The following is a 57,671-nucleotide window of genomic DNA, read 5'->3' on the forward strand; positions in this document are numbered from 1 at the left end:
AAGCCGATGAAGAACGCTGCCGTCGCGAACGGCGTTTCCGGCACCTCGTGCGCTTCGACCAGCAATTCTTCGGTGACGAGGTACAACAGCGCGACGGTGCCCAATCCCAGGAGCACCGCATAGACATTCGCGGGCAACCCCGCGAACGCCGCATTGCCGGCCACGGCCGCGACGCTCAGCAGCGCTGCGAGCGCGACCGGCACGACGATCGACAGCATGCGGCCGATGCCGGCCGCGGCCAGCGCCGCGCTGACCGACAGCGCGAGGAACAGCACCTCGAGCGTCAGCGCGACGGTCAGGATGATGCCGCTTTCGTCGCTCGCGGAAAAGGCGATGCCGAGCACCAGGCCGTCGACGACGAGGTCGATCGCGGTGACGATGATCAGACTCACCGGCAAACGCGCTTGCTCGAAGCGCGTCTCGATCGCGCCGGACAGCGCGCGGATCGCCAGCATCAGCGCGATGCCGAGCACGAAGCCGACGACGACCGGAAACAACGCATGCGCGCGGTCCTGCGGCAGCAGTTCGAGCGCGGCGGCCGCGAATACGATGCCGCCGGTGAAATGCTGGATCACGCTCGACGTTTTCGGGCCGGGCGCACGCCACGCGGCCGCGAGCGCGCCGAAACAGGCCGCCAGCACGGGCGGTAACGTGAGCAGCGCGAGCTTTGCGGTCGGTGTCATGAGTCCTCTCGGCGGTTGGCGCGTCGCAGTCGGACGCTGCGTGGCACGATCGTACGCGCCGGGCGTCGCCCGGGCATCAACCGGAGATTGAACACCTTGAAGCCGCTCCAGGGTCAAGCGGTTCGATGCGGGCGCACCGGCAAGCCGGTGCGCCCGTTCCGCTCAAAGCTGCGCGAGCGCCTGGTCGAGGTCGGCGAGCAGGTCGTCGATATGCTCGATGCCGATCGACAGCCGCACCGTTTCCTCCTTCACGCCGGCCTTCGCGAGTTCGGCCGGCGACAGTTGCCGGTGCGTCGTCGATGCCGGGTGCGTCGCGAGCGACTTCGTGTCGCCGATGTTGACGAGCCGCGTGAACAGCTTCAGCGCGTCCTGGAACTTCGCACCGCCGTCACGTCCGCCCTTCACGCCGAACGTCAGGATGCCCGGCGCGCGGCCCGACAGGTAGCGCGCGACGAGCGGATGGTCGGGGTGATCGGGCAGGCCCGCATAGTTCACCCATTCGACGTTTTCGTGGCGCGCGAGGTGCTGCGCGATCTTCAGTGCGTTGTCGCTGATCCGCTCGACCCGCAGCGCGAGCGTCTCGATGCCCTGCAGGATCTGGAATGCATTGAACGGCGAGATCGCCGCGCCCATGTTGCGCAGCGGCACCACGCGGGCGCGGCCGATATACGCGGCCGGTCCGAACGCTTCGGTATAGACGACGCCGTGATAGCTGACGTCCGGCTCGTTCAGTCGCTTGAAGCGGTCCGCGTGTTCGGCCCACGGAAACTTGCCCGAATCGACGATCGCGCCGCCGAGGCTCGTGCCGTGGCCGCCGAGATACTTCGTCAGCGAGTGCACGACGATGTCGGCGCCGTGCTCGAACGGGCGCAGCAGGTACGGCGACGGCACCGTGTTGTCGACGATCAGCGGGATGCCGTGGCGATGCGCGACCTCGGCGAGCGCGGCGATGTCGGTGACGTTGCCGAGCGGGTTGCCGACCGATTCCGCGAAGATCGCCTTCGTGCGCGCATCGATCAGCGGCTCGAACGACGCGGGGTCGCGCGGATCGGCGAAGCGCGTGGTGATCCCGTACTGCGGCAGCGTGTGCGCGAACAGATTGTAGGTGCCGCCGTACAGCGAACTCGCGGATACGATGTTGTCGCCGGCTTCGGCGATCGTCTGGATCGCGTAAGTGACGGCGGATTGCCCCGACGCGAGCGCGAGCGCGCCGATGCCGCCCTCGAGCGCGGCGATCCGCTGCTCGAGCACGTCCGTCGTCGGATTCATGATCCGCGTGTAGATGTTGCCCTGGACCTTCAGGTCGAACAGGTCGGCGCCGTGCTGCGTGTCGTCGAATGCGTACGCAACGGTCTGGTAGATCGGGACGGCGACCGCGCGCGTGGTCGGGTCGGGACGATAACCGCCGTGCACGGCGATGGTTTCGAGACGCCAGTTCGAATGGGCCTGATCGGTCATGGTTGCTCCGTTTGTTGTTGTGAAGGTCGAGGGGGCCTGCCGTCCGGCGATTATAGGAGCACGTGTGCGGCTGCCCTTAGAACGAATCGTTGGTTGCTTATGGGGACGCGCCGCATAGAATGCGTTTTTCCGCAGACGATCGTCGGCACCGTGACGCGACGCCGGTACGCCCTCGCGGGCGCACCGCGCACTAGCTCTTGTCGGGATTCGAGTCGCTGCACTGGTCGGGATCGTCGCGCAACAGGATGCGGCGGATGCGGCCATTGTCGTAGAACGGCACGTCCGGGCAGAACTTCGTGCCGGCGCGCGTTGACGTACGTTTCCAAGCGACCTTTTCGGTACGCACGAGCGTCGGGGCGCTGCCCGGCGCACCCGGTTTCCAGATGTCGATATACACGCGCGACATCTGCGGCGAATCACCCACTTCGCAGTCCTTCAGCGCACCCAGCGTCGAGCGCAGCCCGGTATCGGCCTGCTCGATGCGTTGCGGATACTCGATATGGCCGTTGTCGTAGCCGGGCACGACGTAGCAATAGCGGCGCGTGTTCCCGTCGAGCACCGGCAGCAAGTAGCTGCTGGCGGAATCGACCTCCTTCACGTCGTTGCCCTGCCAGCGGTAGGTCGTCACGCCATGCTCGCAGCAGCTCGCGCGCCAGCCCGTCCAGATGATCCGGTGAACCGGATCGAAATCCGGCGACGTGATGTCTTGCAGTCCCTGCGGCGCATCGACGAAGCGCCGCGTCTTCGGGTTGAAGATCCACGTCTGATACGGAATGTTCGGGCCGGCCCCCATCGACTGTGCGAGCATCAGGTCGGGCCAGCCATCGAAGTTCACGTCGGCGAAATCCGGTGTGAACAGGTTGCAGGTGCCTCGCGAATCGGTCTTGAGCGTCTGCACGAGACGGTCGTGATCGTACAAGCGGATCGCGGTGACCTGCGGCGCGTCGTTGCACGAACCGCCATCGTCCGGCAGATGGTCGGCGACGAGGCGGATGTCGTAGGGGAATGGTCTGCCTACGCGCTTCTGCGCGAGCGAGACAGGGAATGTGCGCTTGCCGTCCGGGGCGGTCCATGTGCCGGTGACCGCATTGTCGAACGAAGCGGCGCGCCACGTGCCCGTCACGCGATCGGCATTCGTCTTCGCGCCGCTGTCGCGTTCCGACAGCGTCGTGCCGTGCGGATCGAGCGAACCCTTCAACGCAAGCCGATAGCGCTTGTCGGACGCGCATGGCGCGTAGCAGTACCAGCCGGATATCGTATCGGCGACGCGCGACAAAGACACTTCGACATGGCGATTGCCGATCGTGCCGGTCCAGTCGCGCGACCAGAACGGGATCTCGACCGACTCGTCGGCGTCTGCCGCGCGCGCCGGTGTCGACACGAATGCGGTGATGGCGATCAGCGCGAACGCAAGCGCGCTGCGCCAGCCGCGCGTGCCCCGCGGCGCGGCCGTGTGGCCCGACGCGGCGATGAATGGGTGATGCATGGTTCGGCCCCTCGTTTTGTTATGGGTTATCTCTGCAGGCGTGTTTCGGTGCGATACGTGCGTCAGCGGCTTCCGGCCGCATCGGCCCGTCGATACAGGCGCGGCCATTGATCGTCGAACAGGCCGTTGCATGCGCCGTGCGTCGCGATATCGCCGAGCATGAAGCGCCGGCCGTCGAAGATCCACGATGCGGTCGAGCCGCAATCGCCGGCACTGCGCAGCCTCACCTTGCTCGACAGCGTCGCGCTGGCGGGATCGTAGCCGGCGTCGGTCAATTCGTTTGCGAACGACGCTGAATCGAGGCCCGCGTTCGCGTTCTCGCCGAAGTTCATCGCGGCCGGCGCATACGGCGGAGTTCGCCGCACGCGATACCACAGATCGGTGTGGTTATACATGCTGCTGGTCTGGCACGGGATCGCGACGAGCGCCTCGTCGGACGACATCGCGACGGCTCGCGATGCTTTCCTGCGGTCGCTCGCCGACATTTCGTCTTCGACATCGGCCGCACATTGCTTCACGTCGGCACCGAATTTCGCGAGCACCGCATCGACGAGCGGACGCTGTTCGGCGGCCGACAGGGCCGAGGCGGCCGGCGGCGCGGGCGTGACGGCGTGTGGCAACGCGGGCGCGGCCGGCACCGACGATGCAGGCTTGGTGCCCGGGCGCAGCAGCGCCGTGACCGTACCGACGCGGCCCTGCGTGTCGTCGATCAGCAGCAGCGCGGCATTCAATCCCGACAACGGCGTGCGTGCGGTGGACGTCGTGGCCGGATCGCCGAAGCTCAGCAGTTGCGCATTACGCGCCGCGGCCAGCCACGCGGCCACCGTTGCCGGATCGCTGGTCCGGATCCGGAGCGGGCGGGCGTCGTCGTCGCTCTTGTCGCCGAACGCATGCCATTGCGCCGGCATCGCATCGAACGGCCGGCCATCCACGCGTGCGGTGCGCAAGTCGATCGGCGCCGACGCGTAGAGGTCGAGCGAGGCTTGCGCGTCCGGGCCGGCATCGCGCGTCACGCGGAGGATCAGGCCGGTGCGTGCGTCGTCGATATCGTCGGCGTGGCTTTCCGCGATACAGCGATTGCCGTTGTCGCAGACGACCGACCAGTTCTTGAAGTCGCGTTCGACCGGTGGCCGCGCGAGCGGGCGAGCCTCGGCAACGAACGGGGAAACGGCGAGGAGGGCGGCGATGGCGAGCGAAAGGCGGTGCGACATGACGGTTCGTATCGACTGTGGATGGGCGGGCGGAAGACGTCGGACTGCAAGCGCATCGTCAGCAAGCGGGGCAGGTCGAAGGCTGCGGCGCGTGCAGCGGCGCGCATTGGCGAACGGCATCGAGTATACCGCCGCCATGCGCTGCGATCGTGACGACGACACGTAGTATGCGGGCACGGACGTTGCTGCCTGGCCTGCATTGATCGGACGAGTGCCGATGCAAGAACGGCGCGATCCCCGGGGGCATCGCGCCGTTCACGTTTCATCGGCCGTCGACCACGTCGCGCAGGAACGCGTCGAGCATCGCCACGTCGCCCCACGGCCGCTTGTATTCGCGGTCGTGTTCGGCATCGGCGAGCATGGTCTCGACCAGCGCGTGGATCGCCGGTCGGCGCGGCCCGTACTCGCTTTCGTTCGCGCCTATCTTCAGCGCGAGCAACGCGTCGAGCTCCGCGCGCACCGCCGGCTCGTGCACGGCCCCGGCGACGAGATCCGCGAAACGCATCGGCGGCATGCCGAGCCCCATGTCGATCCAGCGCACCGCGAGCAGCGGCCGCAGCACGTACAGGTACTTCTTGTAACGCACCGTGTCGCCTTGCAGATAGCCACGAAAATTCTTCTTCGCCATCGCGAGGTAGTGATGACGCCCTCGTACCGGCGAGAAGAACGCCGATGCCAGCGACCTGAGCCGCGGCGCCCAGCGCGCATCTTCGCGATACACGACGGGCGAGTCGAGCCATTCGAGCAGCGTCGGATTCGAGCGTCGCAGCAGTTGCAGCGCCTTGCGCAATTCCCAGCCGCTGACGTCGAGCTCGTCGTCGAGCGGCCGTTCGATCACGTCGCGTTGCGGTTCGACGCTCAGGTACCAGTCGCGCCGGTGTGCGTACACGAAGCGTACGTCGTAATCGCTGTCCGGCGACGCGAATCCCCAGCCGCGGCTGCCCGATTCGTACGCGAACAGCACGCTTACATCGTGGCGGCGCTCGACTTCCGCGAGCTCCGCCATCACGCGCGCCCGCACCGCCGGGTCGACCGGATGCGCGCTGCGTACGGTCGTCATCGTCTTGTCGGTTTTCATCGTTGTCGTTTTCCTTTCGTTGTGCGCGGCCGCCGGCCATCGGCCGCATACCGCACTATCCCTTCACGCACACCACCTGGCGCAGCGTATGCATCACTTCGACGAGGCTGCGCTGGGCCGCCATCACCGCGTCGATGTCCTTGTAGGCCATCGGGATTTCATCGACGACGCCCGCGTCCTTCCGGCATTCGACGCCCTGCGTCGCCTTCGCCTGATCGTCGGCCGTGAAGCGGCGCTTCGCTTCGGTGCGGCTCATCGTCCGGCCCGCACCGTGGCTGCACGAGCAGAAGCTTTCCGGATTGCCCAGCCCGCGCACGATGAAGCTCTTCGCGCCCATCGAGCCCGGGATGATCCCGAGCTGCCCCTTCTGCGCGGACACCGCGCCCTTGCGCGTGACGAGCACGTCTTCACCGAAGTGGCGTTCGCGCTGCACGTAGTTGTGGTGGCAGTTCACCGCGTGCTCGTCGACCGAAAACGGTGTGCCGATCACGCCGCGCGCCGCGCCGATCACCGCGTCCATCATTGCCTGCCGGTTGCGTCGCGCGTAGTCCTGCGCCCAGCCGACCGCCTCGACGTAATCGTCGAAGTGCCGGCTGCCTTCGGTGAAATACGCGAGGTTGCGATCCGGCAGGTTCGCGATGTGCTGGCGCATGTCGGCCTGCGCGAGTTCGATGAACAGGCTGCCGATCGCATTGCCGACGCCACGCGAGCCGCTGTGCAGCATGAACCACACGCGGTCCGCCTCGTCGATGCACACTTCGATGAAGTGGTTGCCGGTGCCGAGCGTGCCGAGATGCGCGTAGTGGTTCGTCTTTTCCAGCTTCGGATACTTGTCGACGATCCGCTGGAAACCCGGTTGCAGCGACTTCCACGCGTCGGTCACGGCGGCCGGCGTGCGATCGCCCCATGCGCCCGGATCGCGGCGGCCCGGCGCGCGGCCGTGCGGGACCGCGCGCTCGATCGCGCTGCGCAGCCCACCCAGCGAATCCGGCAGATCGGACGCGGTCAGCGTCGTGCGCGCGGCCATCATCCCGCAGCCGATGTCGACGCCGACCGCGGCCGGAATGATCGCGCCCTTCGTCGGAATCACGCTGCCGATCGTCGAGCCCTTGCCGAGGTGAACGTCCGGCATCACCGCGACGTGGCCGAAGATGAACGGCATCTGCGCGGTGTTGCGCAGTTGCGTGCGCGCTTCCTCTTCGACGGCGACGCCTTGCGTCCACATCTTCACCGGCTTGCCGTTCGCCAGTTCCATCACCTGATATTCGATGTCATTCATCAGAATTTGCTCCGGGAAACCCCGCCATTGATGGCGGGAAGGAAAGGGGTGCTGTTGACAGGCGGCTTCTCCCACGGGTTAGGATCACCGGCATGATTCTTGTCTACCGCTACCGGGTGAAGTCGCTCAACGGACTGCTTAACAAGCAGAGCCGCGCGGTGAACTACGTCTGGAACTTTTGCAACGATACGCGCGAGAAGCTGCCTAACGATCGGTTCGGTCGATGCGCGGCCGAGAAACTCGCGAAAGCGCAACGGGCGCGAAAGCACAAGCGGCATATCGCGAAGCTGCACGCCAAGGTCGCGAATGCCCGCGCCGATTTCCAGCATAAGCTCGCGCTCGATCTGGTGCGGCGTTTTGATTACATCGCGGTCGGCAACGTGTCGGCCGCAAAACTCGCCAGAACCAGGATGGCGAAGAGCGTCTACGACGCATCCTGGTCGTCCTTCCGAAACAAGCTCCGCTACAAAGCGATCGCGCACGGGGCCACGTTCGAGGAAGTGGACGAAAGCGGTTCGACCCAGTCCTGTTCGTCGTGCGGATCGAAAGACAGCACGACGCGGCCGAAAGGTATCGCGGGACTGAGAATAAGAGAATGGGCCTGCAGTGGATGTGGTGTCGTGCATGATCGTGATATCAACGCTGCGCTGAACATTCTCCGATGCGGACGTGCATCGCCAGGTGTGGGAATCCTCCGCCTTTAGGTGGACGAGGACGTCAATTGCTTCACCTGATTCATTTCGGGGTCCGGCGCGATACACGTGCGCCGCGCCGGCTCCTGCATTACGCGCCCTTGATGCTGACGAGTCCGTTCAGCACCTGGTCGAGACCGCCGAACACCGAGATGCGGTCGATCCGTTCCGCGACGCGCTCGAGCGTTTCCAGCTCCTTGAGTCGCAGCGCGGTCGGGTTCTCTTCCATCACCTTCGCGGTGTTCAGCAGCGAACGCGTGGCCGCCGTTTCCTCGCGGCGGCGAATCACGTTCGCCTGCGCGGACTTCTCCGCTTCGACCACCTGCGCGAGGATCGTCTTCATGTCGCCCGGCAGCACGATATCCTTCACGCCGACGCTGCGCACGTCCACGCCTGAATCGTCGAGACGGGCGCGTACTTGCGCAATCACGACGTCGTCGAGCGACTGCTTGTCCTCCAGTAGCGCGTCGAGCGAGCGCGTGCCGACCGCCGAACGCAGCGCGAACTGCAGTTCGCGATACAGGTGTTCGACCGGCTTCTGCAACTGGCCGAACGCGTGCAGCACGTCCGCATAGCACCACGTCGCCGACAGGTTCAGCCGCAGCGCGACCTTGTCGCGCGTCAGGATTTCCTGCCCGCCGACTTCGATCGCCTGCAAGCGCAGATCGACGAGTTCGACCGCGACGTCGCGGTTGAAGCGCCAGAGCGCCGACGTACCCGCGTCCAGCACCCGCTCGATCTTGCCGTCGATCTTCAGTACACCGACGTGGTACGCCGGCACCTGCGCCAGCAGCACGCCCGTGAGCCCCGCCACGCCGCGCGCACGCAGCGACGGTTGCGCGATGCGCTTCACGAGCGCGGCGGGCAGCATGCTGTCCTGCGCGAGATCGATGCGCTCCAGCCGATGCGCGGTCAGGCCACGCCAGTACAGCCGGCGCGTGCCGGGCGCCAGGATCTCGACGAGCACGTCGTCTTCGTAGCGCAGGCCGGCTTCGTCGTCGGCGAGATCCATCGCGACGAAATGCTGCGCGAGCACATCCTGTGCGTCGTGACGCAGGTAATCGGCCAGCGCTTCGTCGGCGAGCGGCGCATCGAGACGCGCGGTCTGCACCGACAGGCGCTTGAACGGATCGAAGGCCTTGAACACACCCGGTTCGAGCACCTTCACGAAATCGCCTTCGCTCATCAGCAGCGCGCGTTCGTTCTTTTTTACGACATGTCGCATCCACATATTCTTGTCCTTTTCTTCAATGGCCGCCGGGTGACGCGCATCGGGCGGATCGCGGTGCGACGCAATCGGGCGGGCGGCACGCTGGCCGGCGTCGAAGCGCATGGCGACGCGTCCTGCATCGCGTCGTCGTGCGCATTCGCGCGGGCCGTGCGGCCGTCCGGCCGATCGCGCGGAACCGCAACCGGTCCGACGCGCGGCGGGCCTCTCGGCCGGCACCGGCGGGTACTACTTTTCATACGAGACCGTCCTTGCGGACAGCGTTCGAGCGGGATTCGAACCCGCCACCGGCCGGCTTTCGCCGGCTGCTCCACCTGACTGAGCTTCCGAACAATGGGGCGCCCCGGGATTCGAACCCGGGCGAAGCATCCTGGCGCGCGCCCCTTTGCCTTCGTCTGTCCATGGCGGCATGCGCTGCCGCGACGAACGAGGTTCGGCGGCGGCGCACCAGCAGGGCTTGTTGAACCCTGGCTCGTGGGCCAGCGGGACATCCGGCGTCTTCTATTTAGCGAGGAGCGTGCCAGTGCGGGCGTGGGCTTTCGTGAAATTTCCCAGGCGATTGAAAATAAAGGGAATTTTTTATTTGGCGCGGCCTGGTGGCAACGCTCGTTGCACCGCGCCGCCATGAATATCCGATACAATCGGATCGCTTCTTATCCCATGAGATAAACATGCGCAAAACCGTCGCGATCGGTTTTCTCGGCACCGTGCTCGACCAGGGCGGCCGCGCGCCGCGCCGTTACCGCAAATGGCGGCCGACGATTTCGCTGTGCGAGCAGCCCGGCCTGCCGATCGACCGGCTCGAACTGCTGCATTCGCTGGACTACACGCGTCTCGCCAACCAGGTGCGGGACGATCTCGCGCGCGTGTCGCCGCACACCGACGTGCGGCTCACGCCGGTCACGATCCACGATCCGTGGGATTTCGAGGAGGTCTATGCGACGCTGCACGATTACGCACGCGCGTATCCGTTCGACCTCGAGCACGAGGATTACCTGATCCACATCACGACCGGCACGCACGTCGCGCAGATCTGCTGGTTCCTGCTGGCGGAAGCGCGCTACCTGCCCGCGCGTCTCGTGCAGACGGGGCCGCCGCAGCGGACGGACGAAGGGCCGAGCGGGCCGGGCACGATCTCGGTGATCGATCTCGACCTGTCGCGCTACAACCGGATCGCGCAGCGCTTCACGCGCGAGCGCGACGAAACGGTGTCGTTCCTGAAGGCCGGCATCGCGACGCGCAACGCGCGTTTCAACGCGCTGATCGAGCAACTGGAGCGCGTGGCCGTGCGGTCGCGCGCGCCGATGCTGCTGGTCGGGCCGACGGGTGCCGGCAAGTCGTTTCTCGCGAAGCGCGTGTACGAACTGAAGCGTGGACGGCACCGGCTCGCGGGGCCGTTCATCGAGGTCAACTGCGCGACGCTGCGCGGCGACGCGGCGATGTCGACGCTGTTCGGTCACGTGAAAGGCGCGTTCACGGGCGCGCAGTCGGCGCGCGCGGGGCTGCTGCGCGCAGCGGACGGCGGGCTGCTGTTTCTCGACGAAATCGGCGAACTCGGGCTCGACGAACAGGCGATGCTGCTGAAGGCGATCGAGGAAAAGCGCTTCCTGCCGGTGGGCGCGGACGTCGAGGCGAGCAGCGATTTCGAGCTGATCGCGGGCACGCATCGCGACCTGCGGCAGATGGTGGCTGCCGGTACGTTCCGCGAGGATCTGTATGCGCGGATCAATCTGTGGACCTACGAACTGCCGGGACTCGCCGAGCGCCGCGAGGACATCGAGCCGAACCTCGAATTCGAGCTCGACCGTTTCGGCCGCGAGCAAGGCGAGCAGGTGCGGTTCAACGTGGAGGCGAAGCGGCGCTATCTCGCGTTCGCGGCGTCGCCGCGCGCGACGTGGGCCGGCAACTTCCGCGAGCTGTCGGCCTCGGTCACGCGGATGGCGACGCTGGCCGATGCGGGGCGGATTACCGAGGCGCTCGCCGAGCAGGAAGTCGAGCGGCTGACGCGCACGTGGTCGTCGCCGGGTGGTGCGGGGGCGTCCGATGCATGCGTCGACGCGGTATTCGGTGCGCGGGCGGCGGAGCTCGACCTGTTCGACCGCGCGCAGCTCGAACGCGTGCTCGACGTGTGCCGCACGTCGGCGAGCCTGTCGGAAGCCGGGCGCACGCTATTCGCGGTGTCGCGGCAGAGCAAGAAGCAGCCGAACGATGCGGACCGATTGCGCAAGTATCTCGCGCGGTTCGGGCTCGATTGGGACGGGGTGCGGCGCGCGCTCGACGGCGTGTGATGACGAGAGGGGCGCGTGATGTCTGCGCTGCGCCCGTTACGCGCGGCAGATCGCGATGATCTCCGCGCTGGTCGCCTCGTCGAACGGGGCACGGTCCCAATCGCCGCACCAGTCGGCCGACGCGAAGCCGGCCGCCGTCACGCGGGCCTGCAATTCGGATCGAGCGATGAAACGCAGCCGGCTCGTATTCGTCAGCACTGTATCGTCGCGACGGAAGCGGTAGTGCGTGTCGAACGTCACGATCGCGCCGTCGATCGCCCGCACCGCGTGATGGAGATCGACGATGCCGAATGCGTGCGACTCGACGCTGCGTGCCGACTGCGCGGGTGTCCATGTTCGCCACGGTTCGATACGCGGGTTGCGGGTGTCGAACAGGAAGCGGCCGCCGTCGGCGAGCACGCGTCGCACGCCGCGCAGCGTCGCATCGATGTCGTCGTCGGTCAGCAGGCACTGGAACGCGTGCCCGGTCATCGCGACCGCATCGAACGGCGCGCCGGGCGGCAGGCCGTCGAGTGCGCACGCGAGCCAGCGTACCGCGTCGGCACCCGGCTGGCGCCGCGCGTAATCGATCATCGCCGGTGCGGGATCGATCGCGACGACGTCATGCCCGGCTGCCGCGAGCCGTCGCGCGAACGTGCCGGTGCCGCAGCCGAGATCGAGGATGCGTTGCCCGGCGGCGCCGATCGCGGCCGCGTAGAACGCGAAGTCCCGATCGCCCGCGTTGAACACGTCGTACACCGCGACGAGGCGCGGGTCGGTGTAGAGCAGGTCGGCGTCGGCGCGCGTCATGCGGCCGCGCACATCAGCGCTGCTGCACGGCCACGCGCAGCCCGAGCGCGATGAAGATCGAGCCGATGATCTTGCCCTGCCAGCGCGTGAGCCACGTGAGCCGCGTCACGATGCGGCCGAGCGGGCGGATCGAGCACGCGATCAGTGTCGTGTAGAGCGAGCTGAGCACGACGAAGATCAGCCCGAGCACCGCGAACTGCACGAACGTCGAACCGCGCTCCGGATGCACGAACTGCGGCATGAACGCGAGAAAGAACAGCGCGGTTTTCGGATTCAGCACTTCGGCGGGAATCGCCTGCAAGTACGCCCTGAGCGGCGTGACGGGCGACACCTGCGGCAGCGACGGGTCGGCCGCCTTCTCGAGCAGCGCGCGCACGCCGAGATAGATCAGGTACGCGGCGCCGGCCAGCTTCACGACGTTGAACGCGAGTGCCGATGTCATCAGCAGCGCGGACAGCCCCACGGCCGCGAACAGCGTATGCACGAAGTCGCCGCTCGCGACGCCGAGGCCGGTCAGGATGCCGGTCTTGCGGCCGCCCTGCACGGTGCGGCTCAGCACGAGCAGCACGGCGGGGCCGGGAATCAGGAACAGGCCCAGAACGACGGCCGTGAAGGTGGTCAGCGTGGTCAGGTCGAACATGGCGGCTCCGGCAGGTTGGCGCAGCGGCAGGGGATCGGCGCATTGTATTCGGTTCGGCGCGCGGCCGCAGACGGCCGTTTTCAAACGGCGCGGCCGCGCCGGCGCCTTTCTGGTATAAGCACGACAGGGCGCGCCGGCGTCCGGCCTTCTTTACAGCCCGTCGTTCCATGCGCGACCTTCCACCGATCACCGATCCCGCCGCGGACGCCGACGTCTATCACGTGCCGCGTCCGCTCGTCGTGTTCGGCGGCTCGGTCGTCGAGCCCGAATGGCGGCTCGAGCGGCACAGCCATCGTCAGGCGCAACTGCTCTACACGTTGAGCGGCGTCGTCTATTGCGAGATCGACGGCGGCGTGTGGACTGCGCCGCCGCAATGCACGGTCTGGATTCCGGGCGATGTCCCGCATGCGGCGCGCGGCTCGGCCGGCGCGACTTTCTACGCGGTACTGGTCGAACCCGACGCGGCGCTCGAGCTGCCCACGCGCTGCTGCACGCTGGCCATGTCGCCGCTGTTGCGCGAACTGCTGCTGAAGGCGGCCAGCTTCCCGAACCTGTACGACGTCGACGGGCCGCAGGGGCGGCTGGTGGCGACGCTGCTCGACGAACTCGTCGCGGCGCCGGTCGAGGATCTGTACCTGCCGATGCCGGCCGACCGCCGGCTGCGCAAGCTGATCGACCATCTGCTCGACGATCCGGCCGACAAGTCGCCGCTGGCCGAACTCGCGCGGCGCGCGGGCATCAGCGAGCGCAGCCTCACGCGGCTCGCGACGAAGGAACTCGGCATGAGCCTGGGCGACTGGCGCCGTCGGCTGCACGTCGCGCTGTCGCTGCGGATGCTGACGACCGGCCGCCGCGTGCATCAGATCGCAATCGATCTCGGCTACGAGAGCGCGAGCAGTTTCGTCACGATGTTCCGCAAGGCGACCGGCAAGTCGCCGACGCAATACCTGACCGACCGGCAACGCTGAACGCCTACGCTGCGCGCTCGCACACGTTTGGCCGGATTGAAAAAGCAGTTGGCCGGGATGAGAAATGACGCATCGGGTCTCGATCCATAAGATGAGAATCGTTCTCATCTGGAGGTCGACATGCAAATCGTCACGACTGAATTCCCGTTTGTCTGGCTGCGTTACAGCGGCTCGACCCACACCGATCCCGCCCGCCTGATTGCCGAACTCGACGCGCTGCTCGCGCGGCGCGAACGCTTCGTCTTGCTGACCGACGATGCCCCGTCCGGCGACGATCGCGCGGACAACGATCACGAGATGCGCAAACAGCTCGCGAAGTGGAGCAAGGCCAACCGTGCGCTGTCGCGCGAACGGATCCCCGGGATGATCGCGATCGAGCCCAACGCGGCGCGGCGCGTGGCGCTCAACGCCTTTTCGGGCGCCTTCGAGAAGGTCTGGGGCTATCCGCTGAACGCGGCGGCGAGCCGCGACGACGCACTGGCGCTCGCGCAACGGCTGCTCGCCGAACCGGCGCCCGGCGTCGCGGCGGCGAACGCCTGACCCGACGGCCGCGCGGGTCGCGCGGCTTGCGTCGACATCGACGTCGATATTGACACGCACGCACGGTGCGCGAACGCGCGCCGCGGCATATCGCAACCACGCAGAGGTGTTGGGTGGACAATCCGATCCGCGCGATGCGCATCTTCACGCGCATCGTCGAAATGAACAGCTTCACGCGCGCGGCGCAGGCGCTCGGCATTTCGCGCGCCACCGCGACGCGCACCGTGCAGGAACTCGAAGCGGCGCTCGGCATGCCGCTGCTGGTGCGCACGACGCGCGCGTTGCGGGCGACGCCCGAAGGTGATGCGTATTACCGGCGCTGCGTCAGCATCACCGCGGACGTCGACGAGCTCGAAGCGAGCATCCGCGGCGCCGCGCTGCATCCGAGCGGGCCGTTGCGCGTCGAATTGCCGGCGTCGGTGGCGGGCGCGATCGTATTGGCCGCGCTCGGCGAATTTCATGCACGACATCCCGATCTCGAACTGATGCTCGCCATGGCCGGGCGCGCGGGCGATCGCATCGGCGACGCGATCGACTGCAGCGTCCGGCTCGGTGCGCTGCCCGATTCGTCGCTCGTTGCACGCCGGCTCGGCTCGCTCGAGCGCGTGACGTGCGCGAGCCCCGCGTATCTCGAGCGCTTCGGCGTGCCGCGCACGCCCGACGATCTGGACGCGCATCGCGCGGTAGCCGGGTCGCACGTGTTCGGCCAGCGTCCGGCCGAGCTCGAATTCGTGATGGACGACGCGGTGCGCAAGGTGCAACTCGACGGCATCGTCAGCGTGGACGACGAGCAGGCGTATCTCGCCTGCGGCGTGCACGGCCTCGGGCTGATCCAGCCGACGCGCGTCGCCGCGCAGCCGCTGATCGACGCGGGGCGGTTGCGGGAAGTGCTGCCGCGCTGGCAACCCGATGCGCTCGCGGTGTCGGCCGTCTATGTGAAGCGCCCGCATGTGTCGCCCGGCGTGCGGGCGTTCGTCGACTGGATCGCGGAACGCTTCGTGCAGGCCGGGTATGAGCAGGCGGGACTGGCGGCGGCGGGGGCGGTGGGGTGGCGGCCGGCGCTGCCGGGTGCAGTCGCTGCCGGCGATCGCTACAGCGGGCTCGTAGCGGTGGCTTGACGGCGGTATGCGGACGGAAGGTCCTCAAGCGGTTGCGAGGTGGCAGGCGCTGGCCTTTGATCCGTATCGGAGGATGTAAATATTTTGGCGATTTGGCACGAAATTCGCCGGAATATTTACATCGTATGCTGCGGGGCCAGCAGGGCAGCGGCATACGGAGAGGCGCAGGCGTGCGCATGCCCGCAGCACCGACAGTCGACCCGCATGGGGTGCGGAATACCCGCCTTACACCGCCCTAAACCGCCCCAAATCCTCCGCCACGAAATCGACGAACGCGCGAATCCGCGTGGACATCTGGTGACGCTGCGCATACACCGCGTAGATGTCGGCGCTCGGCGTTTCGTGCTCGGGCAGCACGACGACCAGCCTGCCGTCGGCGAGATAGTCGCGCAGATCCCATTCCGCGCGCATCAGGATTCCGTGCCCGTCGAGTGCCCACTTCACCGCGATCTCGCCGTCGTTCGTCGTCAGGTTGCCGTTGATCCGCACGGCTTCCGTGTGGCGGGCCGCACCGCGTCCGCTCGTCAGGCGCCACACGCCATAGCCCTCGTCGCCTTGCCGGATGCCGATGCAGTTGTGCCGCGTCAGATCGTGTGGCGCGCCGGGCGTCCCGTGCCGCGCGAGATACGCGGGCGCCGCGCACAGCAGCCGGCGGTTCGGCGCGAGCCGCCGCGCGACGACGCGCGTATCGGGCGGTTCACCGAAGCGGATGCACACGTCGAACGCGTCGTCCGTGAGCGGCGGCGGCATCACCGACAACTGCAGCTGCACCGATACCTCCGGATAGCGCGCGACGAAGCGCGAGATCGCCGGGCCGATGTGGCTGCGCCCGAAACCGAGCGTCGCGTTCACGCGCAGCAGGCCTTTCGGCCGCTGCTTCGCGCTGCCGAGCAGTTCGCCGAGCTCGTCCATCTGATCGAGGATCCGGCGCGCATAGGCGAGGTACACGTCGCCTTCCGGCGTCAGCATCATCCGCCGCGTCGTGCGGTTGACGAGCGTCACGCCTGCGCGCCGCTCCATCTGCGTGAGCCGCTTGCTGACGGCCGCCGCGGTCAGCCCGAGTTCGCGCGCGGCCGCGCTCAGGCTGCCGGATGCGGCCAGCGTCGAGAAGAAGCCGAGATCGGCCGGCTGGACGGTATCCGCCATGAGGGGATTCGTGAATTGAAGTTAAAGATGCTTTGAGTATAGCCCCGGTTTCTGTACTTCCAGTTCGATAAAGTGCGTTCACGCTCACGATCAATGGAGGATGTCCGCGTGAAGACCTACCGTATCGCAACGATTCCCGGCGACGGCATCGGCAAGGAGGTGGTGCCTGCCGGCAAGCAGTTGCTGGAAGCGCTGGCCCGCGGCAGCGACCGCTTTGCGTTCGCGTTCGAGGATTTCGACTGGGGCGCCGACTACTACCGCCGGCACGGCGCGATGATGCCGGCCGACGGCCTCGACGCGCTGCGCGGCAAGGACGCGATCCTGTTCGGCTCCGCGGGCGACCCGGACGTGCCCGACCACGTGACGTTGTGGGGCCTGCGCCTGAAGATCTGCCAGGGCTTCGACCAGTACGCGAACGTGCGCCCGACGCGCATCCTGCCGGGCATCGACGCGCCGCTGAAACGCTGCGGGCCGGACGACCTGAACTGGGTGATCGTCCGCGAGAACTCCGAAGGCGAATACGCGGGCGTTGGCGGCCGCGTGCACCAGGGCCATCCGATCGAGGCCGCGACCGACGTGTCGATCCTCACGCGCGCCGGCGTCGAACGCATCATGCGTTTCGCGTTCCGGCTCGCGCAGTCGCGGCCGCGCAAGCTGCTGACCGTGATCACGAAGAGCAACGCGCAGCGGCATGCGATGGTGATGTGGGACGAGATCGCGAAGCAGATCGCACAGGAATTCCCCGACGTGACGTGGGACAAGGAACTCGTCGACGCGGCGACCGCGCGCATGGTCAACCGCCCGGCGTCGCTCGACACGATCGTCGCGACCAACCTGCACGCGGACATCCTCAGCGATCTCGCCGCCGCGCTCGCGGGCAGCCTCGGCATCGCGCCCACCGGCAACATCGATCCCGAGCGCCGCTATCCGTCGATGTTCGAGCCGATCCACGGCTCCGCGTTCGACATCATGGGCAAGGGACTCGCGAATCCGGTCGGCACGTTCTGGTCGGTCGTGATGCTGCTCGAACATCTCGGCGAGGCGGATGCCGCCGCGCGCGTGATGCACGCGATCGAGGCCGTGACGGCCGACCCGTCGCTGCACACGCGCGACCTCGGCGGCAGCGCGACGACCGCGCAGGTGACGGCGGCCGTCTGCGAGCGCGTCGCGAACGCGGCGGTCGCGGCCTGACGGCAGCGACGCGGTGACGGCCGCGCGTGCGCGCAGCCGAGCGCCGCCCGCTCGCTCCACTCACGCATTTTCAGCCCGCGACTCGCGCATGCGACGCGAGCCGGGCGCCGGCCGGCGCTCGAGGTCCATCGACCGACGGCGCACGGCCCGACCTCGAAGGAGGAGACACATGCAAGCGGATCTGGAAACCCGCGTCGCGCGGAAACTGATGTGGCGCATCATTCCGTTCGTGATGCTGCTTTACTTCGTCAGCTTTCTCGATCGCGTCAACGTCGGCTTCGCGGCGATGACGATGAACAAGGCGATCGGCCTGTCGCCGACCGCATTCGGGTTCGGCGGCGGCCTGTTCTTCATCGGCTACTTTCTGTTCGAAGTGCCAAGCAACCTGATTCTCCATCGCGTCGGCGCGCGCATCTGGATCGCACGCGTGATGATCACGTGGGGAATCGTGTCGGCGGTGTCCGCGTTCGCGGCCGGACCGACGAGCTTCTACGTGCTGCGCTTTCTGCTCGGCATCGCGGAAGCCGGCTTCTTCCCCGGCATCATCCTGTACCTGAGCCTGTGGTTTCCCGCGAAGCAGCGTGCGGTGGCCGCCGCGTGGTTCATGGCGGCCGCGCCGATCTCGACCGCGATCGGTTCGCCGCTGTCGGGCGCGATCATGCAGATGCCGCCGATGTTCGGGCTGGCCGACTGGCAGATGCTGTACATCGTCGAAGCGCTGCCGGCGGTCGTGCTCGGCTTCGTCGTGCTGAAGCGCCTGACCGCTGCGCCGTCGCAGGCCGCGTGGCTGCGCGCCGACGAACGCGACTGGCTGATCGCGAAGCTGAAGGCGGAAGCGGATGCGCGCCACACGCATGCCGGGCATACGGCCGGCGCGTGGCAGGCGCTGCGCGACCCGCGCGTGCTGGCGCTCGCGCTGATCTACTTCGGCACGTCGGCGGGGCTCTATACGCTCGGCCTGTGGGCGCCGCTGATGGTCAAGCAGTTCGGCTTCACCGCGTTGCAGACGGGCCTGCTGACCGGCATTCCGAGCATCGCCGCCGTGGTCGCGATGATCGGGTGGGCGCGGCATTCGGATCGCACCGCCGAGCGCACGTGGCACGTCGTGATTCCGTGCGTGCTGGCCTGCGTCGGCTTCGTGTTCGCGGGGCAGGCGAGCACGGCGTTGCTGACCGTGCTGGCGCTGGTCGTCGTCAACATCGGGATCAGTGCCGCGAAGGCGCCGCTGTGGGCGATGCCGAGCGCGTTCCTGTCAGGCGCCGGGGCGGCGGCGGGGATCGCGATGATCAATTCGATCGGCAATCTCGGCGGGTTCGTCGGGCCGTTCGCGATCGGCTGGCTCAAGCACGTGACGGGCGGGTATGCGGCGGGGTTGTATGTGGTCGCGGGGACGCTCGCGGTGTCGGCGGTGGTGACGTTGATGTTGAGCCGGAAGGGGGCGCGGGAGCAGGTCGTGTCGGGTGTACATCAGCATCGTTGAGAGCGGTGCGCGTCCGCGGGCATGCATCCGGACGTGCATACGGTGCGCTGACGATGGCGCACGGCCGAAGCAGCCGCGTCAACGCACGGGAAGTGCCACGCGGCGAGCGATCTCCGTCGCGCACGCGTCGGCCGACGCGTTCGACGTATCGATTACGCAATCGCTGAACGCGCGCGACGCATATCCTTCGCGATACATCTGCGCGATCCGTTGCCGCTCCCAGTCCGTCAGTGCACGCGTGCCGCGATTCGATGCCGCGACTGCTTCGGGCGGTGCCAGCGTGACGACGAACAATCGCGCATCGCGCGCGTCGCACGCCGCGCGCAGCCGCTCGAATTCCGCTTCGCCAATCGGATAGGCGATCAGGAGGTGGCGTTCGCGCGCTTGCGCGATCTGCGTGACCAGTCGCTCCAGCGCAATGGCCCATTGCACGTCGAACGGCGCATCTTCAGGCGCGTCGTGATCGTCGCCGTCGATGAAGCGCGCATCGGGCAGCACGCGTGCGAGTGCGCGGCCGATCGTCGTCTTGCCGCTGTTGATCGGGCCGTTCAGATGGATGATGGTGAGCGGCGGGTTTGTCGATGTAGAGGACATGAGGAGCGGGATTGATGGGACGCCTTCATTGTGCCTCGACGTGAAATCGATTTGTAATGTCGACTCCGAAGCGATTAGAGAAATTATTCGATAAAGCACCCTAAAGAAAGGCGTGCCCCCGCCGTTACTCTTCCTCGGTATCTCAAAAAAGTATGACGAAAGCAGTACGACCACACGACCAAAAAACCGAGGGCGCGCGGCCGGCGAAGCCGTGCGCGGGATCAGAATGGGATGCACCGATTCAATGGGGCGCGCAGGCACCGGGGGCTGGCGCGCGCTGTGCCTTTGCCTTGCCGTAACGGGACTGCTGCCGCATTGCGCCGCCGCCGCGGGGATCGTCGCGGACGGCGGCACGCCCACCAGCGTGTCGATCGGGCCGAATGGCCGGCAGCTCGTCAATCTTGCGCCTGCAGTCGCCGGCGTATCGAGCAACACGTATTCGTCGTTCAACGTGACGACGGCCGGCGCGACGCTGAACAACGCCGGCATCAACGCGCGCACGATCGTCAACCAGGTGACGAGCACGAACCGCAGCCTGATCGAAGGCGAGATCGCCGTGGCGGGGCCGCGCGCGAACGTCGTGCTTGCGAACCCGAACGGCATCACCGTCAACGGCGGATCGTTCGTCAATACGGGGCACGTCGCGCTGTCGACCGGCAACGTGAGCTTCAACGACCTGCAGATCGCCCCCGGCGTGATCCAGCGCAACATCGTGCTCGATACGTCGACCGGCACGATCGTCGTCGGTCCGGGCGGCCTGGCCGGCGCGTTGATCGGGCTGGATCTGATCGCGAAGAACATCGTCGTCGACGGCGCGATCGACAACGCGTTTTCGTCGGCGACGGCCGGCGTGCGCCTGCTGGCCGGACGCAGCCGTGTCGAGCTGAACACGGGGCTGTCGCCGAACGACAACGCCAACGACTGGCTCTCGCGTACCGCGACGACCCAGCCGGACACCGCATCGTCCTACGCGATCGACATCACCGCCGCAGGCAGCGTGACGAGCGGGCGCGTGCAGTTGATCGTCACGGACCGCGGCCCCGGCGTGCGCAGCGCCGGCGCGATGAATGCGTCGCTGGGGGATTTCACGTTGACGTCGAACGGCAACGTCGAGATGTCCAACGCGAAGATCGACGTCGCGCGAGACCTCGACGTCACCGTTCAGGGCGGCATGACGCTGACCGACACCGACCTGAAGTCGCGCGGCGGCCACGCGAACGTGTCGGCAGCCGATGCGATCGCGTTGACGGGCAGCAGCCTGATGGCGTCGGGCAGCGTCAAGCTGAACGGCGCGGGCATCGCGCTGAATCCCGACGACGCGATGAAGGGCGCCACCGTGGCATCGTCGCAAAGCGGCGTGGTGCTCAAGAGCGCGGCGGACATCGTGAACGTCGGCTCACTGGTGCAAGGGCAGACCGCGATCGACGCGGATCCGGATTCGGCGGGCGCGGTAACGCTGAACGCGGCGGGCCGCATCCTGAACCAGTCGCTGCCGCAAACGGGGATCGGCATCCTGTTCGGCGTGAAGGGCGATGTGTCGCTGACCGCGGGCGCCGATGTCGTCAACCGGAATGCACGGATCCTGTCGAACCGGAGCGTGTCGATCGACGCGGGCGGAGATCTGCAGAACATCGTCGACCACAGCACCGGCGTGCAGAACGGTGCGGTGGTCGGCTTCTCCGAGCAGGGCGGCCGCTTCCTGTTCTTCAAGCATCGTAGCGACGGCTTCACCGTCGACTATGGCGCGCTGGCCGACGCATCGAAACTCGCGTACATCACGGCCGATGCGGGCAACGTGACCGTGCGCGCCGCGAACGTGACGAATATCGGCGGATCGATCCTGTCGAATGGCGGCGCGATCGACATCGCCGCGCGCGAAAACATCCTCACGCAGGCCGTTTTCACCGGGCAGGCAGCGTATCGGCGCTCGTGTTTCGTGTTCTGCCGCGCGAGCGCGTCGTCGAACGTGCAGGCGTTCGGCGGCGTGATCGAGGCCAACGCCGACATCCAGCTGAAAGCCGGTACGCAGATCACGAACACGGGCGGAACCGTGCTCGCGCTCGGCGCATTGACGCTCGACGCGCCGAAGACGCTCGCGCAGGGCGTGCCGGGCTACACGGTGATCAACCGCGACCACGACCTGAAAGCGTGGTTCGGCAATCGTTGGGCGGCGATCTATGCGGCCGATACCGGTGGCGTGTTTACCGGCGGAACCGGCAAGGTGCGCCTGACCGGCGAGGCCGACATCGAAGGCGGCGCGTACAGCGCGCCCGAAGGTGTGCTCGCTGCGGGCGGCGTCGTGACGATCCGGCCGCCTCATCGCGATCTCGTGACGATCGGCAACCGCAATCACATGGGTCTCGTGTCGTGGTTCGGCCTGTGATGTCGCACAAGGATCACCGCATCGCCGCCGCGCTCGCATTGACGATCGGCGCAATGTCGCCGTGCGCGCATGCACAGCTCGCGGGCGCGCCGCCGGCCGGCGCGCTTCCGGGCCTCGGCGCGCTGCCGGCCGGGCTCGCGGTGCCGCGTGCGGAACAGGATCCCGCGCAGCGTCTGCTGCAGGAGCAGCGCGACCGGCAGCGCCGCGACGAGATCGCGCAGCCGCCGGCGCAGATCGCGGTGCCCGAGCAGCCGACGATGCCGGACCTGCCGCAGGGCGCCGACGTCGACACGCTGCCGGACGTCGCGCCGACGTTCCTGATCGAGCGGATCGAATTCACCGGCGACGCGATCCTCGGGCAGCGCGAACTGGACCGTATCGCGGCGCCGTTCATCGGCAAGCAACTCGGGCGCAACCGGATCAACCTGCTGCTGCGCCGGCTGACGGAAGCGTTCATCTCGCGCGGCTACATCACGACGCGTGCGTACCTCGGGCCGCAGAATCTCGCGTCCGGCACGCTGAAGATCAATCTCGTTCCCGGCCGCGTGGCCGCGTTGACGCTGAACGGCAAGCCGCTGAGGCCGCGCGATCCCGGCGAGAAGTGGTACGAAGTGCGCGGCGGCGGGTTGCTGACCGAAGCCGGCACCGCATGGGCGTTCGCGAGCACGCCGGGCGACGTGCTGCGTCTGCCCGATCTGGAGCAGGGCGTCGATCAGATCAACCGGTTGCGGCGCAATCAGGCCGAAATCCGCATTCTCCCCGGCGAAGCGCCGGGCGATTCGATCGTCGCGATCTCGAACCGCTACGGCGACCGTCTTCATTACGATTTCGGCATCGACAACTACGGTAGCTCGCAGACCGGCAAGACGCGCTATCGCGCCGGTGTCGAAGCCGACAACGTGATCGGACTGCAGGAATCGCTGTCGTTCAGCTACGTCGGGACGACCGACACGAACGCGGTCGTGTTGTCGGCGGCGGTGCCGTACGGCTATCAGACTTTCAGCTACACGGCGTCGATGTCCGAGTATCAGCAGGCGATTGGGGACGTCGCGCTGCTCGCGGGGCGCACGTTCAGCCAGATGCTCGGCTGGAACGACGTGCTGATGCGTTCGCCGCGCGGGCGCATGAGCGTCGACGTGACGCTCAACAAGCTGCGCACCGAGCGCGATCTCAACGGCATTCCGTTGTCGCCGCAGAACCTGACGGTGTTGCGTGTCGCGCTGAACGGACTGTCCCGCTTCGTCATGCGCGATCAGGGCGCAGCCGCGACCTGGGATGTCGGCGTGTCGCAGGGTTTGCCCTGGCTGGCAGCCAACCACGATGCGTCGGACATCGGTATCGACGACGCACACAGCCAGTTCACGAAGCTCGATGCCACCGGCACGCTGCAGTTCACGCTCGGCGATTTCGCCGGTTCCATCTGGGCGTATCGCGGCACGCTTCGCGCGCAGTACAGCCGCGTCGCGCTATTCGGCAACGAGCAGATCTTTCTGGGCGGCATGGGTTCGGTCCGCGGGTTTACCGAAGGCGGGATCGCGGGCGACAGCGGCGCATTCGTGCGCAACGAGCTGGCCTGGCAGAACGTGCCGGCGTGGCACGACGCGCGCATCGAACCGTACGTGTTTCTGGACGGCGGCAAGACGCACCTGAACGCGCAGGGCGGCTGGCCGTCGCTCGTCGGCACGGGTGTCGGCACGCGTGCGCAATGGCGTTTGAAAGGCGGGACGCTGTCGACCGAAGTGCTGGTCGGGCAGGCGCTCGTGCAACCGGCCGCACTCGGCAAGAAGGCCAGCGTGTTGCTGGCAACACTCAACTGGACGGACTGATGGAGAACTTCAGGGATCGCCTGTCGAACGGTCGCGAGATCGCGATGCAACCCAACCTGTCGGCGCGGATTCGCAAGATCGGCGTCGCGCTCGTCGCGGCGATGCTGTGCGGCGCTGTCGTCCCGCACGCGTACGCGGTTCCCAAGGCGGCGAAGAAACCGGCCGATGCAACCGCCGCGATGCCGGCTGATGCGATCGCGAGCGTGAACGGCGTGCCGATCCTGCAAGCGCAGGTCGACGAAGCCGTGCGCGCGTCGAAGGCGCCCGATACGCCGGCGCTGCGCGCGGCGCTGAAGAACCAGCTGATCGCGCGCGAGCTGTTTCGACAGGCGGCGCTCAAGCAGCACTACGACACGAAGCCGCAGGTCGTTGCCGCCGCCGAGCAGGCGAAGGCGCTCGCGATGACGCAGGCGTACCTGCGTGATCAGGTCAAGCCGGCGCCCGTCACGGATGCGGACGTCAAGGCGCGCTACGACGCGGTTGTCGCAACGCTCGGCGAGAACGAATACAAGCCGAGCGTGATCGCGGTCAACGACGCGGACACCGCCAAGCAGATCCTTTCGCGGCTCAAGAAAGGCGAGGACTTCGGCGGGCTCGCGCGGCAGTTCAGCAAGGGGCCGGCCGCGGCGCAAGGCGGCGCGCTGAACTGGATCTCGTTCAAGACGCCGATCGAAGCAGGCCACACGCAGAACTGGCCGCAACCGCTCGCCGAAGCGCTCGTGAAGCTTCCGCAGGGCGGACTGACGCGCGAGCCCGTGCAGGTCGGCGATACGTACTGGATCGTGCGTGCCGACGACAAGCGCCCGACGCAGGTGCCGCCGTTCGACCAGGCGAAAGACACGCTGCGGCAACAACTCGAGCAGGTCGCGATAGAGAAGGCGACCGCGCAGGTCGTGGCGGATCTGATCCGCAACGCGCGGATCCAGCAGTAAGCGGCAAGCAGCAAGCCGCCAGTAGCAGCGTCGGGCAGCCGCCCGGCGAACACGCAGGCGATGCCGGGCGGGGAAACCCGGCATCGCTCGGCGCCACGGTCCGCCGGCCGATGGCGTACGGCGCGGGGCCATGAAACGAAGCGAACAACAGAAGATGAACACGTCCAAGCGTAAGACCTTGCAGCAGCTTGCCGCCGCCGGTGCGGCGCGAATCCGTGCACGTGCGCGGTCGGCGGCAAGTGCGCCGCGGTTCTTCGCGGTCGAGCAGGTCGCGGGATCGTATCGCTGGTGGCAGCGTGCGACGAGCGCGCTTCTCGCGCTGGCGATGTTCATCGGACCGATCACGGTCGCCGTCGAGCAGGGCCGCGATGCAGCCGGCGTGCTCGGCGCGGGCAATCGTCGAATCGACGACGACGCATGGCAGCGGCTGCTCGATCTCGCGTCGCTGCGCGTCCGATTCTCGATGCAGCTCGCGGCTGCCGCGCCCATCGTCGATCCCACGGCGCCGATCTCGTTTCAGCCTGCCATCACGCAGTCGACCGGCGCAGGCGGCGGCGTGCCGGTCGTCAATATCACCGCGCCGAACGCGGCCGGTATTTCGCTGAACCAGTATCAGCAATTCAACATCGATCCGGTCGGGCTGATTCTGAACAACAGCCTGATGTCGGGCACGTCGCTGACGGGCGGCAACGTGCAGGCCAACCCGAACCTGAACGGCCGTACGGCGAGCGTGATCGTCAACCAGGTCACGTCGACCGGCAATGCCTACGCGAGCTTGCTGAACGGTCCGCTCGAAGTATTCGGCGCACCCGCGGCCGTCGTGATCGCGAATCCGAACGGGATCACGACACGCGGCACCGGCTTCACCAACACGATCGGCGTGACGTTGTCGACCGGCGCGCCGCAGTTCCTCAGTGGCGTGGGTGGTAGCGCGACCGACTTCGCGAACGCGAAGGCGCTCGGCTACAACGTGACCGGCGGTCACCTGCAGATCGAAGGCAATGCCGGCGTCAACGGGCCCGGCGCGGGGATCGAGGGGACCGTCGGCACGATCGACCTGATCGGCGAGACGATCGGCATCAACGCGCCGCTCTATGCCGGCACACGCATCAACGTGATCGCCGGGCGTCAGTTCGTGACGCCGGCCGCCGTCGATACCTACGGCACCACGTACGGCACCGCGTCGAACGGCTCGGACAACTCCGCCGCGGCGATCAATGCCGCGAACGGCGGCGCGAATCGTTCGCTCGCGATCGACGCGACCGCGTTCGGCGCGATGACGGCCGGCCAGATCCAGGTGGTCAGCACCGCCGCGGGGATGGGGGTGCGATCCGACGCGCAGCTTGCCGCGAACGCAGGCGACTTGCTGCTGTCGGCGAACGGCGACGTATCGGTCGCGGGCTCGGCCGCGCAGCAGCAGGCGACGGTTCATAGCGCTGGCAACGTGTCGATGACCGGTACGCACATCGGGGTCGGCGGTTACGCGATCGACGCGAATGGCGACGTGACGTCGACCGGCTCGATCCAGTCCGGCGGCAAGCTCGCCGTGGCGGCAGGCGGTAACGTGAACGTCGCGAATGCACAGGCGCACGGCGACATGACGGTCGCGGGCGGCACGAACGTCACGCTCGGCGACGTACAGGGCGGCGGTGCGTTGTCCGTTACCGCGCGCGGCACCGACGGCACGGGCGACGTGAACCTGAACGGCACGTCGGTCGTGACCGGCGCGACGACCGTGCAGGCGGCCCGCGACGTCAACGTGAACGGGCAGACCAACAGCGACACGCTGCGCGCGACCGCGCAACGCGATGCGACGGTCAACGCGGCGCTGCAGACCTCCGGCGCGCTGGCGTTGACGGCGACGCAGGGCAACGTTGTCGCGCATGCGACGGTGAAGAGCGGTGGCGATCTTGAGCTGACGTCCGGACAGGACACCGTCGTCGCGTCGCAGGCGACCGCGCAGAACGCGGTCAGCGTGCAGGCGGGGCGCGACCTGAGCGTGAGCGGGTCGCTCGCGAGCGGAACGACGTTCGCCGCCGATATCGCGCGCGACGCGTCGGTCGGCGGCTCGCTGATGGTCGGGACCGACGCGCGTGTGGACGCGGGGCGCAACGTCGATACGTCCGGTGTCGTGATCGTCCAGCGCAACGGGTTACTGAGCGCAGGCAACGACATCACCGGAAGCGGTTCGATCGCATTCGGCCAGAACGGCGCGTTGAATGCCGCGCATGACGTCGCGCTGACCGGCAAGCTGCTCGCCAATGGTCTGCAGGTCGACGCGGGCAACAGCGCGAATCTCGCGACGGTCCAGGCGGGCGGCGCATTCGGTGTGACGGCAAACGGTAACGCCGGCGGCGGCGACGTCGTATTCAACGGCAACGCGGCGGCACTCGGCGCCGCCGACGTGCGCGCGTCACGCGACGTCGTCGTGAACGGCACGCTGGCCGGTGGCGCGCAGGTCGCGCTTGCCGCGCAGCGCAACGTGATCGTCGGCGGCAGCGGCACCGTGCAGGCCGTCGGCGATCTGGCGATCACGGCGGCCAGCGGCAGCGTCGCGTCGGCCGGCACGTTGAACGGCGCGGGTGCGCTGACGGTGCAAGGTGCGCAGGATGTCGCGCTGACCGGCGCGACGACCGTAACGGGCGACGTGACCGCCACGGCTGGCCGGGATCTCGTGATCGGCGGTGCGTTGGCCGGGCAGGGCGTCGCGACGCTCACGGCCGCGCGCGACATCGTCGCCGGCGGCACCAGCGGCTTCGCGCAGGACACGACGTTGAGCGCGGGGCGCGATATCGGCGTGACGGGTGCGTTCCAGGGGCGCGCCGTGTCGATGACGGCAGCCGGTTCGATCGCGCTGAACGACGTGCAGGCCAACGCGGGGCTTCGGCTCGCGACGCGCACGGGCGACGTTTCGATCGGCGGCAACGTGAACTCGCTGACGAACGGGACGATCGACGCGGCGCGCGACGTGATCGTCAACGGCACGCTGCGCACGGCAAGCAGCCTGATCGTCGGCGGCGGCCGCAATACGTCGATCGGCGGGACGGTCCAGTCGAACGGCGACGTCGCGCTGACGAATGCGGCCGGCTCGCTGACGAGCACCGGCAATATTCAGTCGGGCGGCAACCTGTCGGTGAACGCCGCGCAGTCCGTGGATCTGGGCACGCACTCGACGTCGTCGCTCGGTGACCTGACCGTGAACGCGGGACGCGATCTGACGATGAACGGCTCCGTCGTCGCGCAGGGCAACGGCACGCTGAACGCCGGCGGCGCGATCGGCGGTGCGGCCGCCGTTGCGTTCGGGCTCGCGGCGAACGTCGGTTCCGGCGGCGATACGAATCTGACTGGTTCGCTGCGCGGCGGCAACGTGCGGACGGCGGCCGGCGGATCGGCCACGCTGCACGACGTGCAGGCTGCAACGACGCTCGCGCTCGGCGCGGCGAACGACCTGAGCGTGACCGGTGCGGTGACGGGCGGCGCGGACGTGGTACTGGCCGCCGCGCGCGATATCGGCATCAGCGGTTCGTTGCAGTCGGCCGGCAACACGTCGCTGCGGGCGACCGGCAGTATCGGATCGACCGGTGCGATCGCGAGCAATGGTGCGTTCGACGCGCAGGCAGGCAGCGACATCAATCTTGGCGGCAACACGACCGTGTCGCACGACACGACGCTCGCGGCCGGACGCGACGTCAACGTGAGCGGGTCGCTGGCCGGGCAGGGACAAGGCATCGTCAATGCGGCGCGCGACATCGTCGGCGCAGGCACGTTGACGTTCGGTCAGCAGGCGACGCTCCAAGCCGGGCGCGACGTCGCGCAGCGAGGGCTGATCCAGGGGCAGTCGGTCAGCGTGACGGCGGCCGGCAATGCGGCCGTGAACAACGTCGAGTCGACCGGCACGATCGGGCTGCGCGCGAACGGCACGAACACCGCAACGGGCGCAGGCGATCTGCGCATCGACGGTTCGGTCGCCGCCGCGGGCGCGATCACGGCGTTCGCGCAGAACGACGTTGCGATCGGCGGCAAGGTTGCGAGCGGTTCGACGGTCGGCGTGACCGCGCAGCGGGACATCGCCGTGAGCGGCGCGATCGAGTCGGTCGGCGACACGGCGCTGGCTGCGCGGCAAGGCAGCCTCAACGCGACCGGCGGCATCAACAGCGGCGGCAAGCTCGCTATCGCGACCGGCCTCGACCTGTCGCTCGGCGCGAGCACCAGCGCGATCGGCGACGCGACGCTGACGGCCGGCCGCGATGCCACGCTGAACGGCACGATGGTCGGACAGGCGAACGGCACGGTGACGGCCGCGCGCGACATCAACGGCGGCGGCAAGCAGGCGTTTGCCGCGACCGCGAACTATGCGGCGCAGCATGACGTCGCGCTGACCGGCGGCATGCAGGCGGCCGCGATCGCGGTGACGGGCGGGAACAACGCGACGTTGCACGATGCGTCGTCGTCGACCACGTTGACGCTGACGGCGAACGGCAACGCCGGCGAAGGCGATGCGGGCATCACGGGTGCGGCGTCCGCACAGGGGGCGGCGAACGTGACGGGGGCGCGGGATGTGTCGATCGGCGGCACACTCGGCAGCGGCGATGCGCTCGCATTGACCGCGCAACGTAACGTGACGGTCAACGGCGGCGTGGAGTCGAACGGCGATCTGAAGGCAACCGCCACGAACGGTAGCGTCATGCTCACGGGGGCGACCACGACCGCGGGTGCGTTCAGCAGCCTGTCCGGGCTCGATACGCAACTCGGCGGCCAGATTGCGGTGGCGAAGTCGACGAACGTGCAGGCCGGCCGCGATATCGCGTTGACGGGGACACTGGCGGGTCAACGCGACGGCACGCTGAGCGCGGGCCGCGACATCAACGGTGCGGGCTCGGCGGCATTCGCCCAGTCGGCGACACTCGATGCCGCGCACGACGTCGCGCTGACGGGTGGGCTGCAAGCTGCGGCCGTCAACGTGACGGGCGGCAACAATGCGGGGCTCGGCACGGTTCAGGCCGTCAACGGCAATCTCGACGTCACGGCGAAGGGCGGTGCCGGCGGCGGCGATGTGACGCTCGGCGGAGCGGCCACCGCGTTCGGCGCGATGCAGCTGCAAGCCGCACGGGACGTTTCCGTTGCGGGCGCAATCAATACCGGCGGCACGACGACGATCAATGCGGCGCGCAGTGTCGCGCTGTCGGCGGTCAATTCGGCGGGCGATCTCGCCGTAACCGCTTCGGGCGGCAACGCAAGTGCGACGAGCCTGACGACGCAGGGCAACCTGAACGTCGGCGCCGCACAGGACATCGCCGTGACGGGGCAGAGTGTCGCGGGCGGCAATGCTTCGCTGAACGCGGGCCGCGACATGACGCTCGCAGGCGTTGGCGCGCAGCAAAACGGCACGTTGACGGCTGGTGGCTCGGTGACGGCCGACGCGATCGCGTTCGCGCACCAGGCGAGCGTCACCTCGGGCGGCAATATCGCGGTGACAGGCAACGTCGCGACCAACGGCGATCTCGCGATGACCGCCGGCAACGATTTGTCGGCCGGCTCGGTGCAGGCGGGCGGCGCGATCGGATTGCGGGCGCAGGGCCACAACGGCGCCGGCGACGTGATGGTGAACGGCGCGGTGACGTCGGGCAACGCGACGACGATCGCGGCCGCGCGCGATGCGGGTATCGGTGCGGCGTCCAGCGGCGGTGCGCTGAACGTGACGGCCGGACGCAGCCTCGGTGTCGCGGGCGCGATCAATGCGACCGGCGACGCGACGCTGACTGCGACGGCGGGCAATCTCGGCGTCGGCGGCGCGGTCGTGTCGACCGGGAGTTTGCGGGCCAATGCTGGCGGCGGACTCGCGCTGCTTTCCGGCGGGCTCGTGAACGGCGATACGACGTTGACGTCGGGTGGTGCGATGACGCTCGGCGGCGCGCTGTTCGGTCTCGGGGCCGCCAGTATCAACGCGGGCGGTGCGCTCGGCGGCGGCGCGGCACTGACGTACGGCAAGGACATCGCCGTCAATGCCGGAAACAGCATCACGCTCGGCGCGATTCAGGGTGCCGGCAAGCTGACGGCGGTGTCCGGCGGCGACATGTCGCTCGGTGCGACCACCGCGGTCGGCGACGTGTCGGCGAAGTCGACAGCCGGCAGCGTGTCGTTCGGTGGCTTGTTGCAGTCGGGCGGCAATGTCGCGGTTCAGGCCGCGAACAACGTGTCGCTCGCGGGCGGCGTGGGTTCGATGGGGACCGTCGACGTCAACGGTATCGGCGGCAACGTGTCGGTCGCGGGCGTGTCGGCGAACGGGGACGCGACGCTGCATGCCGGGCAAACCGTCGCATTGACCGGCAACAGCATCGTTGCGGGGCAACTGGGCGTGTCGGGCGGCAACGTCACGCTGAGCGGTTCGGCCGTCGGGTCGAAGAACGTGACCGTTTCCGCGCAGGGAACGGTCGATGCCGGCAATGCCTCGCTCGTGGCGTCGCAGAACCTGCAGGTGAACGGCTCGAACGTGACGCTCGGCAATGCAACGGTCGGCGGCGCGCTTACCGCGCAGGCGTCGAACCAGCTCACGCTGGCGGGCGGCAAGGCGGTGAACGTCGTCGGCAACGCGACGCTGGCTTCGCAGAACGGGCTGTATAACGCCGCGAACGTGCTGGCCGGATCGCTCGACGTATCGGCGCCGAACCTGACGAACGCGGCCGGTGCGTCGCTCGCGTCGATCGGCACGACGACGATCAATGCATCGAGCTTCGCGAACGCCGGGCTGGTGAACGGGACGACGACCAACGTTACCGTCTGGGGCGCGCTGACGAACGTCGGTGGCTCGCTGATGGCGGTGAACGCGCTCAACGTCAATACCGGTACGCTGAACAACCAGAACGGGATCGTTTTTGCCGGCAACCCGAACGCCGCGACCGGTGCGACCGGCGACGTGTCGCTGACGATCAATGGCGGCAACGGCGCGTTCTACAACGCGAGCGGACAGTTGCTCGCGCAACGGAACATGGGGATCAGCGCGGTCAACATGGCGTTCGATCCGTCGCAGGGGACGATCAGCCAGGGCGGCAACCTGTCGATCACGGCCGGGTACGTGAATGTCGGCGGCACGTGGAATTACGGCGGGCAGAGCGTTTCGCTGACGGGGCTGAACGGGATCACGAACAACGGCACGATCACCGGGACGTCGCCGTTGACGCTGACGGCAGGCGGCAGCTTCGAGAATCACGGGCAGGTCACCGGGGCGGATGTGACGTTCAACGGCACGCTGAACAATGCGGCCGGGGCGGTGGTGCATGCGGATAACGCGTTGACGCTGAATGGCGATACGACGAACCGCGGGACGGTTGAGGCAGGCAGTGTGCTGACCGTGAACGGGGGGAATTATGACAACCAGGGTGCGACGACGCAGTCGAAGGGGGATGCGAATTTCAATCTCGGCGGTTCGCTGCTCAATACGGGTGGCTCGATATTCGCCGGCCGGAACATTGGCATCTCCGCCGCGCAGGTGATCAACGATCAGACTGCTCCGCAGGGGGCCGTCACGACGACCACGCAGGTCAGCGACCCGGCGCTGCTGATGTCAGGGTCGGTGGGCTGGGTGACGGCCGGCTACGAAAAGACCTCTGGCCATGAGCACACGGTATCCGCAGCTTACGAGACGTCGCCCGCGACGCTGGGTGGCCTGCTGGCGCCGACTGGCTCGACCACGAACAGCGGGTTGTTGTCGGCGTCCAACCCGGTCGCGACATCCGGCACGGTGACGTTCAATCAGTACAGCGTCCTGACCGGGATCAACGACCACGGCGTTTCGCAGTATTCGAACTACTGGTTCGTCGGAACGGGGCCCGAGGCCGGCGCACTCAAATCGGCGACGTTCACATTGCCGACGGTCTATCAAACGACGACTACCCAGCAAGCCGGAACGTCGGGCGTGATTTCCGCCGGCGGCTCGATCTCGCTGACTGCCGGTACCTTGTCCAATAAGGGCGGGCAGATCGCGGCGCAAGGCGACATCGCACTCAACGTCCAGTCGCTGAGCAACGGCGCCGTTGCGCCGACCATGACGGTCAACAACGCGACTTATGTCGATCAGGCCCAGTACGCGAACTTTCTGGCGCAGCTTGCGGCGCTCGGAACGATCGGGGTCCAGGGCACCGGCAATCCGACCGGCGCTTTCAATTGCGACGGCGGCAACTATTGCCAGGTGGGTTCGCCTTACCTGCCGACGACGTTCCAGATCAACAAGGGGGCAGCCGCGCCTGCGGCGACCGGCACGGTGACCTTCACGACGCCGACGGGCATGATCGCGGCGGGCAGCAACCTCACGGTCGGCGGCGGCAATCTGACCAACGAGGGGCTGCTGTATGCCGGCAACAACGTCGCCATCACGTCCGGCTCGCTGACCAATCAGGGTGGCAACCAGCAGAACTACGCGAGCCAGGTCGGCTGCGCATCCGGCGTGCCGAACTCCGCCTGCGGCAACGCGGGCCAACCGCGCGGCAACAACCCGACCACGACGACGTTCGGCTACAGCCAGAACGACGCGACGATCTATGCGGGCCACGATCTCGTGATCGCAGCCGGCCAGATCAACAATACGTACGGCAACCTGCTCGCGGGCCACGACATCGTCATCGGCGGTGTCGGCACGACCGCGAGCTCGACCACGCCCGCACAGAGCCTGAACAACACGTCCGGCAACATCGTCGCGGGCAACGACATCAAGCTCAACGTATCGGGCGCGATCACGAACAATCTGCCGCCGCCCGTGCCGGTACACGAGAACTACGGCAAGCACGAGCAATACTCGGGCTGCATGACAGCCGGCGGCTACAAGGAAAGCTACTGCGAGGGCTATGTCGACCAGCAGTCGGGCAGCTCGTCGGTGATCAGCGCGGGCAACAACCTGCAGATCAACGCGGGCAGCCTGACGAACATCGGCAGCCTGATCGCGGCCGGCAACAACGCGACGATCGCCGTCGCAGGCCCCGTCGTGAACGAGGCGCAGGTGCTGAACGCCTACTGGCACTCGCATTGGGTGCAGGAAACGGGCATGTTCAGCAGCGACAAGCGCCACGACATCTGGGCGTGCGGCACGCCGGAGCAGTGCAAGGCGTTGTACGGGAGCGCATACACGAGCACGGGCGGCACCATCGATCCGCCGACGCCGGTCGGCAACATCGCGGCGACGATCCAGGCGCCGAACCTGTCGATCTCGTCGGGCGGGCAGATCCAGAACGTGGGCAACGTGATCGGCACGTATGTGTCGTTGACGGGCCAGAAGCTCATCAACGGGATCACGACCGCGAACACCTACACGCCGCGTGTCAATGCGCCGTCGCAGGTCATTTCGCTGAGCCCGGTCGACTTGCCGGGGCTGAACCTGTCGGTGCCTCGTGCCGTCGGTACCGGCAAGCTGCCGACACCGGTCGCGGGCGCGGCGTCGTACGTCGACGCGTCGCTCGGCGGTTCCGTGCTCGGCTCGCTTGGGCCGCAGGACTTGCTGAACAATCTGCCGTCGGCGCTGCAGCCGTCGTCGACGCTGTTCTATTACAACCCGCAGGAAGAGGACCTGCTGTTGCAGCAGGCGGCGCTGAAGCAGACCGGCAAGTCGAGCTTCGTCGATGGCCTGACGTACGACAACGAGAAAAACCTGTCGGTGACGGCGCAGGAAAAGATGTACCTGTACCAGAACGCAATCGATTACTCGAAGGCGCACGACCTTCAACTGGGCGCCGCGCTGACGCAGGAGCAGATCAACACGCTCGACAAGCCGATGCTGTGGTACGTCGAGCAGACGGTGCCGGACCCGACGTGTCATGCGACGGGAGCGGCGTCGTGCCCGACGATTACTGCGCTGATGCCGCAGGTGTATCTGCCGCAGGACACGCAGGCGCTGTCGGCGGGCGGCAACATCTCCGGTCAGGATGTCACGCTCAAGTTTAATCAGGACGGTAACGGCAGCATCCTCAATACGGGGAGCATCACCGCGTCGGGGACGCTGAGCGTCGACACGCACACGCTGACGAATCAGGCGAATCAGGTTGATGTCGGCGAGATCTGGCAGAAGGTTGATGGCGGCTATCTGAAGACGACCGGGACGGTGGTGCAGCCCGGTGGGTTCATGAGCGCGGCGAACATGGAGTTGAATGTTCAGGCGCTCAATCAGATCGGTGGGGCACTGCAGAAGCTCAACGCGGATGGGACGGTTGATGCAGCTTCGACGCAGGCGATGCTTGCATCGCTGCAACGGCAACTGGGCGGGGACTTCGCGCAGCAGACGCTTAGCGACCATCTGCATTCGGAGTTCGTGAAGCAGGGCGGATTTGGCCCGGATCAGCTTTTCTCGATGGCGGCGGCGGTGGCGCTTTCCGCGATGGGGATGCCTGTCGTGGGTGCCATGGTGGCGTCAGCGATGAACCAGGCGTTCAGCGATCAAGGGTTCAGCCTCGGGGAGGTTCTCAAGGCCGGAGCGGTTGCTTATGTGACGCAGGGGTTGATCGAAGGATTGGACCTCAACGAGTTGCCGATGCAGACAATCGGAAACAACATCGCATCGAATACGATCACCTCGGAGCAGCTCCTTCAGGGCGCGTTCGAAATCGCAGGCCGGGGGTTGGTATCGGCCACTGTGAATACGGTCGCGTATGGGGGGAGCTTCGGGACCGCGTTGAAAGGAAGCGTCGTTAGCGATCTGGCCGCGATTGCGGCGAGTACTGTCGGCCAATTGGATTTTGACAAATTCTTTGGCGAAGGTGGGCTGGGCAAGATCGGATATGTGACTGCGCATGCTGCACTCGGATGTGCTGCGAGTGCCGCTAGCGGCACCGGCTGTGCGGGTGGGGCGATTGGCGGGGCGACGAGTGCGTTGATCGCGCCGTTGGTGCGGGACGGCCTGTACAACGGTTCGGAAATGGTCACTACGACGGATAACGGCAATGGCACGCTCACGCAGACGACGAGCTATAACAACAAGGCGTTTAATGCGATCACTGACGGGATTTCGGCCGTCAGTGGCGGCCTGGCGGCAGCACTAGCAGGCGCGAATGCCGGCGCGGGCTCGACATGGGCTGCGAATGAAGCCGTGAACAACGCGACATCGTCCAAGACGGTGGTCCAGAAATTCGAGGATTGGGTCGTAGGGACTTACGGTGATATTCCGGGGACGTTTTCCCAGTGGAAGAATCAGCTCATCGGTCAAATGCAACGCGATTACGGTGGGAAGCCGCCGCCGACTGATGCAAACAATCAGCTTTCGGGCGGAGGGAACAACGACAACACCAGTGGGACCGCCGGAGCGGTGGTAACGCCGTCTATTGCCGTACCGCTTTTCGGCACAATCGCGATGATCCCACCGCTGATCCAGCCCGGTGGACCGATGTTGTCAAGCGGCAATAGCGAAACAAATGTCCAGAGTCCGTCTTCCTCGATCGGTGATGGGCCACAGAATTTAGGGAGCAATGTTCGGCTGTATCCAGACGGGAGTTTGAGGACCCCTGACGGCAAATTCGCTAGTGTGGCTGGGAGTCCTGCGCCAGGGACTACAACAGCGTCACAGTTCGCGGATTTTTTGTCCGGTAACGGTGTGAATGTTGTCGGTAAGGAAGTTGTCGTTAACGGTCCTTTGGGTAATAGGGTGTACGATATCGTTACGCAGGATGCGAATGGTACCTTGCATGGGATCGAAATAAAAAGCGGTGGGGCTACTCGGAATACCTATCAAGAGTTTTCGGATCAATTTGTGAATCGGTTTGGCGCTACGGCTACCGGACGGTTCGCAGGAAAGACCATAGGTAGCTCCACAACTGTGTATTTACCGTGATTTTTGGAATAACGCCATGAAGCTAGAAGTTGAAGGAAAGGCCCCTGTCGAGGAAGTGAGGGAGCCTCAGATCGTTCGGGCAATTAGAGCTTTGAAAAGCTATGGCCCTTCGTCATACGCTTCGTTGACCGACAGCAATGGGAATTATATTCAAGTTGCTGGCGGTGGGGTGTCGTGCATGATTGAGCATTACGAAGCAAAAGGCACGAAGCGCTCGCGAGCATTTCATGATAAGCCAAACCCGACACGTCCTGATGGAACTATTCTTGCATTTCGTGCGGGCAATATCCCGATGCGCTCGGACGAGTGGTTCACGGCGGATCAAGTAATTGCGGTATTCGTTTCATTTCTAAATGCGGAACAGTTTCCAGATTTTATTCATTGGCGAGATGCGCCGGGATTTTAATTATTGCAAGGCGATTGAGAAATCGTGTGAGAGTGTATGTTGTGAGGTGAGTCAATATGCGATTAATTTTTTTTAAATTTTTCGATAAATTATATTCCGCTTTCAGATCATGAAATTTGTTGGCGATCGCCGATAGCTATTTGTCGGTTAATCTGCATGCGGCCAGCGGGCCACTCTATTGCAACCAGTGCGAGCACACCTGGAATCAGAGGATTCGCTGCGTGTCACTGGTGTAGGTTGGGGTTGAAGAACTTCATTGATATTCGATTCTAAAATAGAAGACTAATTCGAACCATGTATGCTCTTTGATCCAGTTCGTACAAGAGAGGTAGTCATTGACGGAGCCCTTCCCCGGGTTATGCGCACAGCCTATGTGGACGGGCAGCCAATGGGAAACATTGCTGCGCACAACATGTCCGATGTGGTTCGGGCATGGCTGGTGGGATTGGCTGAGGAGGCTACCCCAGTAATCTCTCGCTCGCTTAGTTGGATTGAAAAGGCAATTGCATCGGATGAGGACTTCGGGGCGAACAGAGATCTTCATCGAGTTACGTTGCTTTGGGCGAAGGCGATCGCTGAGTGGATGGATACCGGCTGGAACAGTGCCGAGTGGGAGAACGCGAGAATCTTCGAAGAGGCCGCCTGGCGCAATGAATCCCGCCCGTGGCCAATGAACGAGATCGTTCGAGATGGCCTCGATGACTATATGGCGTTCGCCTATCAAACAGGCGACGATGCTACGCCGGACGGTATGGAGGGCTTCGAAAACGGTATCCAGATGTACGAACATTGGGTCAACGACAAGCCTCCCAGTCTTGCGAAGACGCTCAAGCCACGCGAGTATGCCTATGCCCTGTGTCTATATGGTTGCCGTCCTGAGGTCGCTCACGCCAAAGCTTACACGCCCGATGCTTTGTTCGAAGCGGGCCGACGTATGCTGAAGGCGAACCTCGAATCGCAATGGTTCGGTGCGGGGCAGTTCATACGCGGTGCAACATGGCTCAAGATCGTCTACGGGAATCGCGACCCATCGCTGACACCGTTGCAGACCGTCCTGAAAGCATACGATGACATGCCGAACGTAAAACGACCGCATTTTGTCACGGGCTAGTGAAGAACTCGGAACGAGGCGATAGCGACGAATAGCTCGTTCGTCGCGCCTCGCCACGACGCTCGAATCGCCATGCCCATCGGGTGTTACGGAGAATCAGCATAAGCGATGCGCATTCCACAACATTTGGCGAACGCAATATCGACAGCTACGACGTCGATTACTACAGAGGGTGAACTCCCCGCTGCCGTCCGAAAGGACCTTCTTCAGTTGATCGAGACCCTGTCGGCGATCGAACACGCCGATGCGGGGTATTTACGCCGCGCACGATTGGCTGTGATCTGTGCAAGAGAGGTGCTAGGCCGGCTGAGTCCGTATGCGAGCGTGTTGACGGCAGCCGAAGCTATTCTGGCGAGCGGCATCGACGCGTTATCGGGTAAATGCGATCTGGCCACACTCGAAATAACCAACGGTGAATACCACACGAAGGTTATCGATCTGTTCGGACATGGCGAACCGGCCTTTGTCTCCGTTTATGCGGGCATGGCCGTTTTCTCGGCGATCAATACGATTTTGTACGATACGAACTTCGATGTGGTCGGCGAAAGCGAAAAGAGCGTACCTCCGGACGATTGGGACGCCGGCTATTACGCAGCGCTCGCGGTGTCAGGCAGCGCGATCTGGGAAGCCAAGGGAGGCGCCGAACGCCGTCGATCATACTGGCTCTGGTACTTGCAAAACGCTGTTCCGCTAGCCTGGGATGTTCTCGTGCCGCTGCGTCACAACTGAAGCGTTTTCCGATCGACAAATTGAATTCAAACGCGGGTTTGACTTCATCACCCGAGCCAACGGCCGAGCGAGAGGCTTACGGAGCGCCGGAACAAAGCCCTAGAAAATTCCCTCGATAAACCCACCCTAAAGAAATCTCCACCACCGCCGTTACCTTCCTCGGTAGCTCAAAAAAAGTATTACCAAAGCCATACAACCAAACCACACGACCAAACAACCGAGGGGGGCGCGCGGCCGGCGAAGCCGTGCGCAGTATAGAAGATGGGATGCACCGATTCGATTGGGCGCGCAGGCACCGGGGGCTGGCGCGCGCTGCGCTTTTGCCTTGCCGCGGCATGCCTGCTGCAGCACGCGGTTCTCACCGCTGCGTGCGCGTTCCCGCACGACCACCCCTCCACGCTCGTCCCCGTCGTGCCGGCTATCCGGCAACCGACGCCCCCCTCATCGCGCTTCCCCAACACATCACCCCAAGCATCCAACATCGCTCGAGGAGGCCCACACAACACACCTGAAAAGTAACGCGATTCGAATCTAGACCACTAAAAAAAACGCATCAAAAAAATCGAGGATTGAATTGAACAAGCATTCCCTTTGCCTGCTGACTGCAGCCGCAATCTCGGTATTCGTCGTCGCCGGTTGCGGCGGCGGCGACGGCTCGTCGAACGCAAGCAGCGGCACACCCGCGAACACCGGCGGCGCCAATAACGCAGCCAGCGCACCGTCCGTCGCGTCCACACCGCTCGCAGCTCCCCCCGCAAGCGCCCCCGTCGCATCGTCGCAGCCGGTGACGGTCGGCGAGGCACTGCCCAGTCTGACGACCCCGCAAACCGGTTCGACGGCCGCAACGGCAACCGGCCCGGTCGGGATCTGGTCGGCGTCCGGCAACCTCGGCTACTCGACGATCGCCCTGGTCGACCCGCACAACAACCTGAGCACGCTCAACCTGCTCGGATCGTTCGTGATGTCCGACGATTTCTCGACCCTGACCGTCAACGGTTCGACGTGGTCGCTCGCGCCGGGTATCAACTTCGCAGGAACGAGCGGCATCGTCACGAAGATCGATTCGGGCTCCGGCGCATACAGCCCGCAGCAGACGTTGTCCGGCACGATCACCCGCAACGGTACGGCGTCGAATTTCACGTGGACCTACAACGCCGCGAACGCACTTGCGGTCACGCAGGACAGCGTGGTGGGCACCTGGGCGACGACCAACGCGTCGTTCGCGATTGCATCGGGCGGTACGCTGACCGGCACGCTGAGCGGTTGCAACCTGAGCGGCACGCTGCTGCTTTCCACGCTCGGCTCGAACCAGAACATGTACGACATGACGGTGACGGCCTCCGCATCGACGGGCTGCAAGCTGCCGGCCGGCGTTCCGCTGTCGGGCAGCGCCGCGATCATGTTCGTGCCGATCACGGGAACCAACGGCTTCAAGCGCTCGATCCTCTACGTGCTGCGCGCGGCTGATTACAGCTTCATCGCATACGGTCAGGTGATCAAACAATAAACGCACGGCCGAACCGCACACGGCGTGTCGACGCGCTGTGTGCGACGGCCCGATCAATACGTTCCGTCAACAACGAAAGCCACTGATCCAATGAAGAACTCATCCAAAGCCACCTTGTTCGGTTGCGGCCTGCTCGTGACGCTGCTGTCCGGCTGCGCCACGGTGCCGAATACCGACATGAAACCCGAAGCGCGTCAGAACCTGCATTCGATCGCGATGCTCGACGTCATCGAGCCGAAGCGTGTCGCGGTCGTCAATTTCGGCGGCGCGGCGGGCGGGTTCGGGCTGATCGGCGCGCTCGCGCAAGGCGCCGTCAACGCAAGCCATACGAGCACCTATACGGATCACGTCGCGGCCGGCAAGATCGTGTTCGCGCCGGACATTGCAGAAGGCGTGGCGGGCCGCCTCACCGGCAACGGCTATCAGGTCGTGAAGCTGGACGGCCAGAAGGTGAAGCTCGCCGATGACGGCAAGTCGGACGACTACTCGGCGATCCAGACCGACGCGGACGCGATCATGAACGTGTGGTTCACGTCGTTCGGTTATATCTCGCCGCCCAACCAGCTCGACTACGTCCCGTGGGTCGTCATCCGCGCGCGCATTCTCGACGCGAAGACGAAGCAGGACCTCTATTACAAGACGTTCGCGTGCGGCTACGACATCAAGGCGAACAGCGTCCACGTCGACAGCGATTTTGCCTACAAGTACGGCAGCTTCAGCGATCTCGAGAAGAATTTCGACAAGTCGGTGGAAGGGATCAAGTCGTGCGAGAAGTTGGTCGCGGACCTGATCGGTCGGGATCTGGCACGTACGCCTGCGCCGGCCACTGCTGCTGCTTCGACGGCATTGACGACGACTGCGGCCACCGCGACGGCCACGGCATCGAAATAACGTTGACGCGCCTGCAGGACCGTCGCGATACGCGTGGCGAATCCGGCAGTGCTTGAAGAAAAAGCGGGAAGGGAAGGACTGCATGCGGCCGGGCGGTTGTCACACCGCCCGGCCGCTCGCGAAAGCGACGGGCTTACTTGTCGCTATCGCCCTTGATCTGCGGCAGCGCCGACGCTTCACCCGGCGTCAGCAGCCCGACTTGCGAATACACGCGCAGCTTGTCGCGCGTATCGGTGATGTCGAGATTGCGCATCGTCAGCTGGCCGATACGATCGCGCGGCGAGAACGTCGACGCCACCTTCTCCATCGACAGGCGTTCCGGCTGATACGTGAGGTTCGGCGACTTCGTGCTGAGAATCGAGTAGTCGTTGCCGCGGCGCAGTTCGATCTTCACTTCGCCGGTGATCGCGCGTGCGACCCAGCGTTGTGCCGTTTCGCGCAGCATGATCGCCTGCGGGTCGAACCAGCGGCCCTGATACAGCAGGCGGCCGAGGCGGCGACCGTTCTCGCGGTACTGCTCGATCGTGTCTTCGTTGTGGATGCCGGTGACGAGACGCTCGTACGCGATGTACAGCAGCGCGAGGCCCGGGGCTTCGTAGATGCCGCGGCTCTTCGCCTCGATGATGCGGTTCTCGATCTGGTCGCTCATGCCCAGGCCGTGGCGGCCGCCGATGCGGTTCGCTTCCAGCAGCAGCTCGACCTGATCCTTGAACTCGACGCCGTTCAGCGCGACCGGCTGGCCGGCTTCGAAGCGCACCGTCACTTCTTCGGCGGCGATCTTCACGTCGTCGCGCCAGAACGCGACGCCCATGATCGGGTTCACGATCTTGATGCCGCTTTCGAGGCTTTCCAGATCCTTCGCTTCGTGCGTCGCGCCGAGCAGGTTCGAGTCGGTCGAATACGCCTTCTCGGCCGACATCTTGTACGCGAAGCCGGCCTGGTTCATGAATTCGGACATTTCGGCGCGGCCGCCGAGCTCGTCGATGAACGTCTGGTCGAGCCACGGCTTGTAGATCTTCAGATCCGGGTTCACGAGCAGGCCGTAGCGGTAGAAGCGCTCGATGTCGTTGCCCTTGTACGTGCTGCCGTCGCCCCAGATGTTGACGCCGTCTTCCTTCATCGCGGCGACGAGCATCGTGCCCGTCACGGCGCGGCCGATCGGCGTGGTGTTGAAGTACGTGACGCCGGCGGTCGTGATGTGGAACGCGCCGCTTTGCAGCGCCGCGATGCCTTCGGCGACGAGCTGCGCGCGGCAGTCGATCAGGCGGGCGCCGGCTGCGCCGTATTCGATCGCGCGTTTCGGGATCGCGTCGTAATCGTCTTCGTCGGGCTGGCCGAGGTTCGCCGTGTATGCGTACGGGACGGCGCCCTTCAGTTTCATCCAGTGCAGCGCGGCGCTGGTGTCCAGGCCGCCGGAGAAGGCGATACCGACCTTCTGGCCGGTCGGGAGGCTTTCGAGAATCGTGCTCATAGGAATTACCGTGGATTGAAGCCGGTGGGATCGTATTTCGCGGAATATGCGAGTATCGGCTGTCCGGGAAGTTGGGGCAAGGGCTGATTTTGCTGCGGAACCGTCGTCGCGCCTGTCGCGGCGGGCCTGACGGGCGGTTAACCGGCTGGAGAACGCAAGGCTGGACGGCGTTGCATCGCTGCCGAAACGCGTGCTGAAGGGTCGGGCTGCGGCCGAATTTCAGGGCCGGATCGGCGGTCAGGCAGGGGGCGCCGTCGTCAGTGCGCACCCCTCCACACAGAAAGGCATATGAAAGACTGGCGCACGAAACCGGAACCTCAGATATTCCACGCCTGCGCGGTATCGAGCAGCCGCTCGCGCAACTGGTCGACTTCGCCGGCCAGCTTGGCCGTGATCGATACATAGCCGGACAACTGCGGCGGCGGCGCGTCGTGCGGCGGGTCGACCGGCCGGCGGCGCGGGGCGAGCCGGCTCGGCGTGCCGAACTTCAGCGCGCGGCTCGCGCCGACCAGCGTGTCGCGGATGCGCCGGTGCACGCCCTTCATCTCGACGCGCATGTATTCGCGGGCCGCCCCGTCATCGGCGGCCGGCAGCGCGCTCGACAGGATCTCCAGATACCCGATGCACAGGCGCAGGCTGCGCTGGATCGCCTCGAGCTGCATGACCGGGATATCGCATTCCTTCGACACCGACGGCATCAGCGAACGCAACTGCACGAGCAGTGCGCTCAGCGCGGCCATTTCCTTCAGGTGCGCATCGTCGCTCACGTGGCGGTCGCCCGCGAGCCGCGCATGCACGGCCGCGCACGCACGCAGCGCGTCGGCGAGCTTGTAGCGCCACGAATAGGTCGCGTACAGCGGCAACGCGAACGAGAACGCCAGCGCGATCACGATGCCGACCAGCACGTTCACCGCGCGCCACAGGCCGTCGACGATCTCGTTGTCGCCGTGCCCGGCGACGATCACCATCGTGATCGCCGACAGCAGCGCGATGTAGCCGGCCTTGCCGATCGCGTGATACGCGCAGATACCGCACCCGACGGCCATCAGCAGGTAGATCGCGAACGGCGCGTGCAGGAACGAGTAGAGGAGGATCAGCCCGAGCCCCGCCAGCGCGCCGATCGACGTGCCGAGCGCGCGCTCGGCCGCCTTCTTGCGGATGTTGCCGTGATGCTGCAGCCCGCCGACGACGATCAGCACGGTGATCGTCGACCATTCGCCATGCGGCACGTTCAGCCCCGTGGACAGCGCGATCGACACGAGAATCGCGAGCGCGACGCGCGCCGCATGGATCAGCTTCGCGTGCCGGTAGCGGCGGTACGGGTCGAGCAGCGGGCGGAGCGCGTGGCGCACGAGCGGCGGCAGTCGGGTCGGGAGCGGGGCGGTCATGACGGAGCGGGAGTGGCGGGAACGCGCACGGCGGCGTGCGCGGGCCGGCGCCGCGCCGCATGCGCAGCTGACGTAACGCTAGCCGAACGCGCGCGGGCTGTCCACGGCGAGGCCGCCGGGCCGTGGCTGGGCGGCAGGCGGCCGCTTCGTGTCACGCGGCCCGCCGGATCACATCGCGTCAAGCGTCGGCCGCGCTCGATTGCGCGTCCAGCACGCGGTTGCGGCCGCCGGATTTCGCGCGGTACAGCGCTTCGTCGGCGCGTCGCAGCAGCGTCGCGGCGGTCATTCGGCCGTCGGCGGCGGTTGCGGTGCCGATGCTGGCCGTGACACGCCCGTACGGGCTCTTTACGTGTTCGATGTCGAGCCCCGCGATCGCGCGCCGGATGCCCTCGGCGACGGTGGCCGCGCCCGGCGCGTCGGTGTCGGGCAGCGTGACGACGAACTCCTCGCCGCCGTAGCGCGCGACGTGGTCGCTGTCGCGGCGCAGGCTGCGCGTCAGCGATTGCGCGACCTGGCGCAGCACGTCGTCGCCGGCCGGGTGGCCGTAGTAGTCGTTGAACGCCTTGAAGTGGTCGACGTCGACGAACAGCACGGACAACGGGCGGCCGTTGCGCGACGCGCGCTGGGCCTCTTTCGCGAGCACCGTGTCGAACGTGCCGCGGTTGTCGAGGCCCGTCAGCGAATCGGTGTGCGCGAGCCGGTACAGCTTCGATTCGGCGTCCTGCCGGCGCTTCAGCTCGCGCGACAGCGCGAGCGAGCCCCACGCGATGAACGTCGTGAACAGGCTCATCAGCACGACGGTCCAGATCGCGCGATGGCGCCACGCCGCGTAGACGTCGATCTCGGCGGGCGCGACGTCGACGATCAGCGGCAGCCCGGCGAGATGCTTGTAAACATAGATGCGCCGCACGCCGTCGATGGCGCCGACACCGGTCAGCTCGCCGGCGCGGCCGCGCTGCGCGTCGATGAACAGCGGCGAATCGTGCAGGTCGAGGCCGACCACCCGCGTGTCGTAGGGCAGGCGCGACACGAGCGTGCCGTTGTCCTCGACGATCGCCGCGCTGCCGTGCCGGCCGACCGCGAGACCGTCGAGCAGCGCGCGGAAGTAGTCGATGCTGAGCGTGCCGACGACGATCCCGCCGAACGTGCCGTCGGGCCGGTTGATCCGGCGGCTCAGCGCGATCGTCAGCGCGCCGCCGCGCAGCCGCGACGCGTACGGCCGGCTGATGTAGAGGCCGGGGGCGAGCCGGTCGCGATGCACGGCGAAATAGTCGCGGTCGGCGAAATTGCCTTGCCGCGCGGGCGACACGCTCGAATCGATCGCGATATTGCCATGCGCATCCATCACGAAAATCGAGCCGAGATAGGCGCCGGTGGCTGCGCGGTCGAACAGCAGCCGGTGGCGCTGGCGCGGCGGCAAGGTCATCAGTTCCGGATCGGCCAGGCCGTCGACGACGTTTTGCAGCGACAAATCGTAGAGTTCGATATTGCGCGCGATATCGCGTTCGATCAGCAGCATCAGGTTGCGCGCATTTTCGACCGCATGGCCATACGCGTCGCGCCGTGCCTCGATTAATAGCGACGTGGAAAGTCCCCAACTGAACATCAGCAGGACGATGCCCGCCACGAGTACGCCGCGGGGCGACAGAATGCGTGCCACGATCGACGCGGTATGGCGGCGCAGCGTGGCGGGCAGCGGGAATGACTTCATCCTCGGGGGGCACGGGCGGCGGCTACTCGCGTCGTTGGCGATTCCGCGCGCGGATTATTTCGAATTAAGCGTCATTATCCCGCGAATTCGTGCATTTCGCCCGCACATGCAAAACATGCATGCGGCGACGGCGATTCGAAACGGTTACGCATCATTACCTCATGGCGTGCGGGCGACTTGATTTGAATCAATTGGCAGTGTCGGCCTTTTTGTCTGATTAATCGCATAATCATCAGCCGATTTTGCCTATTGCCGCGGCATTTGGCGGATCGGGACAGGATTACAGGGTCTCCGAAAAATCGAAAATCGAATGACCCGATCGTAGTCGTGGTTTTTGCGACGTGTGGCGAAAGGGCGACGGCCGGCGCGGCCAACCCGTTGATTCCGCAAAGTCTCCGGCATGGCGGTGGGCGGCGCGACCTCGGCTGTCCCCCTATCGAATCAGGTAGAATCCGCGCTTCGCCGCAGGCGCCCGCCGCGCAACGCGTATCGGGGCCGCATCGAATGCATCGCAGGACGCGCACCGCGCTCCGATTCCGCATGCGCCGGCAACGGATGCCGGCCCGCTCAACGTTCGTCTCGTTTATGTCCGCCATTCCGAATTCCGACCCACCCGGTTCGTCCGCGAACCCACCCAAGCTTCATCGCGCGCTGAAGGCGCGCCACCTGACGATGATCGCCATCGGCGGCTCGATCGGCACGGGCCTGTTCGTCGCATCCGGCGCGTCGATCTCGCAGGCTGGCCCCGGCGGCGCGATGGTCGCGTACATGCTGATCGGCCTGATGGTCTACTTCCTGATGACGAGCCTCGGCGAGATGGCCGCGTTCATGCCGGTGTCGGGTTCGTTCGCGACCTACGGCGCGAAATACGTCGACGAAGGCTTCGGCTTCGCGCTCGGCTGGAACTACTGGTACAACTGGGCGGTGACGATCGCGGTGGAGCTCGTCGCCGCGCAGCTCGTGATGCACTACTGGTTTCCGGACGTGCCGGGCGTGTGGTGGAGCGCGGCGTTCCTCGCCGTGATGTTCCTGCTCAATGCGCTCACCGTGCGCGGCTTCGGCGAGGCCGAATACTGGTTCGCGCTGATCAAGGTCGTCACGGTGGTCGCGTTCATCGGCGTTGGCCTGCTGATGATCTTCGGCATTCTGAAGGGCGCGCCGGCGAACGGCTGGGGCAACCTGACGATCGGCGACGCGCCGTTCGCGGGCGGCCTGCCGGCGCTGATGGGCGTCGCGATGATCGCGGGCTTCTCGTTCCAGGGCACCGAGCTGATCGGCGTCGCGGCCGGCGAATCGGAGCACCCGCGCACGACGATTCCGCGCGCGGTGCGCCAGGTGTTCTGGCGGATCCTGCTGTTCTACGTGTTCGCGATCTTCGTGATCGGCGTGCTGATTCCGTATACCGACCCGAACCTGCTGAAGACGGACGTGACCGACATCGGCGTGAGCCCGTTCACGCTCGTGTTCCGCCACGCCGGCCTCGCGTTCGCGGCCGGCGTGATGAACGCGGTGATCCTGACGGCCGTGCTGTCGGCCGGGAACTCGGGCATGTACGCGTCCACGCGGATGCTCTACAACCTCGCCACCGAAGGCCGCGCGCCGAAGGTGTTCGCGAAGCTGTCGCCGGGCGGCGTGCCGCGCAACGCACTGTACGCGACCACCGCCGTCGGCGCGCTGTGCTTCTTCACGTCGCTGTACGGTGACAAGACCGTGTACCTGTGGCTGCTGAACACGTCGGGGATGACGGGCTTCATCGCGTGGCTCGGCATCGCGGTCAGCCACTACCGGTTCCGCAAGGGGTACGTGAAGCAGGGTTATTCGCTCGACCAGTTGCCGTACCAGTCGAAGTGGTTCCCGTTCGGCCCGCTGTTCGCGTTCGTGCTGTGCCTCGTGATCGCGCTCGGCCAGGATTACCAGGCGTTCCTCGCGAACCGGATCGACTGGGCCGGCGTGACCGCGACCTATGTCGGCATTCCGCTGTTCATGGTCGTGTGGCTCGGCTTCCGGCTCCTGAAGAAGAGCCGGTTCGTGCGCTACGAGGACATGGAGATCGCGCCGTGGATCGCCGCGAATCGCGGCGCGCAGCGGCAGCCGGTGGCGAACCGCGAAACCGCGGGCTGACGCCGGCGCGGCAGGCAGCCGCGCGATGGCGACGAAACGGGAAGCCGCGCGCCTTCCCGTTTTTTTTGCCCGGCTTTTGCCTGCGCGGGGTCAAAGCCGGTTATATTGCCCGACCCTACCGGGCCGCGGCCCGGCCGGCGCGACAGGCGCGGCGCGGATCGGCATCCGGCGCGCGCGGCGCGCGGCGGCCGGCGAGATGCCCGGCGTTTTCATCGCTCCAGCCGGGCCGGCATGGCCCGCGGAGCGCGCAACCCAGAGGAATTCATGAGCGCATCACCCGCCGAGCGGAAGGCCGGACCCGTTTCCATCGTGCGAATCGAAGCCGCGATCAACGCGTGGCGCGAAGTGTATCCGCCGGCGCCGGACGGCGAGGACGGCTACGCGCTCGACGCCGGCAGCAACTGCCTGGCCGAGCTGTACGGCACGATGATCTGCTATCAGTTGCCCGACGTGCCGCTCGACACGCTGAGTAACGAGCAGCGCGACGCGCTGTATGCGACCGAGGTGTGATGCGGTGCGCACGATGCCGCGGCGCGGCGTCGGTGAACGAACGGGAAGCCTCGCGGCTTCCCGTTTTGCTTTGCGCGGCCCCGGACGTCGCCGCCAGCACGACGCTGCTCGAGCCGGGATCGGCGCCGGCTGAGGTATCGTGACGGGATCGGCTAGCAGGCGATCGAGGAGGCCGGTACGGATAGCCGGCAAGGGTGAGCGGTGCGGGCGCTGCCCGCGCGGTGCCGGATGAGCGTCCGTCGCCTGTCCCGGGAGGATTCGAACATGGAGTTGAGACACCTCCGCTACTTCGTCGCGGTGGCCGAAGAGCGGAATTTCACGCGGGCGGCGGAACGGCTGCATATCGCGCAGCCGCCGCTGAGCCGGCAGATCCAGCAGCTCGAGGAAGCGCTCGGCGTGCCGCTGTTCGAGCGCACCGCGCGGCCGCTGAAGCTGACCGATGCCGGACGCTTCTTCTATTCGCATGCGGTGCAGTTGCTCGCGCAGACCACCGAACTCGAATCGATGACGAAGCGGGTCGGCAAGATCGAGCGCAGCATGTCGGTCGGTTTCGTCGGCTCGACGCTGTACGGGATGCTGCCGAAGATCATCCGGCGCTTTCGCAGCGAATATCCGGCCGTCGAATTGAGCCTGCACGAGATGTCGACGATGGACCAGATCAAGGCGCTGAAGGAAGGGCGCATCGACGTCGGGTTCGGGCGCATCCGCCACGAGGATCCGAGCGTGCGGCGCGTCGTGCTGCGCGAGGAGAGGATGATCGTCGCGCTGCCGGTCGGCCACGTGCTCGACAGCGCGAAGCCCGTGCTGTCGCTGCACGATCTCGTCAACGACACGCTGATCATCTTTCCGAAGGCGCCGCGCCCGAGCTACGCGGACCAGGTGCTCGCGGCCTTCCACGATCGCGCGCTGCAACCGCGCAGGATCTACGAGACGCGTGAACTGCAGATCGCGCTCGGCCTCGTCGCGATGGGCGAGGGCGTGTCGGTCGTGCCGCACAGCGTGTACGGGCTCAAGCGCGACGACATCAGCTACAAGCCGCTCGACGATCCGAACCTCGTGTCGCCGATCATCATGAGCATGCGGATGCTGGACGAGTCGGAGGACATTCGCGCGATGCAGGCGCTGATCTACCGGCTGTACGACGAAGCGCAGATGGAGTATCTGCCGCCGCAGCCCGAATGAACGCGTGGCCGATAGGGGCTTGCTTGACGCTGCGCGCGCCGACGGGCCACCATGTCCGGATTCGATGCGGCCGCCGACGGGCGGCCGCTTTCATGCAGACGACCGACACATGACCGATATCGTGACCGAGAAGATGACCGTCGAGACGCCGCAAGGGCGTCTCTTTGCGAAACGCTGGGGTGCGGGGCCGGCGCGGCACGCGGCCGCGCCTGGGCCGGCCGCACCTTTGCAGGCCGCGCCGATCGTGCTGTTGCACGATTCGCTCGGCTGCGTCGATCTATGGCGCGACTTCCCCGTGCAGCTCGCCAGCGCGACGCAACGCGACGTGATCGCATACGACCGTCTTGGTTTCGGCCGTTCGGACCGTCATCCCGGGGTACTCGCCACGACGTTCGTGCGCGACGAGGCCGATCATGCGTTCGTCGCGGTGCTGGATCAACTCGGCGTCGATACGTTCGTCGCGTTCGGACACAGCGTCGGCGGCGGGATGGCGGTCCGCTGTGCTGCCGCGCAGCCGGCGCGTTGCCGCGCGCTCGTGACGGTCGCCGCGCAGGCGTTCGTCGAGGATCGCACGCTGGCCGGCATTCGCGACGCCGGGCGGCAGTTCGACGAGCCGGGGCAGCTCGACCGGCTCGCGCGCTATCACGGCGACAAGGCCGAATGGGTGCTGCGCGCGTGGGTCGACACGTGGCTGTCGCCGGCGTTTCGCGACTGGACTCTCGACGACGACCTGCCGCGCGTGCAGTGCGCGACGCTCGCGATTCACGGCGAGGACGACGAATACGGATCCGACGTGCATCCGAAGCGGATCGCCGCGCGCGTCGCGGGGCCGTCGTCGTTCCTGTTGCTCGCCCGCTGCGGACACATGCCGCACCGCGAGCGGACGGACGACGTGCTGGCCGCCGTCGCGACGTTGCTGCGCGACGCGGGCCCCTGAGCGCGCTCGCCATCGCCAGCGGGCGTCCGCCCGCTGGCCGTCAGAACGAAAGCTGGATCCCGAGATCGATCGCCAGCAGCACGATCGACAGGCCGATGCCGAGAATCACGTTCGGCAAGCGGTGCTCGAAATCGCGATGATCCTTGCGCATCGCCGCGCCGAGCAGGAAGATCGCCTCGACGACGATCTGCAGCCCGACGAACAGCAGCATCAGCAGATACTCGTAGCCCATCTGCTTGAACGCGACGAACTGCATCCCGTGATCGCGGATCCACTGGCCGACGCGCAGCAGTTCGTAGACGAACAGCAACGCGGGGAACAGGTAACTGATGAAGTAGGTCGGCGCGGTGGCGTGCCGTAGTTCGAGGTGGAAGTGCTGATGCGTGGTGGCCATCACAACCCTCCTTGCAACGCATGATTGCGGTCGCGACGGCGGCGCGTGTCGCGTGCAAACTAGGGGATTGCCCGATGCACAGTGCGCAGCCGTACCGCATCAGCATACTGCTGCGCGGGAAATTTGGCATGCGAAGTGTGCGTTCGTTGTAACAATGTGTGCGCGATGCGCGACGCGTTGGCGGCCTCCCGCTGGCCGTTGCGCTGCGTTGCATGGCGCCGCGACGTCCTTCCGGGCGTTTGTGCGTGCGTCACCGCTTCGCTTCCGCGCCTTCGATAAACAGCTTCGCGACCGACTGAAACTCCCGTTTCAGCGACAGCCCCGGCACGGTCAGCCAGCGCAGCATCGCCGCGAGATACAGATGATGGAACCAGGTCGCGAGCTGATCTGCCTGCAGCGTGCGGTTCAGTTCGCCGGCCTGCTGGCCGGCTGCGATCAGTTGCTGCCACACCAGCGCGATGTCGCTGCCGTTCTCTCCCGCGCGCTCCGGTTCGGCTGCGCCGATACTCAGGAAGCGGTGCCGCAGGTACGCGAGCAGATACACCGGATGTTGTTCGCACCACGCGGCCGACGCGTCGAGCACGCAGCCGATGCGTGACGCAAAGGTCTTGCGCCGCGCGACGTCGTGTTGCAAATGCGCGAGATCGCGCGCGAGTTCGCCTTCGAGCCAGTGCGCGAGCACGGCTTCCTTCGTCGGAAAGTGGTTGTACAGCGTGCGCTTCGCGACATCAGCCTGCGCGGCGATCTGCTCCATCGTGACGGCATCGTAGCCGTGCGCGTCGAACAGGCGCGCGCCGGTCGCGGCGAGATGCGCGAGCATCTGGATGCGTTTGCGCGCGCGGCGGCCCGGATCGTCGGTCGGAATCGTCATGGCAGGGGTTGACTGAAAGTGTACGGATTGCATTAGTATACGACGTGCATTTTTTGAATCCAACCTTTTCCGCCATGTACGGGGAGCCCCGCATGAAACTCGTCATCGCCACCTACGGCACCGAAGGCGACACGCGCCCGCTCGCGGCGCTCGGTCGCGCATTGATGGATGCCGGCCATGACGTCCGGTTGCTCGCCGACGCGGCGACGCTCGGGTCGGCCGCCGCGCTCGGCGTGCCGTCGGCGCCGCTGTCCGGCGACATCCGTCGCGCGATCGCGCCGGAAGGCGCGTTGGCCGGTGCGGTGCGCGGGCGCGGCGGCTTCGCCGATACGTCGAAGGCGCTCGCGGCGATCGCGAATGCGAACACGGCCGCGTGGATGCGCGAAGTGGCGGACGCATCGGCCGGCTGCGACGCGCTGCTCGTGTCGGGGCTCGCGTCGTTCGTCGGGTTGTCGGTCGCCGAATATCGCCGCATCCCGGCGATCGGCACGGGCATGATCCCGATCACGCCGACCGCCGAATTCGCGTCGCCGTTCCTGCCGCCGGGCAAGTTGCCGCGCGGGCTGAATCGCGCGACCCATCGGTTCGTGAATGCGCTGCTGTGGCAGGCGTTCAGGAAGTCGACCAACGCCGCGCGCGCCAACGTAGGCGGATTGCCGCCGCGCAAGCGCGTGTGGACCGATCATCCGATGCTGTATGGCGTGTCGCCCGCGCTGCTGTCCGGTCCGGCCGACTGGCCGGCGAACGTGCAAGCCTGTGGCCAGTGGCGAATCGATGCGCGTGCGTGGGCGCCGCCGCCCGAACTCGCGGCGTTTCTCGACGCGGGCGAGCCGCCCGTGTACGTCGGTTTCGGCAGCATGGCCGGCTTCGATCGCGCGGCGATGGCCGCGGCGCTGACGCATGCGCTGGCCGGCCGGCGCGCGCTGCTTTATCCGGGCTGGAGCGGCATCGATGCGTCGCTGCTGCCGGCGCACGTTCGCGTGATCGGCGACACGCCGCACGACTGGCTGTTCCCGCGCGTCGCGATGGCGATCCATCACGGCGGCTCGGGCACCACGCATTCGGCCGCACGGGCCGGTATTCCGTCGGTGGTCGTGCCGTTCGCGGGCGATCAGTTCTTCTGGGCGAACCGGCTGCAACGGCTCGGCGTCGCGGATGCGCCGGTGCCGGGCCGGCGCATGGAGGCTGCGGCGCTGGCGCGGGCCATCGTGTTTGCCGAACGGGATGAGACGAAGGCGCGTGCGACGGAACTCGGTACGCTCGTCGCGCAAGAAGACGGCTTGAAGCGGGCGGTCAGTGCGATCGAACGATGGGCGCAACCGCGCGCGCGGTAAGCCCGCGCGTCGGCATCAGAAATGCCCGGTGAACCGATAGCGGCTGCCCGGGTGCCACAGATTGGCGACCGACGCGACCAGCCCCTGCGACCACGTGCGCCGATGCAGCAGCAGGCACGGCTCGCGATCGTCCATCGTCAGGTGGCGGCGCGTGTCGGCATCGGGCATCGCGGCCTCGATCCGGTATTCGACGCGCTGCAGCGGCGCGACGCGCGTCAGGTACTGGTTCGGCGTCGTCGCCGTGAAGTCCTGCAACGCGTATTCGGGCGCGCAGGCCGGATTGACCCAGCGTTCCTCGAGTTGCACGGGCGTGTCGTTCTCGAAGTGCAGCACGCGCGAATGGAAGATCGGGCTGCCGGTGTCGAGTTGCAGTTCGTCGGCGAGCTTCGCATCGGCGACGGCCGCGCCGACCAGCAGCACCTGCGCGCGATAGCCGTGGCCGCGCGCGGCGACTTCGTCGGAAATGCTGCGGATCGCGACGAGCGTCGATTCGTATTTCGGCGACGCGACGTACGTGCCGGAGCCGCGCGTGCGCGTGAGCACCTGTTCGGCGGTCAGCTCGCGCAGCGCGCGGTTGACGGTCATCCGAGCGACGTTGAATTCGCGCGCGAGCTCGTTCTCCGACGGCACCTGGTCGCCTTCCGCCCATTCGCCGGCATGAATGCGCGCGAGGATGAAGTCCTTGATTTCCTGATAGATCGGTGTGGTCATGGGATCACGATTCAGAGTCGGCGGCGGGCCGCCGCCGAATGCCGATCCGGCGCGCGCCCGGCGCCGAGTGTACCGGTTTCGCGAGCGCGCCGGCCCGGATTCCCCGAATGATCCCTGTTCGGCCGGCGCGCGTCCATGCGGGATTGCACAGAGCGGCCGGCCAGTCGACGGCCCGCGCGCGGTCAGAACCGATGCCGGATGCCGATCGTTGCGACTACCTGCGTGCGGGTCGACGAAGCCGCGACCCCCGTGACGTTCGCGAACCCGAGCGTCGCGTCCGACGGCACGCCGAACTGGTGCTGGTACACGGTTTCCGCATACACGTCGGTGCGCTTGCTCAGCGCGTAGTCGGCCATCAGCGTCACCTGGTGCCACTTCGGCCGGTGGCTGCCGGTGGCGTCGTCGTAGCGGCCGTCGGTGAACGTATAGGCGCCCGCGAACGAGACGGCCGGCGTCAGCGCATAGCGCGCGTTGAGTTCGTAGTTGTCGAAGCGCAGCGCGTTCAGCGCGCCGGGCAGCGACGACGCGGCCGTCTCGTCGAACATCGTATGCGTCCACAACGCGCCGATCGTCAGCCGGTCGAACGCGTAGCTGCCGCCGGCGCCCATCACGCGCTGCCGGACGGCCGGGAAGTTCGGCGCGTCGTTCGTCGACAGTGCGCCGCCGGCCGTCAGGCCGCCGCGGTTGAGTTGCAGGTACGCGGCGCCGAGGTTAACGGGCCCGTTCGCATACGCCACGCCCGCGCTGTACGCGCGGTTGTTCGCGAAGCCGCCGGCCGCGTTGCCGAACCCGTACAGGCCGCCGAACTGCCAGCCGGCGAGCGTCGGGCTCGTGTATTTCACCGCGTTGTCGATGTAGAACGAATCGTCGAGGTTGTCGTTGTCGAACGGATGCGATGCGAGGTTGTTGCCGTCGCCGTTGTTCGCCATCGCGAGCGGGCCGAGATAGTCGACCACGGCGTCGTACTGGCGACCGAGCGTCAGCGTGCCGTACCGGTCGCTCTGCAGGCCGACGTACGCACGGCGGCCGAATATCGTATTTCGATAGGACTGCGTGCCGTTATTCAGGTTGAAGCCGCTTTCGAGTCGAAACAGCGCATGCAGGCCGCCGCCGAGATCCTCGTTGCCGCTCAGCCCGAAGACCGTGTTCGACAGCAGCCCGCTGCCTTGCTGCCACGCGCTTTTGCCCGACTGGTTGTTCGTATAGGCGATACCGGCATCCAGCATCCCGTAGAGCGTGACGCTGCTTTGCGCATGCGCGGCGGCGCCGATGAATGCGAACGACAGGGTACCGACGACTGCTTTTTTCATTGCATGTAGTTCCTGGAAAGGCCCGTTGCGACGGGAACGGCGATCCGTCACGCGTGCCCGTGCGGACACGCTTGTGCGAATCGATGAAAGGGGAGCGCGTGACGCGTGTTCACGCGCGGCGGCGGCGAACGCCGGCTAGTGCAGCAGGCGGATCGTGCCGAACTCGGCGGCCGGCAGCGCGCGCAGGATCGACAGGATCGCGGGCGACGCCTGCGACCGCGCGACTTCGAGTTCGATGCACGCGCGCCCGGTGCGGCTGTCGATCGTGGCCGTGTAGCCGTTGAGCGCGGCGCCGACGGCCTGATGCAACTGGCGCCGCACGATCGCGAGGTTGTCCGATTCGACGCGAACTGACAGCAGCACGAGTGCGTCCGTGGGAGAGCGACGCCGCGAACGATCGGGCGGCAGAGGGCGTGAAGCAGCGGAATCGGTTGTGGTCGGTTTCATGGGCTCATCCCCGGTCACAGCGGGCTCCGCATCGCGGAGATCTCGTGATGGACATGGCCCCCATTCTAGAAATCGCCGTGGCGAGACGGTGTATAGACTCGCCGCGCGCGTGCAAAGGATGCGTAAACGCGCCGTGCCGCGCCGGCCAACGGCCCAAGGCATGATGAGCGCGCGCTGGCCGAGTTATCGTTGGATGAGCGGTTCAGCCGACGAAAGTCTAGACAGCTGCCGCGGCCCGCCCGTACGCCGCGAGAGCGCCATCATTCCGCTTCGTGTAATCCATAATCAATTGAAAATTAAGGAAAATACGGCCTAGTGCTCCTAATCAGCCGACAATTAGAGATAAACACGGATTGCTGGCCCCGCCCTGAAACGGCAAAGTTGTCTGTACAACTTGGGGCGTCGCCGGAACGCGCGATTTCCCCGGTTGGAAGGGTTCACGGCGCTCAGCTTGACCGGAACCCGCACCAGTTCGCCTCTGATAGGAACGCCATGAAGAAACTCGCGCTCGGTATTGCCCTCGCCACGCCCTTCGCGTGACGCGCCCGGCTTGATGAGCAGGCCGCATCACGTCGTGCGCAGAACTCGTTTGATACGCGCTTAATGGCTATTGACAATCCAGCCACATCGTTCTGGATCCCTAATATGATCTTCCAAGGATTTGGCCCGCTGCTGTGGGCCGGCACGGTCGAGACCGTGAAGCTCGCGGTGCTGTCGCTCGCCGCGTCGCTGATACTGGGCCTCGCCGGCGCGGCCGCGAAACTGTCGGCCAACCGCGCGCTCAAGTCGGTCGGCACGTTCTACACGACGCTGATCCGCGCGGTGCCCGACCTCGTGCTGATGCTGCTGCTGTTCTACGGGATCCAGATCCTGCTGAACGACGTGACCGACGTGCTCGGCTGGGACCAGATCGACATCGACCCGTTCGTGGCCGGCGTCGTGACGCTCGGCTTCATCTACGGCGCGTACTTCACCGAGACGTTCCGCGGTGCGTTCCTCGCGGTGCCGCGCGGCCAGCTCGAAGCGGGCTTCGCGTACGGGATGAGCGGCTGGCGCGTGTTTTACCGCATCCTGTTCCCGCAGATGATGCGCTTCGCGCTGCCGGGCATCGGCAACAACTGGCAGGTGCTCGTGAAAGCCACCGCGCTCGTGTCGATCATCGGCCTCGCCGACGTCGTGAAGGCGTCGCAGGACGCGGGCAAGAGCACGCTCGATTTCTTCTTTTTCACGCTCGCGGCAGGCGCGATCTACCTCGCGATCACGACGGTGTCCAACGTCGCGCTGCACCACCTCGAGAAGCGTTATTCCGTCGGTGTCCGGAGGCTTGCACTGTGATCGAACTCGTCGGCCAGTACTGGCAAAGCTATCTCTATTCCGACGGCTACCGCTTCAGCGGCCTCGCGATCACGCTGTGGCTGCTGGTCGTGTCGATCGCGCTCGGTTTCGCGCTCGCCGTGCCGCTCGCGATCGCGCGTGCGTCGTCGAACCGCTGGATCTCCGGCCCCGTGTGGCTCTATACGTACGTGTTCCGCGGCACGCCGCTCTACGTGCAACTGCTGATGTGCTACACGGGCATCTACAGCCTGCAGGTCGTGCATGACCACGTGCTGCTCGACACATTCTTCCGCAACGCGATGAACTGCACGCTGCTCGCGTTCGTGCTGAACGAATGCGCGTATGCGACCGAGATCTTCGCGGGCGCGATCAAGGCGACGTCGGCCGGCGAGATCGAGGCCGGGATGGCGTACGGAATGTCGCGCTTCAAGCTCTATACGCGCATCATCCTGCCGTCCGCGCTGCGCCGCTCGCTGCCGAGCTACAGCAACG

The 57,671-nt window shown here is 66.3% G+C and carries 42 protein-coding genes and 1 tRNA gene (2 of these 43 only partly in view); 23 read left to right on the forward strand and 20 right to left on the reverse strand.

Features of this window, described 5'->3' with window-relative positions; all coding sequences use genetic code 11:
* From J8I33_RS04415 to J8I33_RS04440, 6 genes are all read right to left on the reverse strand, one after another.
* On the reverse strand, window positions 1-683 hold the 5' portion of the coding sequence (locus J8I33_RS04415) for a hypothetical protein (RefSeq protein ID WP_050014495.1). Its footprint begins 43 nt before the window's first position; only the first 683 of its 726 coding nucleotides appear in the window; it begins with the start codon at window positions 681-683; its stop codon lies beyond the left edge, outside the window.
* Window positions 684-845: 162 nt separating this feature from the next.
* Window positions 846-2,141: an aminotransferase class I/II-fold pyridoxal phosphate-dependent enzyme gene (locus J8I33_RS04420; RefSeq protein WP_209924667.1), complete on the reverse strand. Its 1,296-nt coding sequence runs from the start codon at window positions 2,139-2,141 to the stop codon at window positions 846-848.
* Between the two features lie 190 nt (window positions 2,142-2,331).
* Window positions 2,332-3,627, reverse strand: a complete 1,296-nt coding sequence (locus J8I33_RS04425) for a nitrite reductase (protein WP_209924668.1) — start codon at window positions 3,625-3,627, stop codon at window positions 2,332-2,334.
* 62 nt (window positions 3,628-3,689) lie between these two features.
* Window positions 3,690-4,838, reverse strand: coding sequence for a DUF1176 domain-containing protein (locus J8I33_RS04430; protein WP_209924669.1), 1,149 nt, complete (start codon window positions 4,836-4,838; stop codon window positions 3,690-3,692).
* Window positions 4,839-5,100: 262 nt separating this feature from the next.
* The gene (locus J8I33_RS04435; RefSeq protein ID WP_209933419.1) at window positions 5,101-5,916 is read right to left on the reverse strand and encodes a nucleotidyltransferase domain-containing protein; all 816 of its coding nucleotides are present in this window, start codon (window positions 5,914-5,916) and stop codon (window positions 5,101-5,103) included.
* 55 nt (window positions 5,917-5,971) lie between these two features.
* Window positions 5,972-7,195, reverse strand: a complete 1,224-nt coding sequence (locus tag J8I33_RS04440) for an RtcB family protein (protein ID WP_050014499.1) — start codon at window positions 7,193-7,195, stop codon at window positions 5,972-5,974.
* 92 nt (window positions 7,196-7,287) lie between these two features.
* Between J8I33_RS04440 and J8I33_RS04445 the strand changes: the two genes are divergently transcribed.
* Window positions 7,288-7,899 (forward strand): RNA-guided endonuclease TnpB family protein, encoded by a 612-nt coding sequence (locus J8I33_RS04445; protein WP_209933426.1) that lies wholly within the window; start codon window positions 7,288-7,290, stop codon window positions 7,897-7,899.
* Window positions 7,900-7,978: 79 nt separating this feature from the next.
* On the opposite strand, the gene J8I33_RS04450 is transcribed toward J8I33_RS04445, so the two are convergent.
* Window positions 7,979-9,118, reverse strand: coding sequence for a slipin family protein (locus J8I33_RS04450; RefSeq protein WP_209933430.1), 1,140 nt, complete (start codon window positions 9,116-9,118; stop codon window positions 7,979-7,981).
* A gap of 257 nt (window positions 9,119-9,375) precedes the next feature.
* A tRNA-Phe gene (locus tag J8I33_RS04455) sits at window positions 9,376-9,448 on the reverse strand.
* 338 nt (window positions 9,449-9,786) lie between these two features.
* Here J8I33_RS04455 and rtcR point away from each other — a divergent pair.
* Window positions 9,787-11,403 carry an RNA repair transcriptional activator RtcR gene (rtcR, locus tag J8I33_RS04460; protein ID WP_089489070.1) on the forward strand — a complete coding sequence of 539 codons (1,617 nt, stop codon included), beginning with the start codon at window positions 9,787-9,789 and terminating at the stop codon, window positions 11,401-11,403.
* A gap of 36 nt (window positions 11,404-11,439) precedes the next feature.
* Here the strand turns inward: rtcR and J8I33_RS04465 are convergent, their stop codons facing one another.
* Both J8I33_RS04465 and J8I33_RS04470 read right to left on the reverse strand, forming a co-directional pair.
* The gene (locus J8I33_RS04465; RefSeq protein WP_124554496.1) at window positions 11,440-12,192 is read right to left on the reverse strand and encodes a class I SAM-dependent methyltransferase; all 753 of its coding nucleotides are present in this window, start codon (window positions 12,190-12,192) and stop codon (window positions 11,440-11,442) included.
* Window positions 12,193-12,205: 13 nt separating this feature from the next.
* On the reverse strand, window positions 12,206-12,832 hold the full coding sequence (locus J8I33_RS04470) for a LysE family translocator (protein ID WP_209924673.1): 627 nt from the start codon (window positions 12,830-12,832) through the stop codon (window positions 12,206-12,208).
* 167 nt (window positions 12,833-12,999) lie between these two features.
* Between J8I33_RS04470 and J8I33_RS04475 the strand changes: the two genes are divergently transcribed.
* The 3 genes from J8I33_RS04475 to J8I33_RS04485 all read left to right on the forward strand — a co-directional run bounded on the left by J8I33_RS04475 (window position 13,000) and on the right by J8I33_RS04485 (window position 15,458).
* Entirely contained in the window at window positions 13,000-13,800 is an 801-nt protein-coding gene (locus J8I33_RS04475) for a helix-turn-helix transcriptional regulator (RefSeq protein ID WP_124595472.1), read from the forward strand.
* Between the two features lie 120 nt (window positions 13,801-13,920).
* Window positions 13,921-14,340 (forward strand): hypothetical protein, encoded by a 420-nt coding sequence (locus tag J8I33_RS04480; RefSeq protein ID WP_050014507.1) that lies wholly within the window; start codon window positions 13,921-13,923, stop codon window positions 14,338-14,340.
* A 113-nt stretch (window positions 14,341-14,453) separates the two neighbouring features.
* Window positions 14,454-15,458, forward strand: a complete 1,005-nt coding sequence (locus J8I33_RS04485; protein ID WP_050014509.1) for a LysR family transcriptional regulator — start codon at window positions 14,454-14,456, stop codon at window positions 15,456-15,458.
* Between the two features lie 225 nt (window positions 15,459-15,683).
* Here the strand turns inward: J8I33_RS04485 and J8I33_RS04490 are convergent, their stop codons facing one another.
* Complete coding sequence (locus J8I33_RS04490) at window positions 15,684-16,604, reverse strand: LysR substrate-binding domain-containing protein (RefSeq protein ID WP_209933433.1); 921 nt, start codon at window positions 16,602-16,604, stop codon at window positions 15,684-15,686.
* A 108-nt stretch (window positions 16,605-16,712) separates the two neighbouring features.
* Here J8I33_RS04490 and J8I33_RS04495 point away from each other — a divergent pair, with 108 nt between their 5' ends.
* Both J8I33_RS04495 and J8I33_RS04500 read left to right on the forward strand, forming a co-directional pair.
* A complete protein-coding gene (locus J8I33_RS04495) occupies window positions 16,713-17,795 on the forward strand; it encodes a tartrate dehydrogenase (protein WP_050018246.1) in 1,083 nt (360 codons plus the stop codon).
* Window positions 17,796-17,964: 169 nt separating this feature from the next.
* A complete protein-coding gene (locus J8I33_RS04500) occupies window positions 17,965-19,275 on the forward strand; it encodes an MFS transporter (RefSeq protein WP_209933440.1) in 1,311 nt (436 codons plus the stop codon).
* A gap of 78 nt (window positions 19,276-19,353) precedes the next feature.
* Here J8I33_RS04500 and J8I33_RS04505 read toward each other — a convergent pair whose 3' ends face one another.
* Window positions 19,354-19,869 carry a shikimate kinase gene (locus tag J8I33_RS04505; protein ID WP_209933715.1) on the reverse strand — a complete coding sequence of 172 codons (516 nt, stop codon included), beginning with the start codon at window positions 19,867-19,869 and terminating at the stop codon, window positions 19,354-19,356.
* A gap of 244 nt (window positions 19,870-20,113) precedes the next feature.
* On the opposite strand from J8I33_RS04505, the gene J8I33_RS04510 reads away from it, so the two are divergent.
* From J8I33_RS04510 to J8I33_RS04550, 9 genes are all read left to right on the forward strand, one after another.
* Window positions 20,114-22,252, forward strand: a complete 2,139-nt coding sequence (locus J8I33_RS04510) for a filamentous hemagglutinin N-terminal domain-containing protein (protein ID WP_245171449.1) — start codon at window positions 20,114-20,116, stop codon at window positions 22,250-22,252.
* The gene (locus J8I33_RS04515; protein WP_209933447.1) at window positions 22,252-24,078 is read left to right on the forward strand and encodes a ShlB/FhaC/HecB family hemolysin secretion/activation protein; all 1,827 of its coding nucleotides are present in this window, start codon (window positions 22,252-22,254) and stop codon (window positions 24,076-24,078) included. Before J8I33_RS04510 ends, J8I33_RS04515 begins: the two co-directional genes overlap by 1 nt.
* A complete protein-coding gene (locus J8I33_RS04520) occupies window positions 24,078-25,010 on the forward strand; it encodes a peptidyl-prolyl cis-trans isomerase (RefSeq protein ID WP_245171451.1) in 933 nt (310 codons plus the stop codon). Before J8I33_RS04515 ends, J8I33_RS04520 begins: the two co-directional genes overlap by 1 nt.
* Before the next feature lie 154 nt (window positions 25,011-25,164).
* The gene (locus J8I33_RS04525) at window positions 25,165-36,813 is read left to right on the forward strand and encodes a filamentous hemagglutinin N-terminal domain-containing protein (RefSeq protein WP_245171518.1); all 11,649 of its coding nucleotides are present in this window, start codon (window positions 25,165-25,167) and stop codon (window positions 36,811-36,813) included.
* A 16-nt stretch (window positions 36,814-36,829) separates the two neighbouring features.
* Window positions 36,830-37,219 carry a hypothetical protein gene (locus J8I33_RS04530; RefSeq protein WP_209933454.1) on the forward strand — a complete coding sequence of 130 codons (390 nt, stop codon included), beginning with the start codon at window positions 36,830-36,832 and terminating at the stop codon, window positions 37,217-37,219.
* A gap of 388 nt (window positions 37,220-37,607) precedes the next feature.
* On the forward strand, window positions 37,608-38,330 hold the full coding sequence (locus tag J8I33_RS04535; protein WP_245171453.1) for a hypothetical protein: 723 nt from the start codon (window positions 37,608-37,610) through the stop codon (window positions 38,328-38,330).
* Between the two features lie 108 nt (window positions 38,331-38,438).
* On the forward strand, window positions 38,439-39,059 hold the full coding sequence (locus tag J8I33_RS04540; RefSeq protein ID WP_209933466.1) for an Imm5 family immunity protein: 621 nt from the start codon (window positions 38,439-38,441) through the stop codon (window positions 39,057-39,059).
* 574 nt (window positions 39,060-39,633) lie between these two features.
* Complete coding sequence (locus tag J8I33_RS04545) at window positions 39,634-40,566, forward strand: hypothetical protein (RefSeq protein ID WP_245171459.1); 933 nt, start codon at window positions 39,634-39,636, stop codon at window positions 40,564-40,566.
* Window positions 40,567-40,656: 90 nt separating this feature from the next.
* Complete coding sequence (locus J8I33_RS04550; RefSeq protein WP_124631231.1) at window positions 40,657-41,457, forward strand: hypothetical protein; 801 nt, start codon at window positions 40,657-40,659, stop codon at window positions 41,455-41,457.
* Between the two features lie 133 nt (window positions 41,458-41,590).
* Here J8I33_RS04550 and argG read toward each other — a convergent pair whose 3' ends face one another.
* The 3 genes from argG to J8I33_RS04565 form a co-directional block, all read right to left on the reverse strand.
* Complete coding sequence (argG, locus tag J8I33_RS04555) at window positions 41,591-42,928, reverse strand: argininosuccinate synthase (RefSeq protein ID WP_050018060.1); 1,338 nt, start codon at window positions 42,926-42,928, stop codon at window positions 41,591-41,593.
* 317 nt (window positions 42,929-43,245) lie between these two features.
* A complete protein-coding gene (locus J8I33_RS04560) occupies window positions 43,246-44,316 on the reverse strand; it encodes an FUSC family protein (protein ID WP_209933467.1) in 1,071 nt (356 codons plus the stop codon).
* A 178-nt stretch (window positions 44,317-44,494) separates the two neighbouring features.
* Entirely contained in the window at window positions 44,495-46,027 is a 1,533-nt protein-coding gene (locus J8I33_RS04565) for a sensor domain-containing diguanylate cyclase (protein ID WP_209933475.1), read from the reverse strand.
* Window positions 46,028-46,612: 585 nt separating this feature from the next.
* On the opposite strand from J8I33_RS04565, the gene J8I33_RS04570 reads away from it, so the two are divergent.
* From J8I33_RS04570 to J8I33_RS04585, 4 genes are all read left to right on the forward strand, one after another.
* The gene (locus tag J8I33_RS04570) at window positions 46,613-48,148 is read left to right on the forward strand and encodes an amino acid permease (protein WP_209933480.1); all 1,536 of its coding nucleotides are present in this window, start codon (window positions 46,613-46,615) and stop codon (window positions 48,146-48,148) included.
* A gap of 264 nt (window positions 48,149-48,412) precedes the next feature.
* Window positions 48,413-48,658, forward strand: coding sequence for a DUF3717 domain-containing protein (locus J8I33_RS04575; RefSeq protein ID WP_047901546.1), 246 nt, complete (start codon window positions 48,413-48,415; stop codon window positions 48,656-48,658).
* A 264-nt stretch (window positions 48,659-48,922) separates the two neighbouring features.
* Window positions 48,923-49,840, forward strand: a complete 918-nt coding sequence (locus J8I33_RS04580) for a LysR family transcriptional regulator (protein ID WP_050018064.1) — start codon at window positions 48,923-48,925, stop codon at window positions 49,838-49,840.
* A 109-nt stretch (window positions 49,841-49,949) separates the two neighbouring features.
* A complete protein-coding gene (locus J8I33_RS04585) occupies window positions 49,950-50,777 on the forward strand; it encodes an alpha/beta hydrolase (RefSeq protein WP_209933485.1) in 828 nt (275 codons plus the stop codon).
* A gap of 40 nt (window positions 50,778-50,817) precedes the next feature.
* Here the strand turns inward: J8I33_RS04585 and J8I33_RS04590 are convergent, their stop codons facing one another.
* Both J8I33_RS04590 and J8I33_RS04595 read right to left on the reverse strand, forming a co-directional pair.
* On the reverse strand, window positions 50,818-51,171 hold the full coding sequence (locus J8I33_RS04590) for a hypothetical protein (protein WP_124631237.1): 354 nt from the start codon (window positions 51,169-51,171) through the stop codon (window positions 50,818-50,820).
* 250 nt (window positions 51,172-51,421) lie between these two features.
* Window positions 51,422-52,042, reverse strand: a complete 621-nt coding sequence (locus J8I33_RS04595) for a TetR/AcrR family transcriptional regulator (protein WP_050018067.1) — start codon at window positions 52,040-52,042, stop codon at window positions 51,422-51,424.
* 92 nt (window positions 52,043-52,134) lie between these two features.
* On the opposite strand from J8I33_RS04595, the gene J8I33_RS04600 reads away from it, so the two are divergent.
* The gene (locus tag J8I33_RS04600; RefSeq protein ID WP_209933488.1) at window positions 52,135-53,376 is read left to right on the forward strand and encodes a glycosyltransferase; all 1,242 of its coding nucleotides are present in this window, start codon (window positions 52,135-52,137) and stop codon (window positions 53,374-53,376) included.
* Between the two features lie 15 nt (window positions 53,377-53,391).
* Here J8I33_RS04600 and hutC read toward each other — a convergent pair whose 3' ends face one another.
* From hutC to J8I33_RS04615, 3 genes are all read right to left on the reverse strand, one after another.
* Window positions 53,392-54,087, reverse strand: a complete 696-nt coding sequence (gene hutC / locus J8I33_RS04605) for a histidine utilization repressor (protein ID WP_050018069.1) — start codon at window positions 54,085-54,087, stop codon at window positions 53,392-53,394.
* A 182-nt stretch (window positions 54,088-54,269) separates the two neighbouring features.
* Entirely contained in the window at window positions 54,270-55,397 is a 1,128-nt protein-coding gene (locus J8I33_RS04610) for a porin (RefSeq protein ID WP_209933490.1), read from the reverse strand.
* Between the two features lie 135 nt (window positions 55,398-55,532).
* Window positions 55,533-55,760, reverse strand: a complete 228-nt coding sequence (locus J8I33_RS04615) for a hypothetical protein (protein WP_050018071.1) — start codon at window positions 55,758-55,760, stop codon at window positions 55,533-55,535.
* A gap of 729 nt (window positions 55,761-56,489) precedes the next feature.
* Here J8I33_RS04615 and J8I33_RS04620 point away from each other — a divergent pair.
* Window positions 56,490-57,179 carry an ABC transporter permease gene (locus J8I33_RS04620; protein WP_209924687.1) on the forward strand — a complete coding sequence of 230 codons (690 nt, stop codon included), beginning with the start codon at window positions 56,490-56,492 and terminating at the stop codon, window positions 57,177-57,179.
* Window positions 57,176-57,671, forward strand: partial view of an ABC transporter permease gene (locus J8I33_RS04625; RefSeq protein WP_124554511.1) — the 5' portion only. It continues 218 nt past the right edge of the window; only the first 496 of its 714 coding nucleotides appear in the window; it begins with the start codon at window positions 57,176-57,178; its stop codon lies beyond the right edge, outside the window. The genes J8I33_RS04620 and J8I33_RS04625 overlap by 4 nt, the downstream gene beginning before the upstream one ends.

Source organism: Burkholderia sp. AcTa6-5 (assembly GCF_017815075.1).
Lineage (GTDB): Bacteria > Pseudomonadota > Gammaproteobacteria > Burkholderiales > Burkholderiaceae > Burkholderia > Burkholderia sola.

Coding starts and splice junctions, on each gene's coding strand:
- J8I33_RS04450 (WP_209933430.1), bottom strand. CDS start 9,118: ATGTGGATGCGACATGTCGTAAAAAAGAACGAACGCGCGCTGCTGATG.
- J8I33_RS04440 (WP_050014499.1), bottom strand. CDS start 7,195: ATGAATGACATCGAATATCAGGTGATGGAACTGGCGAACGGCAAGCCG.
- J8I33_RS04535 (WP_245171453.1), top strand. CDS start 37,608: ATGGGAAACATTGCTGCGCACAACATGTCCGATGTGGTTCGGGCATGG.
- J8I33_RS04525 (WP_245171518.1), top strand. CDS start 25,165: ATGAACACGTCCAAGCGTAAGACCTTGCAGCAGCTTGCCGCCGCCGGT.
- J8I33_RS04420 (WP_209924667.1), bottom strand. CDS start 2,141: ATGACCGATCAGGCCCATTCGAACTGGCGTCTCGAAACCATCGCCGTG.
- J8I33_RS04570 (WP_209933480.1), top strand. CDS start 46,613: ATGTCCGCCATTCCGAATTCCGACCCACCCGGTTCGTCCGCGAACCCA.
- J8I33_RS04530 (WP_209933454.1), top strand. CDS start 36,830: ATGAAGCTAGAAGTTGAAGGAAAGGCCCCTGTCGAGGAAGTGAGGGAG.
- J8I33_RS04490 (WP_209933433.1), bottom strand. CDS start 16,604: ATGGCGGATACCGTCCAGCCGGCCGATCTCGGCTTCTTCTCGACGCTG.
- J8I33_RS04475 (WP_124595472.1), top strand. CDS start 13,000: ATGCGCGACCTTCCACCGATCACCGATCCCGCCGCGGACGCCGACGTC.
- J8I33_RS04575 (WP_047901546.1), top strand. CDS start 48,413: ATGAGCGCATCACCCGCCGAGCGGAAGGCCGGACCCGTTTCCATCGTG.
- rtcR (WP_089489070.1), top strand. CDS start 9,787: ATGCGCAAAACCGTCGCGATCGGTTTTCTCGGCACCGTGCTCGACCAG.
- J8I33_RS04580 (WP_050018064.1), top strand. CDS start 48,923: ATGGAGTTGAGACACCTCCGCTACTTCGTCGCGGTGGCCGAAGAGCGG.
- hutC (WP_050018069.1), bottom strand. CDS start 54,087: ATGACCACACCGATCTATCAGGAAATCAAGGACTTCATCCTCGCGCGC.
- J8I33_RS04510 (WP_245171449.1), top strand. CDS start 20,114: ATGGGGCGCGCAGGCACCGGGGGCTGGCGCGCGCTGTGCCTTTGCCTT.
- J8I33_RS04500 (WP_209933440.1), top strand. CDS start 17,965: ATGCAAGCGGATCTGGAAACCCGCGTCGCGCGGAAACTGATGTGGCGC.
- J8I33_RS04595 (WP_050018067.1), bottom strand. CDS start 52,042: ATGACGATTCCGACCGACGATCCGGGCCGCCGCGCGCGCAAACGCATC.
- J8I33_RS04610 (WP_209933490.1), bottom strand. CDS start 55,397: ATGAAAAAAGCAGTCGTCGGTACCCTGTCGTTCGCATTCATCGGCGCC.
- J8I33_RS04520 (WP_245171451.1), top strand. CDS start 24,078: ATGGAGAACTTCAGGGATCGCCTGTCGAACGGTCGCGAGATCGCGATG.
- J8I33_RS04515 (WP_209933447.1), top strand. CDS start 22,252: ATGTCGCACAAGGATCACCGCATCGCCGCCGCGCTCGCATTGACGATC.
- J8I33_RS04590 (WP_124631237.1), bottom strand. CDS start 51,171: ATGGCCACCACGCATCAGCACTTCCACCTCGAACTACGGCACGCCACC.
- J8I33_RS04425 (WP_209924668.1), bottom strand. CDS start 3,627: ATGCATCACCCATTCATCGCCGCGTCGGGCCACACGGCCGCGCCGCGG.
- J8I33_RS04620 (WP_209924687.1), top strand. CDS start 56,490: ATGATCTTCCAAGGATTTGGCCCGCTGCTGTGGGCCGGCACGGTCGAG.
- J8I33_RS04540 (WP_209933466.1), top strand. CDS start 38,439: ATGCGCATTCCACAACATTTGGCGAACGCAATATCGACAGCTACGACG.
- J8I33_RS04445 (WP_209933426.1), top strand. CDS start 7,288: ATGATTCTTGTCTACCGCTACCGGGTGAAGTCGCTCAACGGACTGCTT.
- J8I33_RS04465 (WP_124554496.1), bottom strand. CDS start 12,192: ATGACGCGCGCCGACGCCGACCTGCTCTACACCGACCCGCGCCTCGTC.
- J8I33_RS04430 (WP_209924669.1), bottom strand. CDS start 4,838: ATGTCGCACCGCCTTTCGCTCGCCATCGCCGCCCTCCTCGCCGTTTCC.
- J8I33_RS04480 (WP_050014507.1), top strand. CDS start 13,921: ATGCAAATCGTCACGACTGAATTCCCGTTTGTCTGGCTGCGTTACAGC.
- J8I33_RS04470 (WP_209924673.1), bottom strand. CDS start 12,832: ATGTTCGACCTGACCACGCTGACCACCTTCACGGCCGTCGTTCTGGGC.
- J8I33_RS04560 (WP_209933467.1), bottom strand. CDS start 44,316: ATGACCGCCCCGCTCCCGACCCGACTGCCGCCGCTCGTGCGCCACGCG.
- J8I33_RS04505 (WP_209933715.1), bottom strand. CDS start 19,869: ATGTCCTCTACATCGACAAACCCGCCGCTCACCATCATCCATCTGAAC.
- J8I33_RS04585 (WP_209933485.1), top strand. CDS start 49,950: ATGACCGATATCGTGACCGAGAAGATGACCGTCGAGACGCCGCAAGGG.
- argG (WP_050018060.1), bottom strand. CDS start 42,928: ATGAGCACGATTCTCGAAAGCCTCCCGACCGGCCAGAAGGTCGGTATC.
- J8I33_RS04550 (WP_124631231.1), top strand. CDS start 40,657: ATGAAGAACTCATCCAAAGCCACCTTGTTCGGTTGCGGCCTGCTCGTG.
- J8I33_RS04435 (WP_209933419.1), bottom strand. CDS start 5,916: ATGAAAACCGACAAGACGATGACGACCGTACGCAGCGCGCATCCGGTC.
- J8I33_RS04600 (WP_209933488.1), top strand. CDS start 52,135: ATGAAACTCGTCATCGCCACCTACGGCACCGAAGGCGACACGCGCCCG.
- J8I33_RS04565 (WP_209933475.1), bottom strand. CDS start 46,027: ATGAAGTCATTCCCGCTGCCCGCCACGCTGCGCCGCCATACCGCGTCG.